General features: G+C 70.7%; 54 protein-coding genes and 1 tRNA gene (2 of these 55 only partly in view). 35 read left to right on the forward strand and 20 right to left on the reverse strand.

Features of this window, described 5'->3' with window-relative positions:
- The 4 genes in view from FCN18_RS02005 to FCN18_RS02020 are tightly spaced (at most 40 nt apart) and all read left to right on the forward strand, a layout consistent with a single transcriptional unit that may run on beyond the window.
- On the forward strand, positions 1 to 614 hold the 3' portion of the coding sequence (locus tag FCN18_RS02005; protein ID WP_112265958.1) for an NAD(P)H-binding protein. It extends 49 nt beyond the left edge of the window; only the last 614 of its 663 coding nucleotides appear in the window; its start codon lies off the left edge, out of view; the stop codon is at positions 612 to 614.
- Positions 615 to 654: 40 nt separating this feature from the next.
- Positions 655 to 1026 carry a YbaB/EbfC family nucleoid-associated protein gene (locus FCN18_RS02010; protein WP_112265960.1) on the forward strand — a complete coding sequence of 124 codons (372 nt, stop codon included), beginning with the start codon at positions 655 to 657 and terminating at the stop codon, positions 1024 to 1026.
- On the forward strand, positions 1019 to 1312 hold the full coding sequence (locus FCN18_RS02015; protein WP_137092951.1) for a hypothetical protein: 294 nt from the start codon (positions 1019 to 1021) through the stop codon (positions 1310 to 1312). Before FCN18_RS02010 ends, FCN18_RS02015 begins: the two co-directional genes overlap by 8 nt.
- Positions 1306 to 1626, forward strand: coding sequence for a hypothetical protein (locus FCN18_RS02020; protein WP_112265964.1), 321 nt, complete (start codon positions 1306 to 1308; stop codon positions 1624 to 1626). The genes FCN18_RS02015 and FCN18_RS02020 overlap by 7 nt, the downstream gene beginning before the upstream one ends.
- Here the strand turns inward: FCN18_RS02020 and FCN18_RS02025 are convergent.
- Positions 1593 to 2900: a D-arabinono-1,4-lactone oxidase gene (locus tag FCN18_RS02025; protein WP_137092953.1), complete on the reverse strand. Its 1308-nt coding sequence runs from the start codon at positions 2898 to 2900 to the stop codon at positions 1593 to 1595. The two genes, FCN18_RS02020 and FCN18_RS02025, sit on opposite strands and share 34 nt — an antisense overlap.
- Before the next feature lie 85 nt (positions 2901 to 2985).
- On the opposite strand from FCN18_RS02025, the gene FCN18_RS02030 reads away from it, so the two are divergent.
- Positions 2986 to 4173 carry an amino acid deaminase/aldolase gene (locus FCN18_RS02030; protein ID WP_112265968.1) on the forward strand — a complete coding sequence of 396 codons (1188 nt, stop codon included), beginning with the start codon at positions 2986 to 2988 and terminating at the stop codon, positions 4171 to 4173.
- A 41-nt stretch (positions 4174 to 4214) separates the two neighbouring features.
- Here the strand turns inward: FCN18_RS02030 and FCN18_RS02035 are convergent, their stop codons facing one another.
- From FCN18_RS02035 to FCN18_RS02045, 3 genes are all read right to left on the reverse strand, one after another.
- A complete protein-coding gene (locus tag FCN18_RS02035; RefSeq protein ID WP_112265970.1) occupies positions 4215 to 4853 on the reverse strand; it encodes a TetR/AcrR family transcriptional regulator in 639 nt (212 codons plus the stop codon).
- A gap of 382 nt (positions 4854 to 5235) precedes the next feature.
- Positions 5236 to 5688 (reverse strand): hypothetical protein, encoded by a 453-nt coding sequence (locus FCN18_RS02040; RefSeq protein ID WP_110334385.1) that lies wholly within the window; start codon positions 5686 to 5688, stop codon positions 5236 to 5238.
- Between the two features lie 13 nt (positions 5689 to 5701).
- On the reverse strand, positions 5702 to 6037 hold the full coding sequence (locus tag FCN18_RS02045; RefSeq protein ID WP_112265972.1) for a hypothetical protein: 336 nt from the start codon (positions 6035 to 6037) through the stop codon (positions 5702 to 5704).
- A 352-nt stretch (positions 6038 to 6389) separates the two neighbouring features.
- Here FCN18_RS02045 and FCN18_RS02050 point away from each other — a divergent pair, with 352 nt between their 5' ends.
- Together FCN18_RS02050 and FCN18_RS02055 are read left to right on the forward strand one after the other, a co-directional pair.
- On the forward strand, positions 6390 to 7697 hold the full coding sequence (locus FCN18_RS02050) for a helix-turn-helix transcriptional regulator (RefSeq protein WP_228713629.1): 1308 nt from the start codon (positions 6390 to 6392) through the stop codon (positions 7695 to 7697).
- A gap of 17 nt (positions 7698 to 7714) precedes the next feature.
- The gene (locus FCN18_RS02055) at positions 7715 to 8602 is read left to right on the forward strand and encodes a phosphotransferase family protein (protein ID WP_113642760.1); all 888 of its coding nucleotides are present in this window, start codon (positions 7715 to 7717) and stop codon (positions 8600 to 8602) included.
- Positions 8603 to 8756: 154 nt separating this feature from the next.
- Here the strand turns inward: FCN18_RS02055 and FCN18_RS02060 are convergent, their stop codons facing one another.
- The 5 genes from FCN18_RS02060 to FCN18_RS02080 all read right to left on the reverse strand — a co-directional run bounded on the left by FCN18_RS02060 (position 8757) and on the right by FCN18_RS02080 (position 13830).
- Positions 8757 to 10838 (reverse strand): tetratricopeptide repeat protein, encoded by a 2082-nt coding sequence (locus FCN18_RS02060; RefSeq protein WP_228713575.1) that lies wholly within the window; start codon positions 10836 to 10838, stop codon positions 8757 to 8759.
- 115 nt (positions 10839 to 10953) lie between these two features.
- Positions 10954 to 11976: a copper resistance D family protein gene (locus tag FCN18_RS02065; RefSeq protein ID WP_112265978.1), complete on the reverse strand. Its 1023-nt coding sequence runs from the start codon at positions 11974 to 11976 to the stop codon at positions 10954 to 10956.
- Positions 11977 to 11978: 2 nt separating this feature from the next.
- Positions 11979 to 12545 carry a copper resistance CopC family protein gene (locus FCN18_RS02070; protein ID WP_137092955.1) on the reverse strand — a complete coding sequence of 189 codons (567 nt, stop codon included), beginning with the start codon at positions 12543 to 12545 and terminating at the stop codon, positions 11979 to 11981.
- The gene (locus FCN18_RS02075) at positions 12542 to 13252 is read right to left on the reverse strand and encodes a YcnI family copper-binding membrane protein (RefSeq protein WP_113642758.1); all 711 of its coding nucleotides are present in this window, start codon (positions 13250 to 13252) and stop codon (positions 12542 to 12544) included. Before FCN18_RS02075 ends, FCN18_RS02070 begins: the two co-directional genes overlap by 4 nt.
- Before the next feature lie 53 nt (positions 13253 to 13305).
- Positions 13306 to 13830 (reverse strand): hypothetical protein, encoded by a 525-nt coding sequence (locus tag FCN18_RS02080; RefSeq protein ID WP_228713577.1) that lies wholly within the window; start codon positions 13828 to 13830, stop codon positions 13306 to 13308.
- Positions 13831 to 14081: 251 nt separating this feature from the next.
- Between FCN18_RS02080 and FCN18_RS02085 the strand changes: the two genes are divergently transcribed.
- The 6 genes from FCN18_RS02085 to FCN18_RS02110 all read left to right on the forward strand — a co-directional run bounded on the left by FCN18_RS02085 (position 14082) and on the right by FCN18_RS02110 (position 20443).
- The gene (locus tag FCN18_RS02085; RefSeq protein ID WP_112265984.1) at positions 14082 to 15830 is read left to right on the forward strand and encodes a BCCT family transporter; all 1749 of its coding nucleotides are present in this window, start codon (positions 14082 to 14084) and stop codon (positions 15828 to 15830) included.
- Positions 15827 to 16474, forward strand: a complete 648-nt coding sequence (locus tag FCN18_RS02090; RefSeq protein WP_110334393.1) for an ABC transporter permease — start codon at positions 15827 to 15829, stop codon at positions 16472 to 16474. Before FCN18_RS02085 ends, FCN18_RS02090 begins: the two co-directional genes overlap by 4 nt.
- On the forward strand, positions 16467 to 17627 hold the full coding sequence (locus FCN18_RS02095; protein WP_137092957.1) for an ABC transporter ATP-binding protein: 1161 nt from the start codon (positions 16467 to 16469) through the stop codon (positions 17625 to 17627). Before FCN18_RS02090 ends, FCN18_RS02095 begins: the two co-directional genes overlap by 8 nt.
- Positions 17624 to 18403: an ABC transporter permease gene (locus tag FCN18_RS02100; protein ID WP_112265989.1), complete on the forward strand. Its 780-nt coding sequence runs from the start codon at positions 17624 to 17626 to the stop codon at positions 18401 to 18403. Before FCN18_RS02095 ends, FCN18_RS02100 begins: the two co-directional genes overlap by 4 nt.
- On the forward strand, positions 18400 to 19362 hold the full coding sequence (locus tag FCN18_RS02105) for a glycine betaine ABC transporter substrate-binding protein (protein WP_112265991.1): 963 nt from the start codon (positions 18400 to 18402) through the stop codon (positions 19360 to 19362). The genes FCN18_RS02100 and FCN18_RS02105 overlap by 4 nt, the downstream gene beginning before the upstream one ends.
- Positions 19363 to 19510: 148 nt before the next feature.
- Entirely contained in the window at positions 19511 to 20443 is a 933-nt protein-coding gene (locus FCN18_RS02110; RefSeq protein WP_112265993.1) for a TauD/TfdA dioxygenase family protein, read from the forward strand.
- A 129-nt stretch (positions 20444 to 20572) separates the two neighbouring features.
- On the opposite strand, the gene FCN18_RS02115 is transcribed toward FCN18_RS02110, so the two are convergent.
- Entirely contained in the window at positions 20573 to 21067 is a 495-nt protein-coding gene (locus FCN18_RS02115) for a DUF6474 family protein (RefSeq protein WP_112265995.1), read from the reverse strand.
- 11 nt (positions 21068 to 21078) lie between these two features.
- On the opposite strand from FCN18_RS02115, the gene FCN18_RS02120 reads away from it, so the two are divergent.
- Positions 21079 to 22716, forward strand: a complete 1638-nt coding sequence (locus FCN18_RS02120; RefSeq protein WP_113642756.1) for a TM0106 family RecB-like putative nuclease — start codon at positions 21079 to 21081, stop codon at positions 22714 to 22716.
- A gap of 5 nt (positions 22717 to 22721) precedes the next feature.
- On the opposite strand, the gene FCN18_RS02125 is transcribed toward FCN18_RS02120, so the two are convergent.
- Positions 22722 to 23480, reverse strand: coding sequence for an SDR family NAD(P)-dependent oxidoreductase (locus tag FCN18_RS02125; RefSeq protein WP_137092959.1), 759 nt, complete (start codon positions 23478 to 23480; stop codon positions 22722 to 22724).
- 146 nt (positions 23481 to 23626) lie between these two features.
- Here FCN18_RS02125 and FCN18_RS02130 point away from each other — a divergent pair, with 146 nt between their 5' ends.
- Entirely contained in the window at positions 23627 to 24934 is a 1308-nt protein-coding gene (locus FCN18_RS02130) for a UDP-glucose dehydrogenase family protein (protein ID WP_112266001.1), read from the forward strand.
- Positions 24935 to 24967: 33 nt separating this feature from the next.
- Positions 24968 to 26743, forward strand: a complete 1776-nt coding sequence (locus FCN18_RS02135) for a gamma-glutamyltransferase family protein (protein WP_137092961.1) — start codon at positions 24968 to 24970, stop codon at positions 26741 to 26743.
- Between the two features lie 74 nt (positions 26744 to 26817).
- Here FCN18_RS02135 and FCN18_RS02140 read toward each other — a convergent pair whose 3' ends face one another.
- A complete protein-coding gene (locus FCN18_RS02140; RefSeq protein WP_137092964.1) occupies positions 26818 to 27705 on the reverse strand; it encodes a VOC family protein in 888 nt (295 codons plus the stop codon).
- The gene (locus FCN18_RS02145; RefSeq protein WP_137092966.1) at positions 27698 to 28222 is read right to left on the reverse strand and encodes an RNA polymerase sigma factor; all 525 of its coding nucleotides are present in this window, start codon (positions 28220 to 28222) and stop codon (positions 27698 to 27700) included. Before FCN18_RS02145 ends, FCN18_RS02140 begins: the two co-directional genes overlap by 8 nt.
- 95 nt (positions 28223 to 28317) lie before the next feature.
- On the opposite strand from FCN18_RS02145, the gene FCN18_RS02150 reads away from it, so the two are divergent.
- The 4 genes from FCN18_RS02150 to FCN18_RS02165 are packed head-to-tail and all read left to right on the forward strand — an operon-like array spanning position 28318 to position 33150.
- Positions 28318 to 30438 carry a molybdopterin oxidoreductase family protein gene (locus FCN18_RS02150; protein ID WP_113642752.1) on the forward strand — a complete coding sequence of 707 codons (2121 nt, stop codon included), beginning with the start codon at positions 28318 to 28320 and terminating at the stop codon, positions 30436 to 30438.
- 40 nt (positions 30439 to 30478) lie between these two features.
- Complete coding sequence (locus FCN18_RS02155; RefSeq protein WP_112266011.1) at positions 30479 to 31363, forward strand: hypothetical protein; 885 nt, start codon at positions 30479 to 30481, stop codon at positions 31361 to 31363.
- 9 nt (positions 31364 to 31372) lie between these two features.
- Positions 31373 to 32482: a sensor histidine kinase gene (locus FCN18_RS02160; RefSeq protein WP_228713579.1), complete on the forward strand. Its 1110-nt coding sequence runs from the start codon at positions 31373 to 31375 to the stop codon at positions 32480 to 32482.
- On the forward strand, positions 32479 to 33150 hold the full coding sequence (locus FCN18_RS02165; protein WP_112266013.1) for a response regulator: 672 nt from the start codon (positions 32479 to 32481) through the stop codon (positions 33148 to 33150). Before FCN18_RS02160 ends, FCN18_RS02165 begins: the two co-directional genes overlap by 4 nt.
- A 402-nt stretch (positions 33151 to 33552) precedes the next feature.
- Here FCN18_RS02165 and FCN18_RS02170 read toward each other — a convergent pair whose 3' ends face one another.
- Together FCN18_RS02170 and FCN18_RS02175 are read right to left on the reverse strand one after the other, a co-directional pair.
- Complete coding sequence (locus FCN18_RS02170) at positions 33553 to 34806, reverse strand: flagellar basal body protein FliL (protein WP_112266017.1); 1254 nt, start codon at positions 34804 to 34806, stop codon at positions 33553 to 33555.
- A 191-nt stretch (positions 34807 to 34997) separates the two neighbouring features.
- Positions 34998 to 36299 carry an alginate O-acetyltransferase AlgX-related protein gene (locus tag FCN18_RS02175; protein WP_228713580.1) on the reverse strand — a complete coding sequence of 434 codons (1302 nt, stop codon included), beginning with the start codon at positions 36297 to 36299 and terminating at the stop codon, positions 34998 to 35000.
- Positions 36300 to 36368: 69 nt separating this feature from the next.
- On the opposite strand from FCN18_RS02175, the gene FCN18_RS02180 reads away from it, so the two are divergent.
- From FCN18_RS02180 to FCN18_RS02190, 3 genes are read left to right on the forward strand one after another with little or no spacing between them, the layout of a single operon-like run.
- Positions 36369 to 37781, forward strand: coding sequence for an SAM-dependent methyltransferase (locus tag FCN18_RS02180; RefSeq protein ID WP_137093334.1), 1413 nt, complete (start codon positions 36369 to 36371; stop codon positions 37779 to 37781).
- A 42-nt stretch (positions 37782 to 37823) separates the two neighbouring features.
- On the forward strand, positions 37824 to 40994 hold the full coding sequence (locus FCN18_RS02185; RefSeq protein ID WP_137092968.1) for a glycosyltransferase: 3171 nt from the start codon (positions 37824 to 37826) through the stop codon (positions 40992 to 40994).
- Between the two features lie 20 nt (positions 40995 to 41014).
- Positions 41015 to 42241, forward strand: a complete 1227-nt coding sequence (locus FCN18_RS02190; protein ID WP_228713582.1) for an acyltransferase family protein — start codon at positions 41015 to 41017, stop codon at positions 42239 to 42241.
- On the opposite strand, the gene FCN18_RS02195 is transcribed toward FCN18_RS02190, so the two are convergent.
- The gene (locus tag FCN18_RS02195; protein WP_137092971.1) at positions 42183 to 43190 is read right to left on the reverse strand and encodes a hypothetical protein; all 1008 of its coding nucleotides are present in this window, start codon (positions 43188 to 43190) and stop codon (positions 42183 to 42185) included. The two genes, FCN18_RS02190 and FCN18_RS02195, sit on opposite strands and share 59 nt — an antisense overlap.
- A gap of 86 nt (positions 43191 to 43276) precedes the next feature.
- On the opposite strand from FCN18_RS02195, the gene msrA reads away from it, so the two are divergent.
- Positions 43277 to 43936, forward strand: a complete 660-nt coding sequence (gene msrA, locus FCN18_RS02200) for a peptide-methionine (S)-S-oxide reductase MsrA (RefSeq protein WP_113642748.1) — start codon at positions 43277 to 43279, stop codon at positions 43934 to 43936.
- 210 nt (positions 43937 to 44146) lie between these two features.
- Here the strand turns inward: msrA and FCN18_RS02205 are convergent, their stop codons facing one another.
- On the reverse strand, positions 44147 to 44764 hold the full coding sequence (locus FCN18_RS02205) for a TetR/AcrR family transcriptional regulator (RefSeq protein WP_112266759.1): 618 nt from the start codon (positions 44762 to 44764) through the stop codon (positions 44147 to 44149).
- Between the two features lie 153 nt (positions 44765 to 44917).
- Between FCN18_RS02205 and FCN18_RS02210 the strand changes: the two genes are divergently transcribed.
- On the forward strand, positions 44918 to 45772 hold the full coding sequence (locus FCN18_RS02210; RefSeq protein WP_137092973.1) for an NAD(P)H-binding protein: 855 nt from the start codon (positions 44918 to 44920) through the stop codon (positions 45770 to 45772).
- Positions 45773 to 45811: 39 nt separating this feature from the next.
- Here FCN18_RS02210 and FCN18_RS02215 read toward each other — a convergent pair whose 3' ends face one another.
- Together FCN18_RS02215 and FCN18_RS02220 are read right to left on the reverse strand one after the other, a co-directional pair.
- Positions 45812 to 46417: a lytic polysaccharide monooxygenase auxiliary activity family 9 protein gene (locus FCN18_RS02215; RefSeq protein ID WP_137092975.1), complete on the reverse strand. Its 606-nt coding sequence runs from the start codon at positions 46415 to 46417 to the stop codon at positions 45812 to 45814.
- A 196-nt stretch (positions 46418 to 46613) separates the two neighbouring features.
- Positions 46614 to 46686, reverse strand: a tRNA-Gly gene (locus FCN18_RS02220).
- Between the two features lie 191 nt (positions 46687 to 46877).
- Here FCN18_RS02220 and FCN18_RS02225 point away from each other — a divergent pair.
- The 10 genes from FCN18_RS02225 to FCN18_RS02270 all read left to right on the forward strand — a co-directional run bounded on the left by FCN18_RS02225 (position 46878) and on the right by FCN18_RS02270 (position 56636).
- Complete coding sequence (locus FCN18_RS02225; protein WP_137092977.1) at positions 46878 to 48503, forward strand: sigma-70 family RNA polymerase sigma factor; 1626 nt, start codon at positions 46878 to 46880, stop codon at positions 48501 to 48503.
- A 54-nt stretch (positions 48504 to 48557) separates the two neighbouring features.
- Entirely contained in the window at positions 48558 to 48998 is a 441-nt protein-coding gene (locus FCN18_RS02230) for a DUF983 domain-containing protein (protein WP_112266031.1), read from the forward strand.
- Between the two features lie 13 nt (positions 48999 to 49011).
- Positions 49012 to 49920, forward strand: a complete 909-nt coding sequence (locus FCN18_RS02235; RefSeq protein WP_137092979.1) for an Fpg/Nei family DNA glycosylase — start codon at positions 49012 to 49014, stop codon at positions 49918 to 49920.
- An 89-nt stretch (positions 49921 to 50009) separates the two neighbouring features.
- Entirely contained in the window at positions 50010 to 51302 is a 1293-nt protein-coding gene (locus FCN18_RS02240) for a GAF domain-containing sensor histidine kinase (RefSeq protein ID WP_137093336.1), read from the forward strand.
- Positions 51303 to 51311: 9 nt separating this feature from the next.
- The gene (locus FCN18_RS02245; RefSeq protein ID WP_112266035.1) at positions 51312 to 52154 is read left to right on the forward strand and encodes a S49 family peptidase; all 843 of its coding nucleotides are present in this window, start codon (positions 51312 to 51314) and stop codon (positions 52152 to 52154) included.
- Positions 52155 to 52206: 52 nt separating this feature from the next.
- Positions 52207 to 53040, forward strand: coding sequence for a LytR/AlgR family response regulator transcription factor (locus FCN18_RS02250; RefSeq protein WP_112266037.1), 834 nt, complete (start codon positions 52207 to 52209; stop codon positions 53038 to 53040).
- Between the two features lie 5 nt (positions 53041 to 53045).
- Positions 53046 to 53522, forward strand: coding sequence for a hypothetical protein (locus FCN18_RS02255; protein WP_112266039.1), 477 nt, complete (start codon positions 53046 to 53048; stop codon positions 53520 to 53522).
- Positions 53523 to 53561: 39 nt separating this feature from the next.
- Positions 53562 to 55322, forward strand: coding sequence for a sodium/solute symporter (locus tag FCN18_RS02260; protein WP_137092981.1), 1761 nt, complete (start codon positions 53562 to 53564; stop codon positions 55320 to 55322).
- A 48-nt stretch (positions 55323 to 55370) separates the two neighbouring features.
- Positions 55371 to 55721: a rhodanese-like domain-containing protein gene (locus tag FCN18_RS02265; protein ID WP_369973592.1), complete on the forward strand. Its 351-nt coding sequence runs from the start codon at positions 55371 to 55373 to the stop codon at positions 55719 to 55721.
- Positions 55722 to 55724: 3 nt separating this feature from the next.
- On the forward strand, positions 55725 to 56636 hold the full coding sequence (locus FCN18_RS02270; protein ID WP_206077786.1) for a DUF4328 domain-containing protein: 912 nt from the start codon (positions 55725 to 55727) through the stop codon (positions 56634 to 56636).
- Between the two features lie 108 nt (positions 56637 to 56744).
- Here the strand turns inward: FCN18_RS02270 and FCN18_RS02275 are convergent, their stop codons facing one another.
- Positions 56745 to 56922, reverse strand: partial view of a cytochrome P450 gene (locus FCN18_RS02275; protein WP_137092984.1) — the 3' portion only. Its footprint extends 992 nt past the window's final position; the window shows 178 of its 1170 coding nt (coding positions 993-1170); its start codon lies off the right edge, out of view; the stop codon is at positions 56745 to 56747.

A 56922-nucleotide genomic window follows, 5' to 3' on the forward strand; every position in this document is an offset into this window, starting at 1 on the left:
AGAAGCTGCTCGCCGCGAACGGCGACACCGCCGTGGGCATCATCCGTAACGTCGACCACACCGCCGACCTACGGGACGTGAGCGCCGAACCCGCGGTGCTCGACCTCGAGACCGCCACGATCGAAGAGGTCGCCGCGGTGCTGGAAGGTGCCGACGCCGCGGTGTTCGCGGCCGGCGCCGGGCCGGGCAGCGGCACCGCGCGCAAGGAGACCGTCGACCGCGGCGCCGCCGTGCTGTTCGCCGACGCCGCCGAGCGCGCTGGCGTGAGACGGCTCGTGCAGGTCAGTTCCATGGGCGCCGCGGGGCCCATCGACGAGGCCGCCGTGGGCGAGGTGTTCGCTGCCTACCTGCGCGCGAAGGCCGCCGCCGAGGAGGACCTGCGCAAGCGAGAACTGGACTGGACGATCCTGCGGCCGGGCAGGCTCACCGACGATCCCGGTACGGGCCTCGTCCATCTCGCCGAGTCCGTGCCCAGGGCCGACGTGACGCGCGACGACGTCGCCGCGGTGATCGTCGAGCTGCTCACCGAGGACGGCACGTCGGCCTCCAACCGCCGGGTCCTGGAACTCACCGGTGGCAACACGCCGATCGAGGAAGCGGTCAGCCGGGTCTGACGCCGGTTTCGGTCGGACCCTCCCGGTAGGTTCTGCCTCCGTGGAATCGAGCACACCCGGGATCGACCGCGCCCGCACCCAGACCGGTGCGCTCCTGCGCCGGATCAACGCCGCGCGCGCCGAGCTGGCGACCGAGCGGTTCACCTACACCAGCCCCGACGGCCTGGTCCGCGCGACGGTCGACGGCAACGGAGCCCTGATGGGCATCACCCTCGCGGACGGCGCTTTGCGCACGGCCGGGCTCGGCTCCCAGCTCGTCACGGCGGTGAACACCGCCCGCAGGGCCGCGACGCTGGACAGCCGCGACCGCCTCGCCTCCGTGATCGGTGGCAAGCGGGCCGACGCGCTGATCGGCTCGTCGGAGTACGACAGCGGCCTCGACGGGGTGAGTAGTGAGGGCAGCGATGACTGAGCTGGACGAGGCCCGAAACCGAATGGCGCAGGCCGGAAAGCGCCGCGCCGAGGCCGACGCGAAGATCATCGGTGAGAAGATCGAGCACCGGCTGGGCGTCGTGCAGGTCGACATCTGCGGTTCCCTGCGAGCGATCGAGCTCGACCACCGGCTCCTGCCCGAACTGGCCGAGGAGCGCGTGGCGGAGCTGGTCACGGCCGCCGTCCATCGCGCGGAGCGCAAGGCCGGTGAGCTGCGGGAGATCGTGCTCGGTGCCGACCCGATGCGGGAGGAGGACGAGTGCTGAGTGCCGCGCGGGGTGTCCACACGGGAGTGTCGAGGGACGAGGCGGAGCGGGCCATCCTCGACATCGCTGCCAAAGTCGGGCTCGAGGGGCCCGTATCCGAAGTGTTCGGAGAACTGCGCACACTGTCCACACCAGACACAGCCGATGCCGCGCGGCGACTGGTGTGCGACGTCGCCGCGAGGCTCATCGAGGCGGTCGGAAAACTTGACCGGGCCGACTTCCTCTTCGCCGAGGTGGGCGCCGCGACGCGGATTCTCGCCGACTTCGCCGCGCAGGCCGCTCAGCTGAGCGGGCCGAGCACGCGGTCGAGGTAGGCGTTGCTGAACAGGCCGAACGGGTCCACTTCCCTGCGCACGGCCTGGAAATCGTCGAACCGCGGGTACCGCTCGCGCAGTGCGGCGGCGTCGAGGTCGTGCAGCTTGCCCCAGTGCGGACGGCCGCCCACCGCGCTCGCGATCTCTCCGAACGCCGCGAAGTACTCGCGGTAGGGCATGCCGACGTACTGGTGGATGGCGATGTAGGCGGAGTCGCGGCCGTAGGCGGTGGAGAGCCAGACGTCGTCGGCCGCCGCGACGCGCACCTCCACTGGCAACGCCACGGGATCCGCCAGCGTCGGCACCAGCGCGCGCAGCTCGCCGAGCACGTCGTGCACCGATTCCCTCGGCACGGCGAACTCCGACTCCACGAACCGCACCGAACGCTGGGTGACGAACACGCGGTGCGAGGCGTCGCTGTACTCCCGCCCGGACAGCGCCGCCGAGGAGAGCCGGCCCAGCGACGGCATGAGCCGGGGAACAGCTCGGCCCACGCGGCACAGCGTGCCGAGCGCCGCGTTCTCCATGATCGTGTAGTCGACGAACCGGCGAAGGTTCGAAAGCGGCTCGGGTCGAGCGCCCCGTTCGAGCCGGTTGTTGCGCTTGACCAGAGCGTTGCGGCCGTAGGGGAACCAGTAGAACTCGAAGTGGTCGTTGCTCTTGGCGAACTCGTGGAACCCGTCGAGAACCTGCTCCAGGGGCTCGGGACCCTCCTGCGCGCTCAGCACGAACGCCGGTTCACAGCGCAGGGTCACGGTGCTGAGCACGCCCAGCGCGCCGAGGCCGACCCTCGCGGCGGCGAAGAGGTTCGGCCTGCGTTCCGGCGAGCACGACACCACCGTGCCGTCGGCCAGCACGAGCTCCAGCGCCGCGACCTGTGTCGCGAGCCCGCCGAAGCGGGCCCCGGTGCCGTGGGTGCCGGTGGCGATCGCGCCCGCGATGGTCTGCGCGTCGATGTCACCCAGGTTGGTCATCGCGAGGCCGCGCGCGGCCAGCTCCGCGTTGAGTGTCCGCAGGGTGGTGCCCGAGCGCACGGTGACCAGGCCGGTCTCGGGGTCGGCCGAGACGATGCCCGTCCAGGCGCCGAGGTCGATCGCGTCGGAGTCGGTCGCGGCGATGTCGGTGAAGGAGTGGCCACTGCCGAGTGCGCGCACCTGCCGCCTTTCGACGGCGGCGTCGGTGACCACCTCCGCGAGCTCGGCGGTGCTCCGCGGCCGATGGACGCGGCGCGGATGCGCCACGGCCGTGCCCGCCCAGTTCGTCCACGTTGACAACGGCTGCCTCCACGATGGTCTGGGTTTGGCCACGATAAGTGAATACGATTCGCGTTACAAGGTTTCCTGGCGTAACGTACGCGCCGTGACCACGGGAAACGGCGCGCCGTACGACCTCGCTACGAAGGATCTCGACCCGCCGCTGGCAATCGTCGACCTCGAGGCGTTCGACGCCAACGCGGCCGACCTGGTGCGCCGCGCCTCGGGCCTCCCGGTGCGCGTGGCGAGCAAGTCCATCCGCTGCCGGTACCTCCTGGAGCGGGCGCTCGCACTGCCGGGCTTCGCAGGCGTGCTCAGCTACTCGCTGGCCGAGGCGCTCTGGCTCTTCCGCCAGGGCAGCAGCACCGACCTCGTGGTGGCCTACCCGACCGCCGACCACGGCGCGCTGCGGGAACTGGCCGAGGACGACGCCGCCCGAGCCGCGATCACGATCATGGTCGACGCCGACGAGCACCTCGACCTCGTCGAGGCGGCGCTCGGCAGGCACCACCCCGACATCAGGGTGGCCCTCGAGCTCGACGTGTCGTGGCGACCGCTGCCAGGCGTGCACATCGGCACGCGCCGCTCGCCGGTTTTCACCGCGCGACAGGCGGGTGAGCTCGCCCGCAGGATCGTGGACCGGCCGGGCTTCTCCCTCGTCGGGATGATGGCCTACGAGGGACAGATCGCCGGCGTTCCCGACGGAGCGCCCGGTCTGCGTGGCGGGCTGGTCCGCTGGATGCAGCGCCGCTCCGCCGCCGAGCTCGCCGGGCGCCGCGCGAAGGCGGTCGAGGCCGTGCGGGAGGTGGCGGACCTCGAGTTCGTCAACGGCGGCGGTACCGGCAGCCTCGAGACGACGAGCGCCGAGCGGTCGGTCACCGAGGTCACGGCGGGCTCCGGCCTGCTGGGGCCGGCGCTGTTCTCCGAGTACACGCGGTTCACGCCCCGGCCCGCCGCCCTGTTCGCGCTGCCCGTCGTGCGCAAACCTGCCCGCCGCATCGCGACCGTGTTCGCCGGGGGCTACGTCGCGTCGGGGCAGGCGGGCGTTTCGCGGTTGCCCTCGCCGTACCTGCCCGCCGGGTTGCGGCTGCTCGGCGTCGAGGGCGCGGGTGAGGTGCAGACGCCGGTCGCCGGTGCCGCCGCGGGTGACCTGCGCCTCGGTGACCGGGTGTGGTTCCGGCACGCGAAGTCGGGCGAGCTGGCGGAACATTTCACCCAGTACCACCTCGTGCGGGGTGACCGTGTCGAGCGCGCGACGCCGACGTACCGGGGGGAGGGTCGCGCCTTCGGCTGAGTTGTCCACAGCGTGTGGAAGCCTGTGGACAACTCGGTTCGTCATTCGCCGAACCGGCTCGCCAGATAGCCCTTGATCAGCGCTTTCGTCTCGGCGAGCACCTCGGGATCGCCCTGGGGATCGCTGCGGAAGGCGAAGTTCAGCAGTCCGTCGGCCGCCTCCACCGCGATCGAGATCGGGAGCGTCAGCTGCTCCGGATCCAGATCGACGTGCTTGCTGACGAGCGCCGCGAGCGAGTCGGTGATCACGCGGTTGTTGGTGCGCTGCTCGTCGAGCAGGCGCACGTCCACGACGTCGCCGAAATGCACCCTGGAGAAGCCCGGCACCTCGCGGTGCATCTGCAGGTAGATGTCGAGCAGCGAGTCGACGACGTCCCACCAGTGCTCGTGCTCGCCACCGCCCAGCCGCTCGCTGACCGCGGCGACGAACCGGTCGAGGTTGCGCTGGGTCAGCGCCTGCACGACCGCGCGTTTGTCGGGGAAGAACTGGTACAGCGAGCCCACGGCGACCCCGGCTCGCTTTGCGATGAGGGTGGTGGTGAGCGCCTCGTACCCGACCTCCTGGAGCAGCTCGGCGCTGGCGTCCAACATGCGTTCGACGCGTTTGGCGCTGCGCTGCTGGACGGGTTGCCGACGCAGGGGCGTCGTCTCGTTCGGCGTCACGGCCTGGTTCTCGGACACGTCGTGCTCCTCGCTGTGCAGGCCAGCGACTTTATCGTGCTGGTGACCTGCTTCACGGTCGAGTGAACACTACGCATCGGCTGAAGCCGGTGACATGGGAACCGCGGGCCGGTGCCGGTCGGGGGAGGGGGAGTGCAACGGCACCGGCCCGCGGAGTATCGGGGCCGCACTGTGGGCGGGGTTTCACAGCATGCGATGTGTAGTTGTGCGGCGATCACTTGGCGCTCAACCTAACCGGCGGATTACCACTTTCGCCAGAGGCTGACGCGCATTATTTGGATTAATCGCCGACCGGTTGCGACCGGCGACCGACTCATCTCGCTCGGGGGTACGGACGAGCCGGTCGCCGACCTTGGCGAGAACATCTCGCCGCCTGTGTCCGTTACCGGGCGGGGCTCCCGGTGACGGCGTGCCGGCCAGCCGGCACGGGGACCAGGGCGTGCTTGCCCTTCTGTTGCGGGACCGGCTGTGGTTCAGCCGGCGTGGGGACCGCGTGAGACTGTTGCGCGGCGGCCGGGGCCGCCCGGCGGCGTCCCCTCCGTCGCGTGTCCTGCTGGGGCGCCAGCCCGCCGGCGACCAGGTGCTCGTGAGCCACCTGCCAGACCGTGCAGGGGGCCTTGCACTTGTGCCACCGCGTCGAGCACGTGGGGCAGTCGCCCCGCTCGTCCGGCTCGTGCGAGCGCAACATGGCGCGCCAGCCCTCGGTCAGCCGGGGCAGTTCGGACCGCGCCACGGAGACCAGCGAGGGAGCGTCTGCGCGGCTCGCCAGATCGGAGAGCATGTCGAGGCGTTCCCACACCGCGTTGCGGAGCACCTGTCCGAGGATCTGATCCACCTGGAACTCACCGTCACCTTTCCGCCAGCTTGGCGGCTTCGTTGAGCGCGGCCCGCAGCTGGCCGAGCTGGCCTGCCGTGAGCCGCGCCGTCTCGCCGGGAGGCCCGACGAGCACCACTTCGTCGTCGTCTACGAACACCGTCAGGCAACGCTCACGACTGATCAGGTCGCCGCACTGCACACGCCAAACGAGCTGCCCGCCCTCGTACCTGCGGACAGCGGCGGCGCGGGGGTCTGCCGTCGACGCTGACGACAGCGGCTGGCGCGCCTTCTCGCCGACCGGAGACCGGTGCACGGGCGTCGTGCCGGTCGCAGCACGTCCTGCTGTGATCGAGTGCACGAACTCCACGTTCCTCTCCGCTCTCCCGGCGACAGGCGCGAGCCTGTTCCTCGCTGTGGTAGCTCTCCGTGACTGCGCTGGGTGTTCACCCGGCCACAGAGATCTGCGAACTACATTGCGACGAAAAGAACGCCGAAAGAAGGCTTGGTGGGCGTCATAGCGGCGACCGGCCCGAGTTCCACGTTAAGCGGTCGGGGGACTTCGGCCGGGCCGATCAGGGCGCACAAACAGCGTTTCGCAGGGTTCAATAGGGGTGCTTACGCTGCTTACCGACGCCCGACAGGACTGTGGAGGGCCGCACGTGGACACAGGTGACGCCAAGCAGGGCCGGATCAACCCGAAGCTCTGGGAAGCCCCGGAGATGAGGGATGCCCTCGCGAGCAGAAACATCAGCGAGGTCTACCGCCAGCTGCGCAAACACGGTGTCTCGCAGCGTCAGATCGCCGCCATGACCGGCCAGTCGCAGTCCGAGGTCTCGGAGATCCTCAAGGGACGACAGGTCATGGCCTACGACGTCCTCTCCCGGATCTCCGCAGGCCTGGGCATCCCACGTGGATACATGGGCCTCGCCTACGACGAGGCCACGGAGATTCAGGTCGTCGGCGCGGCCGACGAGCAGCAGGCTGAGGAGGACGAGTCCGTGAAACGGCGGAAGTTCCTCGCGCACGCCGCACAGGTGACGATGGGGGCCGCGGTCTTCGGGCCCGCATCCGACGCCTGGGCGGCGAGTCCCGCAAGGACACCCGCACCTGGGCGGATCGGCATGACCGACGTCCGGCAGGTGGAAGCGGCAACCAGGGCGCTCCGCGCGCTCGACTACCAGTACGGCGGCGGCTTCTGCCGGGACGCCGTCGTCGCCCAGCTGTCCTGGGGACAGCAGATGCTCCAGGCCAGCGGTACCGAACTGGTCAAGTCCCGGCTCTACGTCGCGCTCGCCGACCTGCACAGCCTCGCGGGTTGGACCTCGTTCGACATCGGACTCATCGACTCCGCGCGCGGGCACTTCGCCAACGCGCTGGACCTGGCGAAACAGGGCGAGAACCACCCGCTGGTCGCCAACATCCTGTACCGAATGGGCCGCGTCTACCTGCACCAGGAGGCGCCGAACGACGCGCTCAAGCTGTTCCAGCTGGGGCAGATCGCCGCGCAGGAGTCCGGTTCGGAACTCGCGGTGGCCGTGCTCTGTGCCAACGAGGCGTGGGCCTACGCGATGATGGGCAACGCCGAGCAGGCCATCAAGCTGCTGGGCCGGACGCGGGACGAGTTCGCGCGCGCCGACCTCGCCAACGCCGAGTCGTGGGTGCGGTTCTTCAACGAGACCGATGTCTACGCGATGGTCGGCACCGTCCACACGGCACTCGCGCAGCAGGCGGACACGGCGCACACGAAGTACGCGATCCCCGCCCTGACCAGGGCCATCGGCGACTACGGCGACGACATGGCGCGCAGCCGGACGTTCAACCTGAGCATGCTGGCCACCAACCACATGATCGACGGCGACATCGACCACGGCGCGAAGGTCGGAGGCAAGGCGCTCGACGCGGCCGAGGGCCTCAAGTCGGCCAGGATCGAGCAGCGCATGCGCCCACTGAAGGAGGAAGCGGCGCGGCGCAGCAACAACTCCGACGCTCGCGAACTCGTGGAGCGGATGACCACGTTCTTCGCGTAGACCGGCGCCGAGGATCCTTGAACGGGCGGTTCACCAGGGAGAAGCTGGACCAGGTCCTGCGGCAGACGTGTGCCCGCCTCGGTCTGGACCATCGCGGCGCGACGTTGCTGCGGTTCACCAACAACGCGGTGTACTCCCTGGTGAACGACCCCGTCGTGGTGCGCATCGTCGGATCACGGGCGCTCCGGCACCGGGCCGGCAAGGTGGTGGCCGTCGCCGAGCACTTCGCGCGGCACGAGGTGCCCGCCATCCGGCTCGTCGCAGGTGTTGAGCAGCCGCTGCACATCGACGAGCACGTGGTGACGGTCTGGCAGAAGGTCCCCGGCACCGGGACGCGGGCCACGTCCGCCCAGCTCGCCGTGCTCCTGCGCCAGGTGCACGAGTTGCCGCCGCCGGACGGCGTCGGGCCCTGGCAACCGCTCGCCGACGTGCGTGCGCGGGTGTCCGATGCCGAGGAGCTCGCTCCCGGTGACCGGCGGTTCCTGCTCGAGCGCTGCCGCGAGGTGGAGGCCGAGCTGGCCGAGCTCAAGTTCGTGCTGCCCACGGCGCTCGTGCACGGCGACGCCCATCCGGGCAACGTCATCGTGGGCGACGACGGCCCCGTTCTGTGCGACTTCGACTCCGCGTGCGCGGGCCCGCCCGAATGGGATCTGGTCCCGTTGGCTGTGGGCAGGCAGCGCTTCGGGGACCCCTCGGCCTGGTACCGGGCGCTGGCGCTGACGTACGGCTTCGACGTCACGTCCTGGGAGGGCTTCGGCGTGCTGCGGGCGGCCAGGGAGCTCAAGCTGACCACCAGCGTGCTGCCGATCATGCGCAGCCATCCGGCCGTGCGGCGGGAGCTACGTCGCAGGCTGGAGGACCTCAGGGCGGGCCGACAGCACACCCGGTGGGTGCGGTACCGCTGAACGGGGACGGTTTTTGCTTTCGTTCAACGACAAGATCTGACCGCTCGTCGTTTGCGATTTTCCAGGTTGCGCAGGGTGACAATTTCACCCCGACTGATCACTTCGAACGGTTGACGAGACGCCAACTGGTGCAATTTGCAGCCACACAGCGTCACTAGCTGGGGTTTTCCACCTGCCGTAGCCGCTCCCGCACCTCGCTCGCCTCGGGCCTGCCGAGTTCGGTGTAGATCGGCAGCACCGCCTCGTAGCGCTGCCTGGCCTCGTCCGCACGGCCCGCCGACTCGGCCACCTCCGCGAGCACCTGCATGGCCCTGGCCTCCTCGAACGCCGACCCGCGTTGCCGCATCACCTCGCGCGCCTCGGTGACGTGCTCGGTCGCCTCGGCCGTCCGGCCGTCCAGCGCCAGCGCGCGGGCGAGGTCGATCCCGGCCCTGGCCACGTTGTAGCCGTCGCCCTGCTCGGCCAGCAGTGCCTTGGCCTGTTCGAGCTGTTCGATCGCCTCGCCGGTCCGGCCCAGCCTCGTCAGCGTCACGCCGAGGTTGACCTGTGCGAGCGCGACATCGTGTGGCCGCTTCAGCTCTCGGGAGCGGCGCAGGTCGTCGGTGAACTCGCGGTGCGCGTCCTCGAGCCTGCCCTGCGCCAGCGCGACCAGGCCGAGCCCTTCGACCGACCTGATCCCGGGTACCTGGTCGCCGTCCGGTCGCAGCCTTCGCAGCGCGGCGCTGTAGTGCTCGACGGCCTCGTCGAACCGGCCGGCGCCCCGGCACGCGGCGCCGCACCGGTTGAGCATGATCACCTCGGCGTCCGCGTTGCCCCACTGCTGAGCGCACCGCACGCCGAGCTGGCTCACGGTCAGGAAGTCGCGGTAGTGCTTGCGGAGCAGGAACAGCGGCCACATGGCGTCGCCGAGGTGCCAGGCCAGCTCAGGGTGGTCGAGCTGGGCAGCCGCCTGCATCGCGGCGAAGACGTTGGTGCGCTCGCGCTCCAGCCAGTCGAGTGCCTCGTCCTCGGCGGGCAGCGACGCGGCGTCGGGCCGCCTGCTCGCGTACTCGTAGGGCAGCGGCTCCTGGTCGGGGGTCACGAGATGAGCGGTCGAGCGCGCTGCGCGCAGGTACCACTCGAGGATCCGCAGCTGGGCGTCCCTTCGCTCGTCGCCGCTCTCGTGCTCCTCGGCCTTCTCGACGGCGTGCAGCCGGTACAGGTCGTGGAAGGCGTAGCGGCCGTCCTCCGGCTCGGTGACCATGTTGACCTCGACGAGCTCGTCGAGCAGCCGCCGCGTCGCCGCGACGGAGCCGTTCACGGCGGCTGCGGCCACGCCCTCACTGAACTCGGCGCCCGGGTGCAGCCCCAGCAAGCGGTAGGCCCTCGCGGCCTCCGCCGGCAGCGCCTGGTAGGCGAGATCGAACGACGCCTGCACGGAGTCTCCCTCTTTGCCCGCCGAGAGCACCGAGAGCCGTCGCCGGCCCACGCTCAGCTCGGAGGCAGTCCGTGCCAGCGTCGCCTTCGGCTTGGCCACCAGCCGCCCAGCCACCGAACACAGCGCGATCGGCAGGCCCGCGGTGAGACGGACGATCGTCGTGGCATGTGCACGTTCAGTATCCACGCGATCGACGCCGAGTGTGTCCCGCAAAAGGGTCATGGAATGCTCGGCGCTCAGGGGATCCAGCGCGAGCAGCTCCGCGCCCTCGTCCACGGCGAGACCGCCGAGCGGCCGCCTGCTGGTGACCACGACGAGACTGCCGGGCGCGGCCGGGATCAGCGGCCGCACCTGCGCCTCTGAACCCGCGTTGTCGAGCAGCACCAGCATCGGGACCGACGCGGTGAGCGTGCGGTACAGCCCGCCCTGCTCCTCGACGTCGACGGGTACGCGGCTGCCCGGCACGCCGAGCGCACGCAGGAACTGGCCGAGCACCTCGCCGACGGCGACGGGACCGGTGGGGTCGAACGCGCCGAGGCTCGCCTGCAGCGCGCCGCCGGGGAACTGGTTCTCGATCTCGGTGAGCCAGTGCAGCGCGAGGGCCGTCTTGCCGATCCCGCCGGGGCCGCTGATCACCTGGACCACGGTGTGGCCGCCCGCCGAGGCTAGCGCGTCCTGCAGGCGCTGGAGCTCCTCGGCGCGGTTGGTGAACCGCGCCGGTGGCCGCTTGAGCTGGCGCGGCACGATCGAATCGGTGCCTCTCGGGGCGGTCGCTTCAGAGCTTCCTCGCTGCCGTGGCAAGGACCGGTCGATCGTCACGCGTACTCCTCCGAAGGCACACTTCGCCGTGCGCGATCATCGCCCAGAGTGCGGGTGTGGATACGCGAAAGAGAGCAAATTGGGCTGAACGGCGCAGCAGGTGAGACCGCCCGGCCTAGGCGACCGGCGCGCGGGTCAGCACCACCGCGAAGCCGAAGGCGAGCCCCATCACGATCAGCTCGAGCGTCGCCCACGTCGCGAGCGCCGTGCGCTGGTGCCGCATGATCTTCGGCAGCAGCCGGAAGCGCAGGTACGCGCCGAAGCAGCCGATGGCTGCCGTGCACGCGAGCTTGAGCAGCACGAGCTGGCCGTACGGCGTGGTGAACAGCGCGGTCCAGAGGTCCATCGTCGGGTTGAGGTTGAGCTCGACCAGGCCGTTGAACAGCCCGGTCGCCGCCGAGATCGCCAGGCACAGCGTCGCGAGCTTGGAGAACCGGGGCAGGGCGTACGCGAGCAGCGTGCGGTTGCCGACGAGCAGCGTCGCCATCGCGCCGAGCCCGCCCGTCCAGGCGACGGCGCTCATGACGTGCAGCTCCATCGAGATCATCGTGTAGTCGTGGAACGACCAGTTCGAGGCGTGCCCGGTGACCGGAAGGGGCAGCAGCGCGAACAAGCCGAGCCCCACGCGGACCTCGGCGGGCACCTTCTCGCCGTGGCGAACGGCCAGCACGTTCAGCGCCATGAGCCCCAGTGCGAGCACGGCGACGATCAGCAGCGCCTTGCCGGCCCCGACCGCGCCGACGTATTCGGCGATGTCACCGAAGCCGACCGTGCCGGCCGCGGGCCGGTACTCGGCGGTCTGCAGCACGAGGGTGACGAGCGCGGTGACCGCCCACGCCAGGGACGCCGCGACCGCGGCCGGGCGGGCGCGGCGGAGCACCGGTTCGGTGAGCTTGGGCCGGTCGTAGCCCACGAGCACCGACAGCAGGGCCAGTCCGATGGCGGTGACCGCCGAGATGTCGAGCAGCACCCGCACGATCGGGATGCCGACCGAGACCACCTCGCTGACCTCGGTGATGCCGCTGACCGGCGAGGTCGCCGTGAGCGCGATGCCGATGAGCACACCGGCGAGCGCCGAGGCGAGCACGCCGAGCAGGACGCCGGCCGTGGCGGGCGAGGTGGTCTCGGCCCTGGTCATGACTACTTCTTCTCCGGTGCGCGGCCCATGCGCAGCGCGACCGTCACCCCGGCAACGAGGAGCGCCGCGGCGAGCACGATCCACACCCACACCGGCACCCCGGACGACGAGTCGGCGGCCTCGCTCTGGTTCGCCTGCGTCTGCGGCGTGTCCGGTGCCGCGGCCACCGAGGACGGAGGCTGCGGGCCGCCCGTGCCCTGACCCGCCTGCGTGAGGGTGAACCGGATCTCCTCGGAGACCGGGTGCCCGTCTGCGGACAGGATGCGGTAGCCGATCACGTACTCACCGGCGGGGCCGAGCGGGCGCACCGGTGCGGTCACGACGTTGCGCTCGACCCGCACCGTGCCCTCGGCGTACTGACCGCCGTCCGGCCCGGTGACCGCGACCTCGTTGACGTCGCCCTCCTGCACGGCCTGGTCGAAGGTCAGCGTGATCGTGCTCGGCGCGCTCTCGACCTGCGCGCCCTCGGCCGGGTCGGACGAGATGAGCGTGTTGTGCGCGGCCGCGGCCCCGGCGCCGCCGAACAGCGCCAGCACCGCGATGCCCGCGACGACCAGTGCCCGCCTCATGACCGGCCCTGCTTCCGCGCTCGCAGGGTCGCGCCCACGCCGAAGCCGACGCCGAGAGCGCCGACGGCGAGGCCGGCGCCGCCGAGCCAGCGCGCCGTGGTGTCGGTGCTCGCCGCCGCCTGGGTGTCCTCGGCGGCCTCGGACTCGGTACTGGCGTGCTCTGCGCTGCCGCCGTGCCCGTGCCCGTCACCGGAGGGTTCGGCCAGCTCGACCGTGGGCGCGGGGTGCTCGGGCTCCTCGTCGCCCTTGGCCTCCTGGTTCCAGTTGGCGACGCTGCCGTCGGAGTAGGTCTGCGCCGCGGGCAGCACGAGCGTGTCCACGTCCTCGGGCAGCGGACCCGCCGTGAAGGCGAACTCCTGGTAGGACGTGGTGCCCGCCGGGATCTCGTTGCCCGGCTGCGCGGTCCACGTGATCTTGCTGACCACGTCGTTCTTGGTGACCTCCGCATTCCAGCCCGGTACGGGTTTGGTGCGGGCGGAGCTGATCGCGTACTCGGCGGGGATGGTCACCTCGAGCTTGACCGTGCCCGCCTGCGCCTCTTCGTTGGGCACGCGCAGCACGATCGCGCCGTAGCCGCCCTTCTCCGGCTGGCTGCCGTAGACGTCGGCGGTGACGTGCGCCGAGGCGATCCCGGCCGTCGCGAGCCCGGTCGCGCCGAGAGTGGCCGAGGCCACGAGCGCACGCCGAAAGAATCGATGTGTCGACATATAGGGGTTCTCTCCTGAACGAATTCGGATCCTGGGAAAGGCGAAGCAGGTGTTCAGGAGAGAGCCGGAGGGCCGCGCCTGCCGTGGACACGGCGCAGCAGCACGTCGACTAACTGCGTGCCACCAGCGGGCCGGACGGTGGCGCGAGCCACTGTGGCGGAAGGCACCGGTGCCGGCGACCACACCCTCGGCAGCAGCAGGCGCAGCGTGGCGACGGCCACGAGCAGCATCGACTCGGCGTGGGCCAGCAGCAGCGCCGTGCCAACGGTCGCGAGCGCATGGGTCAGCGTCATGCCCGCGCCACTGGCCGCGTGGCCGGAGAGCTCGGTGAGCACCAGGTGCATCACCAGCTGGGCGCTGCCGAGCACGAACAGGATGCCGGGCAGGCCACGGGTGCGGTCGGCCGCCGCTGTGGACACCCAGCCGATCAGCACGCTCAGCAACACCGTTGTGGCGGGGTGCGGCAGGTCACCATCGGCGAGACCGTGCGCACTCGTGGTGAGCGCGGCCGACGAGATCGCGAGCAGGACGCCGCGCGCGAACCGTAACGCGCTGCGAGAATGCCTGGATCTGCTCACTCGCCTAGGGTATTGGAGGGCGGAACGGGGCCCACGCCACTACCCGCCGCTCTATTCCGATTGTCGAAACTTCGCAACATTCCGCGCGTCCTCAGTTGCTGATTTCCGCTGGATAGGCAACGGTATGTCCACATCGGCGGCCGGGGTTCTGCCCCATACGTGATTGTGGAACGCCCCCAGGGGCCTAGGGTGTTAACCCGAACGGGTTAACGGCTATGAAAGGAGGCCGCGCCTCCTCGAGGCGCGTGCATATGTCTGAACAGTCTGAAGAAGACAGGTTGGCGGCACGGACGGTGGTGGACGACGGCGACCGGGCCAACGCACCGGAGGAGACCGGCGTCGCCGCCGGGCCCGGCCCAGACGAGCACGTGCCTCCAGTCGTCGCGGCGGACCGACCCGCCGAGACCGACCGCACGGTGTTCGGCATCGCCGCGGTGCTCGCCCTCGCGATCGTCGGCTGGGGCATCGCCTCGCCGAGCAGTCTCGCCTCGGTGACCGACACCCTGCTCAACAAAGCCGTGATCCCCTACGGCGGCTGGGCCTTCGTGCTCACCGCGTCCGGGTTCGTCGTCTTCGCCGTGTGTCTGGCCATAAGCCGTTACGGCCGGATCAAGCTCGGCCAGGACAAGGAGAAGCCCGAGTTCCGCACGGCGTCGTGGATCGCCATGATGTTCAGCGCCGGTATGGGCATCGGGCTGATGTTCTTCGGCGTGTACGAGCCGGTCTCGCACCTGGCCAGCCCGCCCCCGGGCAGCGCGGTGCCGAACTCCGACGAGGCCGTGCACACCGCGATGGCCACGACGCTGTTCCACTGGACCGTCCACCCGTGGGCGATCTACGCCGTCGTGGGTCTCGCGATCGCCTACAGCACGTTCCGCCGCGGCCGCAGCCAGCTGATCAGCGCCGTGTTCGAGCCGCTGATCGGCAAGCGGCGCAGCGAGGGTCCGCTCGGCAAGGCCATCGACGTGATGGCGATCTTCGCCACCCTGTTCGGCTCCGCCGCGTCGCTCGGCCTCGGCGCACTGCAGGTGGGCGGTGGCATGGCCGCCGTCGACTGGATCGACAACCCCGGCACGGGCCTGCTCGTCGGCATCATCGCCGTGCTCACCGTGGCGTTCATCGCCTCCGCTGTCTCCGGTGTCGCCAAGGGCATCCAGTGGCTGTCCAACATCAACATGGTGCTGGCTGCCGTGCTCGCCCTGTTCGTGCTGGTGGTCGGCCCGACGGTGCTGATCCTCAACCTCGTGCCGAACGCGATCGGCGACTACTTCCGCGAACTCGCCGAGATGTCCGGCCGCTCCGGCGTCACCGGCGGCGAGGAGATGCAGACCTGGCTCGGCGGCTGGACCGTCTTCTACTGGGCCTGGTGGATCTCCTGGACGCCCTTCGTCGGCATGTTCATCGCCCGCATCTCGCGTGGCCGCACCATCAGGCAGTTCATCATCGGTGTCATCGCGGTGCCGAGCGTCGTCAGCCTGATCTGGTTCGCGATCTTCGGTGGGGCCGCGATCGACCAGCAGCGCAACGGCGTCGACATCGCGGGCGCAGGCGGTGAGGAGGCCGCGACGTTCGAACTGCTGCAGCACCTGCCGTGGTTCGTGCCGATCGCCGTGGTCGTGATGCTCCTCGTGTCGATCTTCTTCGTGTCCGGGGCCGATGCAGCGTCGGTGGTCATGGGCACGCTGTCGCAGAAGGGCACCGTGGAGCCGAAGAAGAACGTGGTGATCTTCTGGGGTGTGCTCACCGGTGCGGTGGCCGCCGTGATGCTCCTCGTCGGCGGGGACAGCGCGCTCACGGGTCTGCAATACCTGACGATCCTCGTCGCCGTTCCGTTCGTGATCGTGATGCTGGGTCTGTGTATCTCGGTGTATCGGGACCTCCGGCACGACCCGCTGATGATCAAGGAGGACGAGATGATGCGTTCGCTCGAGGCCATCCACGCCGAGCGGACGGATGAGGAGAAGCGGAAGCGCCGTCCGTTCCGGAGCCGCAGGCCGTGAATCTCCTCGACTACGTAGCCGACCGGTGGGATCGGCTGTCCCTGCAAGCGTGGCTGCACGTCAGCGAAGTCGTGCAGTCCACGCTCATCGCCGCGGTCATCGGCGTGCTGATCGGCGTCGCGGTGTACCGCAGCCCGATCGGCTCTGCCGTGGCCACAGCACTGGCCAGCACGATCCTCACCATCCCGTCGTTCGCGCTGCTCGGCCTGCTCATCCCCGTCTTCGGGCTGGGTGCGCTGCCGACCGTGATCGCGCTCGTGCTGTACGCGCTGCTGCCGATCACCCGCAACACGATCGTCGGCCTCGCCGGCGTGGACCCGGCCGTTACCGATGCCGCCAAGGGCATCGGGATGAGCCGGACCGCCGTGCTGACGAGGGTCGAGCTGCGACTCGCCTGGCCGGCGATCCTTGCCGGGATGCGCGTGTCCACTCAGATGCTGATGGGCATCGCGGTGATCGCCGCATACGCCAAGGGTCCCGGCCTGGGCAGCGAGGTCTTCTCCGGCCTGACGCGGGCCGGCAGCGCCAACGCGACCAACCAGGCGCTCGCGGGCACGCTCGGTGTCGTCATCCTCGCCCTGCTGCTCGAGGGCGTCTATTTCCTCATCGCTCGCTTCACCATCTCGAGGGGTATCCGTGGCTGAGAACGTCAGTGGCGTCGAGATCCAGCTGGAGAACGTCACCAAGCGCTACCCGGGCACCCGGGAGCCCGCGGTGAAGGACTTCACCATGACGATCCCGGCCGGCAAGATCGTGATCCTCGTTGGCCCCTCGGGCTGCGGCAAGACCACGACCATGCGAATGATCAACCGCCTGATCGAGCCCAGCTCGGGCCGGATCACCATCGGCGGGGAGGACGCGCTCAAGCTCAACGGCGACGCCCTGCGCCGCAAGGTGGGCTACGCGATCCAGCAGGCGGGGCTGTTCCCGCACTTCACCGTGGCGCAGAACATCGCGGTGGTGCCGGGCCTGCTCGACTGGGACAAGAAGCAGATCTCCGAACGGGTCGACGAGATGATGGACCTCGTCGGACTCGACCCCGCCGTGTACCGCGACCGGTACCCGCGCCAGCTCTCCGGTGGGCAGCAGCAGCGCGTCGGTGTGGCGAGGGCGCTCGCGGCCGACCCGCCGGTGCTGCTGATGGACGAGCCGTTCGGCGCGGTCGACCCCATCACGCGCGGCAACCTGCAGGACGAGTTGCTGCGCCTGCAGCTGGAGCTGCGCAAGACGATCGTGTTCGTCACCCACGACTTCGACGAGGCCGTGAAGCTCGGCGACAAGATCGCCGTCCTCGGTGACCAGTCGACGATCCAGCAGTACGACACCCCCGAGGCGATCCTCGCCAACCCGGCCAACGACATGGTGGCCGGTTTCGTAGGGGCAGGCGCCTCGCTCAAGCAGCTCACGCTGCTGCGCGTGCGTGACGTCGACTACCACGACGACGCGCTCACGGTCGTCGCGCCGGACAGCTCGCCGTCGGACCTGCGCAGGCAGATGACCGAGAAGGGCAAGACCTACGCGCTGGTGCTCGACGCGCGGAAACGCCCGCAGCGCTGGGTGCACGTTCGCGACCTGTCGACGGCGAGCACGCTGGCGAGCGTCGGCAGGCCGGTCGGCGACATGGTGAGCACCCAGTCCACGTTGCAGGACGCGCTCGAGGCGATCCTGTCCGAGGGCGGCAACGCGGTGGTCACGGGCTCGCGCGGTGAATACGTCGGCACCATCGACATCACGACGGTGACCGACACCATCCAGCAGCTGCGCGAGGAGCACGACGCCGGGAGCGCGGCCTCGTGAGCAGTACCACCGAGATCCAGGGCTTCTCCACCGAGTCCGGCTCGCGCCGGGCCGATCGGGTGCGGCTGTTCGCGCAGCCCGTAGCGGTCGTGGTGATCGTCGGCCTCGTGCTGGTGTGGGCGTTCACGCGCTCCAACGACAGCATCGAGGCCGAGTCGATCCAGGCGGGCGTGCTGCTCGACAAGACGTGGGAGCACGTGCTGATCACGCTCGTCGTCGCCGCGATCGTCGTCGGCATCGGCGTGCCGCTCGGCATGGTGCTCACGCGGTCGTGGGCCAGGCCCGTCGCGCCGCTCTTCATCGCCATCGCCAACATCGGGCAGGCCGCGCCCGCGCTCGGTGTGCTGGTGCTGTTCTTCCTGTGGACGGAGTGGGACGGCCTTTGGGCCGCCGCGCTGCCGATCGCCTTCTACTCGCTGCTTCCGGTGCTGCGCAACACCATCGTCGGCATCCAGTCGGTGGACCCCGCGCTCGTCGACGCCGGCAAGGGCATCGGCATGTCGTCCTCCGGGGTGCTGTTCCGCATCGAGGTGCCGCTGGCGGTCCCGCTGATCCTCGCCGGTCTGCGGACGTCGCTGGTGCTCGCCGTCGGCACGGCCACACTGGCGTTCTTCGTCAACGGCGGCGGGCTCGGCGAGCTCGTCGACACCGGCTACAAGCTCAACCGGGTCTCGGTGCTCGTCGTCGGCGCGGTGCTCGCGGTCGGCCTTGCGCTGCTGGTCGACTGGGTCGGCGCCCTGTTGGAGGAGTACCTGGGACCGAAGGGACTGACATGAGGCGCAAGCTGCGCGCGGTCCTCGGTGCCGCGCTGCTGATGGCCACCACCTCGGCGTGCGGGCTCACCGTCAACGCCGCGCTGCCGTTCGACGTGCAGCCGGGCTCCATCCGGCCGGTGCCGGAGCTGGAGGGCGTCGACGTCACAGTGGGGTCCAAGGACTTCACCGAGCAGATCATCCTCGGCTACATCGCCGAGCTCGCGCTGGAGGCGGCAGGGGCCAACGCCATCGACCTGACGAACATCAACGGCTCCAACAGCTCCCGGTACGCCCTCATCGACGGGCAGATCGACCTGCAGTGGGAGTACACGGGCACGGGCTGGCTCTCCTACCTCGGCTACGACAAGCCGTTGCCGGAGGAGGACGCGCAGTACGAGGCGGTGCGCAAGGCCGACCTGGAGCAGAACGGCATCGTGTGGCTGCCGTACTCGGAGGTCAACAACACCTACGCCTTCGCGACCACCGAGGCCTTCGCGCAGAAGCACAACCTGAAGACCACGACGGACATGACGAACTTCCTGAAGGAGAACCCGCAGGAGGGCGTCTTCTGCGTGGAGACGGAGTTCGCGAGCAGGCCCGACGGCATGCCCGGCGTGCAGAAGACGTACGGCTTCGACGTCACGACCACGAAGACGTTCGGCACCGGGGCGATCTACAGCGCCATCGCGGGCGGCACGTGCAAGTTCGGTGAGGTCTTCACCACCGACGGCCGGATCGCGGGGCTGAACCTGCGGGTGCTGCAGGACGACAAGAAGTTCTTCCCGCAGTACAACGCGTCCGTCACGTTGCGCAAGGAGTTCCTCGACCAGTACCCGCAGATCGCGGACGTGATGGCGCCGGTCACCGAGGCGCTGAACAACGACGAGATCATCGAGCTCAACAAGCGGGTCGACGTGGACGGGGAGGACCCGGCGAAGGTCGCCCGCGACTGGATGATCGAGAAGGGCTTCATCAACTGAGCGATCTCTGGAATCATGGCGACATGCCTGCTGTCTGGGAGCACTCCGGAATCTGTGCCCTGCTGCTGCGGCGCGGCCGCCTCGGCTCGCCGCCGTGCTGAGGCCATTCCGGATCCCATTTGTTTTTGACAGTAAGGAATAAATTCGCATGACTCTGGAATTGTCTGATCGCTCTGCCCTGCGCGAAGCACGAGTGCCCGCCGGCGGGATTCTCGAAGGCCCTCGGGTGCTGAACCGGCTGCCCGAGGGCGTCGAGCCCAGGCCATACGAGCTGTTCGGGGTGCGTCCGCTCGGGCGCGTCATCGGCGCCGAGATCGATGGTGTGGACCTCGGTGAGCCGCTGACGCCCGAACTGCGGGAGGAGCTCAACCGCGCGCTGCTGGAGTGGAAGGTGCTGTTCTTCCGCGACCAGGACATCACGCCCGCGCAGCAGCGCGCGTTCGCCCGCAACTGGGGCCCGCTGGAGACCAACCCGTTCATCCCGGCGGGCGACACCGACGAGGTCACGCGGTTCGAGCGCAGCGCCTCGATGCCGGGCTTCGAGAACATCTGGCACACCGACGTCACGTTCCGGCCCAACCCGGCGCTGGGCTCGGTGCTCCGGCTCGTGACCGTGCCGCCGGTTGGCGGTGACACGATGTGGGCCGACATGGCGGCGGCGTACGACAACCTGCCCGAGGACGTGAAGGCCCGCATCGACGGCCTCAAGGCGGTGCACGACTACCTGCCCGGCTTCGACCGGTTCTCCGACCCAGAGGTGCTCGCGCGCTGGCAGGAGCAGTTCCCGCCGGTCGAGCACCCGGTTGTGCGCAGGCACCCGGAGACGGGCAGGCGCACGCTGTTCGTCAATCAGTCCTTCACCACCCACATCGTGGGGATGGACCGGGACGAGAGCGACCGCCTGCTGCACTACCTCTTCACGCAGGCGCACGTGCCGGAGTACCAGGTGCGGTTCCGCTGGACCGAGAACGCGGTGGCCTTCTGGGACAACCGCGCCACCCAGCACTACGCGGTGAACGACTACGCGCCGCACCCACGCGTCGCCGAGCGGGTCGCCATCGCGGGCGACCGCCCCTTCTAGCCCACTTGCCGACTGCAGTGAAGGCCACCATCACTGCGTGGAATTGACGCAGTGGCGCGCAGCGTCTCCTCTTGGGCGGTGGGGGGAGACGGGTGGGCGCAGTGAAGGTGGCCTTCACTGCATGTTGGGCTAGATGCCGAGGCGGTGGAGGAGCTGGGACTCGATGTGTTCCAGCTCCGCGGCGACGGCCCGGTGGGCGGCCTTGCGGCGTGCGGCGGGCATCCGCTCGGCGGCCCGCACCGACGCGGCGAGCTGTTCGAGGGTCGACTGGCCGCGCTCGGCGAAGGTCAGGTCGTCGTCGGTGACCTTGGGGGAGCGGCGCAGCTCGGTGAGCCCGTCTGCGGCGCCCGCGATGCGGGCGAGCAGCGCGCCACCCCGGCCGGTGTACTCGCTGAGCTGCTCGACGCTGATTCCCATGCGACGCGCCTGGTAGCGGTCGTAGGCGTCTCTCGCGGCACCGGCCGCCCGGACGGCGAGCGGGGCCACCACCGGCACCGCGGCGGGGATGATCACCTTGGCCACGCGCACGGCGTTCTTGGCCTTCTTCGGCGTCAGTGCGGACTCGTGCTCGACGTTTCCGGCGGGCTCGGCGGCCTTGTCTCGGGAGTGTCGGTGCCCTCTCATACAGTGAGCGTATGGCAAACGAGGTGCTGCTGGACGCGGGAGTGGTGACCCGCTGCCGTCGGCGCGTGCACCTCGACAATGATCCGAGCTTGCGCGACGTCCCGCTCGCCCCGCCGGATCCGGCCGCTGAGCAGCGGATCGCCGACGCGAGGGCTCACCGCGCCGAGATCGCGGAGCGGTTGCGCGCGGCCACCGGCGCGCCGTGGACGGTGGTTCCGCCCGACCTGCCGCCATCCGATCGGGTGGGCCTGACGATGACGGCGCTGGAGGAGCGCGTCCCGTTCGTCTGGGGTGGGCTGCTGCCGGTCGACACCGAGGGCGGCAGGCGCGGCGGTGTCGAGCTGCTCGTGCGCACGGCCGGGGGTTACGTGCCGGTCCTGGTGGTGCGGCACCGCATCACCGACCCCGGCGAGGGCGCGCGCACGGCGCCGATGACCGACCTCGACCCGGACAACGCGCGCACCGACCCGGAGCGCAAGCTCCGTTCGCACCCACGTGACCAGCTCCGCCTCGCCCACCTCCGGCGCCTGCTGGAGGCCGCGGGCCACGCCGAGGGCGGCAGGGCGCTCGGCGGGGTCATCGGGCTCGACGCCGACGTGGTGGTGTGGCACGACCTCGGCGCACCGACGTGGCCGGGCGGCCGCAGCACACTGGAGGAGTACGACGATCGCTTCGCCGACCGGCTCGCCGTCGCCCGCGCCGCCGCCGAGCGCCGGGAAGCCCTCGCCGAGCCGTCGCGGGTCCTGGAGTGCCGCCGCTGTCCGTGGTGGCCGGTGTGCGAGGCGGATCTCACGCGGATCAGGGACGTGAGCCTCGTGGTGCGCGGCGAGGACGCGGTGGAGCTGCGCAAGGCAGGCGTCGGCACGGTCGACAAGCTCGCCGCCCTGGACGTGGCCGACGAGTCGCCGATCCAGTGGACGGGCACCACGTTCGTCGACGCGGTCGCGCTCGCGCGGGCCTGGCTGGCCGACCTGACAGTGGTGCGCCGCGTCGCCGACGTCACCGTGCCACGCGCCGACGTCGAGGTGGACATCGACATGGAGAGCTTCGGCGACTCCGGCGCGTACCTGTGGGGTTGCCTGCTCAGCGGCGCCGACATCGGCGTGGAACCGGGCTACCGCGCCTTCGCGACGTGGGAGCCACTGCCCACTGTGGACGAGGCGCGCTCGTTCGCGGAGTTCTGGACGTGGCTGTCCGACGTGCGTGCGCGAACGGCTGCCGCGGGGCTGAGCTTCCGCGCCTACTGCTACAACGCGCTCGCCGAGAACCGCTGGCTGTTCGCGTCGGTCGAGCGTTTCGCGGGCATGGCAGGCGTTCCGTCGAAGGACGAGCTGCGGTCCTTCGTGGACTCCGAGGAGTGGGTGGACCTCTTCCGCAGCGTCTCCGACCAGTTCCTGTGCTCACACGGCAAGGGACTCAAGGTCGTCGCACCCGTCGCCGGCTTCCGGTGGCGGGACCCGGAAGCCGGCGGCGAGGCGTCGATGCGCTGGTACCGCGACGCGGTGGGCATGGACGGCGGGGTTCCCGATCCCGCCCAGCGTGAACGGCTGCTGCGCTACAACGAGGACGACGTGCTGGCCACCCACACCCTCCGCGAGTGGATGACCGGCCCGGCCATGCGGGACGTCCCCTTCATGGGAGACCTGTAGGCCGTCTAGCGCGGCGCCATCCGCAGCGAACCGTCCAGCCGGATCACCTCACCGTTCAGGTAGTCGTGCTGGACGATGTAGAGCGCCAGCTGCGCGTACTCGTCGGGACGGCCGAGCCGCTTCGGGAACGGCACGCCCGCGGCGAGACCCGCGCGGAACTCGTCGCTCACCGTCGCCAGCATCGGGGTGTCGATGATGCCGGGTGCGATCGTCATCACGCGGATGCCGTGCGAGGCGAGGTCGCGCGCGGCGGGCAGGGTCATGCCGACGACGCCGCCCTTGGAGGCCGAGTAGGCGATCTGGCCGATCTGCCCGTCGTAGGCGGCGACCGACGCCGTGTTGATGATGACGCCGCGCTGGTCGTCGGCCAGCTGCTCGGTCTTGGCCATCGCTTCGGCGGCGACGGTGACGACGTTGAACGTGCCGATGAGATTGACCTCGACGACCTTGCGGAACAGGTTGAGGTCGTGCGGGCCCTTCTTCGACAGGATGCGCGCGGAGGGGCCGATGCCGGCGCAGTTCACGACGGTGCGCAGCGGAACGCCTGAGCCCGCCGCCTGTTCTACCGCGGCGCGCACCTGCTCGGGGTCGGTCACGTCGGCCTCGACGTACGTGACGCCGTCGACCTGCTCGGCCTTCTCGATCGCGGCGGCGAGGTCGAGCGCGAAGACGCGCGCGCCCTGCTCTGCGAGTGCCCGTGCCGTGGCGCCGCCGAGGCCGGAGGCGCCACCCGTGACGATGGCCGCGGTGTCGGTGATCTGCATGGTCTTCCTTTCTCACCCTGCTGAATCCGGCACCAGGTTAACGCTCGTTCGCGTGATGGGTCCCGAGGCCATTCGTTGACGAATGGCCGCCTGCTGGTTCCCCCCGTGTTCGCTCGCAGGTCAACTGCGGGTGTGACCGTCGGTATATGAGCGCAGCTCGAATCGTGGTGGTGGGCACCGGCTACGTCGGACTCACCACCGGTGCGTGCCTTGCCAGTCTGGGTCACCTGGTGACCTGCGCCGATGTGGACGAATCGAAGGTCGCCAGGCTCGCCGCGGGCAGGGTCGACATCATGGAGCCGGGCCTGGCCGAGCTGGTCGCCCGCGGTCTCACCAGCGGCAACCTGTCCTTCGTCGTCGGCGCCAGAGAGGCCGTGCGCGACGCCGACGGGGTCTTCCTGTGCGTGCCGACGCCGATGGGCGCGGGCGGCGCGGCGGACCTGCGGGCGGTGGAGCAGGTGGTGGCCGAGATCGCCGACGTGCTGCCCAGCGGGTGCGCACTGATCACCAAGTCGACCGTGCCCGTCGGCACCGCCCGCCGGATCCAGGAGCTGACCGGCAGGCCGGACCTGCCGGTGGTCTCCAACCCGGAGTTCCTCCGCGAGGGCACCGCGGTGTCCGACTTCCTCGGCCCCGACCGGATCGTCGTGGGCTCCGACACACCTGGCGCCGCCGACTGGGTCGCCGATCTCTACGCCGACCTCGGCGCGCCCGCTGTGGTCACCGATGCCGCCAGCGCCGAGCTGGTGAAGTACGCAGCCAACTGCTTCCTCGCGATGAAGCTCTCCTACGTCAACGCCATCGCCGAGCTGTGCGAGCGGCTCGGCGCCGACATCGAGCCGGTGACGCTCGGGATGGGCTACGACCGGCGCATCGGGCGGTCGTTCCTGCGGCCGGGGCCCGGCTGGGGCGGCTCGTGCCTGCCGAAGGACACCAGCGCGCTGCTCAGGATCGCCGAGTCGGTGCGGTTCGACTTCGAGCTGCTCGACGCGGCGGTGGAGGAGAACATCGCCCAGCGCGACCGCGTGATCGCCAAGATCGCGGGCGCGGTCGGTGGCAGGCTCTCGGGCGCCCGCATCGGTCTGCTGGGGCTGGCGTTCAAGGCCGGGACCAACGACCTGCGTGACTCGCCCGCGCTGTCCATCGCGTCGGTGCTGTGCGCGCACGGCGCCGAGGTGACGGCGTACGACCCCGCGGTGAAGGGCGAGCTGCCCGGCATGCTCGTGGTGGACAACGCCTACCAGGTGGCGAAGGGTGCCGACGTTGTGGTCGTGCTCACCGAATGGCCAGAGTTCACCCGGCTCGACTGGGCGTACGTGGCGGAGTTGATGCACGGTGACGCCGTTGTGGACACCCGTAACCTGCTGGAACCCCGCACGGTGCTCGACGCCGGGCTGAGCTGGCAGGGCGTCGGGCGACCGCGAGCCGGGGCACGCGTCACTTCCGTTAGTTGAGCGAACGAAGCGTCCGCCCGTAGGGTTCAGGACGTGTTCACCACCAGACCTGAGCTCGCCGGTACGCGGGGCATGGTCGCCTCGACCCACTGGCTCGCCTCCGCCGCAGGCATGGCCGTCCTCGAGGACGGCGGTAACGCCTTCGACGCGGCCGTGGCGGCAGGCTTCGTGTTGCAGGTTGCCGAGCCGCACCTCAACGGACCGGGTGGGCAGGTGCCCGCGATCTTCGTGACCGCGAGCGACCGCACGCCCAAGGTGTTGTGCGGACAGGGCGTCTCGCCCGCCGCGGCGACCCCACGGCACTTCGCCGACCTGGGCCTCGACCTCATCCCCGGCAGTGGGCTGCTCGCGGCGACCGTGCCCGGCGCGTGGGACGCGTGGCTGCTCATGCTGCGCGACCACGGCACCAAGAGCCTGCGCGAGGTGCTGGGCCACGCGATCTCGTACGCCTGGGACGGCGTGCCGGTGGTCGGCCGCATCACCGAGACCATCGACACCGTCGCCGAGCTCTTCGCACACCACTGGACCACCTCGGCGCAGCTGTGGCTGCCCGGCGGTGAGGCGCCCGCCCCCGGCTCGCTGCACCGCAACCCGACGCTGGCGCGCACCTGGCAGCGGCTGCTCGCCGAGGCCGAGGCCGTGTCCGGCCGCGAGGCCCAGATCGACGCCGCGCGCCGCGCGTGGTCACACGGCTTCGTCGCCGAGGCGGTGGACTCCTTCAGCCGCACCGCTTTCCGCGACGACTCCGGCCGCGATCACCCAGGCCTGCTCACGGCCGACGACCTCGCGGGCTGGGAGGCTTCTTACGAGGACGCGCTGGTCACCGACTTCGGCGAGTGGAGCCTCGTGAAGTGCGGCGGCTGGACGCAGGGCCCCGTGCTCGCGCAACAACTGCGCATCCTGGAGGGGCTCCGCGACGAACTGTCTTATGTGGACGGTGTGCCGACCGCGCGGACCATCCACCTAGCCGCGGAGGCGGCGAAGCTCGCGTTCGCCGACCGGGAGGCCTATTACGGCGATACGGGCGACGTGCCGCTGGAGTGGCTGCTCTCCCGCGAGTACGCCGAGCAGCGCAGGGCGCTCATCGGCGACGAGGCGAGCGGCGAGCTGCGCCCCGGCGGCGCCGACCCGAGGCTGCCGAAGATCATCGCCGAGACGTGTGGCGTGCCGGCGGGCGGCGGCGCGATCGGAGAGCCGACCGTGGGCCCGCAGGGGCAGGTGCGCGGCGACACCGTGCACATCGACGTGGTGGACGCCGACGGGAACATGGTGTCCGCGACGCCGTCGGGCGGCTGGCTCCAGTCGTCGCCGACCATCCCGGAGCTCGGCTTCTGTCTCGACTCGCGGGCACAGATGTTCTGGCTCGAGGAGGGCCTGCCCAACTCGCTGGCCCCCGGCAAGCGGCCCAGGATCACGCTGTCGCCCTCGATGGCGCTGCGCGACGGCGAGCCGGTGATCGCGTTCGGCACGCCCGGCGGCGACCAGCAGGATCAGTGGCAGCTGTGTTTCTGGCTCGCCCACACCCTCGGTGGACTGAACCTGCAGGAGTCGATCGACTCGCCCGCGTGGCACACCACGGCGTTCCCCAGCTCCTTCTACCCGAGGGCGTGGACACCGAAGGAGCTCGTGGCGGAGTCGCGCGTCGGCGAGGTCGCGCTGCGGGCGCTGCGCGAGCGCGGGCACGACGTGGTGGACGCGGGGCCGTGGGCGCTCGGCCGTCTCTCCGCGGTGTCCCGCGACCGCGCCACCGGCATCCTGCGCGCCGCCGCCAACGCGAGGGGCATGCAGGGCTACGCCGTCGGCCGCTGACAAACGCTCCCCAAGGCCACCTTTGTTGCGTTCAACGCAACAAAGGTGGCCTTGGGGAGCGCCACCCCGAAGGGCTAGGGCTGCCAGAGCCAGAACTCGACGTTCTGGTTGTCGACGCAGTCGGCGGTGCGGCCGTAGGGCTCCTGCTTGACCTCGCGCACCTCGCCGCCGACCGTGCGCACCCGCTCCACGGCCGCGTCGAGATCGTCGACGGCGTACATCATCTTCCAGCCCGCGTACGGCTGCCCGCCCCACAGCCCCGAGTCGGGCAGGCCGCTGCCCTCGACGCGCCACGCCCTGGCCACGGAGCCCTCGCCGAACTGCCAGCCCAGCACCGTGCCGTAGAACGTCTTCGCCAGTTCGTCGTCGGGAATGGTGAACGTGAAGTACGCGGCGTGGCCGTGCGCGGGCCGCGGTGCGCCCGCCGACGATCGCCTCGGCGCCTGCGCGAGCAGCCAGCGCTGCCCGAACGGGTCGCGGATCCGGCCGTTCAGACCGTGCCCGCGGTCCTCCACCTCGCCGAGCCGCTCGGCGCCCAGCTCCACCGCGCGCTCTACGGCGGCGGCGACGTCTTGGACCTCGACCCGGATCGACGCCCCGCCCGACGTGGCGACGGTGTGGCCGATCTCGGGGAACTCCTCGGCGAGCATCAGCACCGAGTCGCCGATCGCGACCTCGGCGTGGCCGACCTTGCCGTCCGGCATCACGATCGGCTCCGCGCGGCGGCTCGCGCCGAACACCTCGACGTAGAAGTCCAGCGCCGCGCGCGCATCGGTCACGGCGAGATAGGGGGTCAGCGCGTGCGTCTCGGCCCGCGCGGGTGCCTCTGCGGTGGTCATGTCGTCGTCCCTTCCTTCCTGCAGTACCGCGGCCCGCAGCGCCTCGCGCAGCTCGGCGGCGAAGCCGGGGTCCGGTTCGATGGGCTGGTGCGGGCGGAAGAGGGCATCGAACGCGTCAGTCATCGCTACCCTCCTTCCCCTCGTAGTGGCGTCGGAACGCGGTCCGGGCCCTCACCAGTAGTGCCTCCGTGGCGTGCACCGTGCGCGCCAGGTGCTCGGCGACCTCGGGAACGCTGAGCCCGTCGAGGTAGCGCAGAGTCAGCGCGGCCCGGTGCTGCGGTCGCAGCCGCGCGAGCACCTGCCGGGCCCGCAGCGCGTCGAGCTCGGCTTCCCACGGATCGACGCGCTCGTCCCCGGCGTCGTGGACGAGCCGGAGCTTGCGGTCCTCCCGCTCCTGCGCGCGCCAGTGATCGGCGAGCTTGTGCCGGGCGATGCCGATGAGCCATCCCTTGCTCACCGGCGGTGCGCCCGGCCTGCGGCACGCGCTCACCGCGCCGAGGAACGTCTCCGACGTCAGCTCCTCGGCGAGCGTCCGGTTCCCGCAACGGGACAACAGGTAGCCGTACACCTCCGGCAGCACGTCCTCGTACATGCTGAGCAGCGCGAACGCCGGATCGGGCCGTATCCGTGGTTCCGTCACACCCCTATCGTCGTTCGGCGGGCCACCACTCCGACGCCTTCCCGCCGACTTTTTCGTCCCGAGCGGAGGCGCACCGCGCCGCTAGTCTCGATCGCATGGCCACGACCCATCGCCACAGCTGCACGCTCTGTGAGGCCACCTGCGGTATCACGGTGACGGTCGAGCGCGACCGGGTCACCGACATCAGAGGTGACGAGGCCGATCCGCTGTCCAGGGGCTACATCTGCCCCAAGGCCACCGCGCTCGCCGACGTCCACCACGACCCGGACCGGCTGCGCACCCCGCTCGTGCGGTTCGGGGACGAGTGGGTGGAGACGAGCTGGCCCGCCGCGTTCGAGCTGGTCGCCGCGGGGCTGCGCGAGGTCCGCGAGCGGCACGGCAAGGACGCGCTCGCCGTCTACCAGGGCAATCCCAGTGCCCACAACTTCGGCCTGCTCACCTACGGCCTGCCGTTCTTCCGCGCGCTCGGCACCCGCAACCTGTACTCGGCGACCTCGGTGGACCAGCTGCCGCACATGCTCGCCGCGCTGGAGATGTTCGGTCACCAGCTGCTGATGCCGGTGCCGGACATCGACCGCACGGACCTGTTCGTGTGCCTCGGCGGCAACCCGGCGGTGTCCAACGGCAGCATCATGACCGCGCCGAACGTGCGCGCGCGGCTCAAGGCCGTCCGCAGGGTCGTGGTGATCGACCCGCGTCGCACCGAGACAGCGGGTCTCGCCGACGAGCACCTGTTCATCCGGCCCGGCACCGATGCGCTGCTGTTGCTCTCGCTCATCGAGGTGCTGTTCGCCGAGAACCTGGTGTGCACGGGCAGGCTCACGCCGCACCTGGTCGGCGTCGACATCCTGCGAGAGGTCGCCCGCGGGTTCCCAGCCGAGCGCACCGAGCCGGTCACGGGCGTGCCTGCCGAGCGGGTGCGGGCGCTGGCACGTGAGCTGGCCGAGACACCGAGGGCCGTCCTGTACGGCCGGGTCGGCGTGTGCACACAGGAGTTCGGCGGGCTCGCCGCGTGGCTCGTGGTGGTGGTCAACGCGCTCACCGGGCACCTCGACGAGCCGGGCGGCGCCATGTTCACCACGCCGGCGGTGGACGTTCTGCCGCTCGCGGCGCTCACCGGTCACCGGGGGAGCTTCGGCACCTACCGCAGCCGCGTGCGCGGGCTGCCGGAGTTCGGCGGAGAGCTGCCGGTCGCCGCGCTCGCCGAGGAGATCGAGACGCCGGGAGAAGGACGGATCCGGGGGCTCATCACCTCGGCGGGCAACCCCGTGCTGTCCACTCCGAACGGTGCGCGGCTGGAGCGGGCGCTCGACGGCCTCGACTTCATGGTCTCGATCGACCCCTACCTCAACGAGACCACCCGCCACGCGGACGTGATCCTGCCGCCCACCGTCCACTTGGAACGTTCGCACTACGAGCTGGCGCTGGCGAACTACTCGGTGCGCAACGTCGCGAAGTACTCGCCGCCGGTGTTCCGGCGAGGGCCCGACCAGCGGCACGACTGGGAGATCGTGCTGGAGCTGGCCACCCGCGTGCTCGGCGGCGGCGCGCCCGCACGGCTGCTCGGCGGACTCGGCCCGGAGGCCGTGCTCGAGGCCGGTCTGCTCGCGGGCCCGCACGGCCTGCGCAAGCTCCACAAGGGACTGTCGTTGTGGAAGCTCAAACGTGAGCCGCACGGTGTCGACCTCGGTCCGCTGGAACGCAGGCTGCCCGGCAGGCTCGCCACACGCGGCCGGAAGGTCCACCTGGCCCCGAAGTCCTACCTGGACGACGTGCCCCGCCTGCGCGGCCTGCTTGAGCGCGAGCGCACCGGGCTGGTGCTGATCGGCAGGAGGCAGTTGCGCAGCAACAACTCGTGGATGCACAACAGCGAACGGCTGGTGAAGGGCAAACCCCGCTGTACCCTGCTCGTTCACCCAGACGACGCGCGCGAGCGCGGACTCGACGACGGTGACCGGGCGCTGCTCTCGTCGGCGAGCGGGACCATCGCGGTGCCGGTGGAGGTCACCGACGCGATCATGCCGGGCGTGGTGAGCCTGCCCCACGGCTGGGGACATCACCGCGACGGCGTGCGCCTCGGCGTGGCCGCCGCGCACGCCGGGGTCAGCGCGAACGACGTCACCGACGAACGTTTGGTAGACGCGCTGACGGGCACCGCCGCCCTCTCCGGGGTCCCCGTGGAGCTCACTCCTGAGAGGGAGCTCAGCAAGTCCTGAGCGGGAACCGCCGGACCGCGCGGGCGACGACGCTGATGGCATGACCAAGGCACGGCTCATCCTCTGTTACGTCGCGATCGCGGGCGTCCTCCCTTACCTCCTGCTCAAGATCGTCTGGGTCGCCGGGGGCACGCTCGGCGCCACCGACCCCACGTTCCTGAAGGAGCCGGTGGTGATCGCCGGCAATGCCTTCACCGCGTTCATGGACCTCGTCGCGGTCCTCGTGGTGCTCGCGTTCACCTACGACTGGGGCCAGCGCCTGCCCGCCTGGCTCGTGCTGTTCCCGATCTGGGTCGGCACCGGATTGCTCGCCCCCATCGCGTTGTCGAGCCCCGTGATCGGCCTGGACCTGGCGATGGACCCCGGCGACGGGGCCGAGTTGGCGACCTGGGTGACGCCCATGGTCTACGGCAGCTTCGCCTGGCAGGGCTTCACGTTGCTCGCCGCGTTCGTGCTGTACGCGCGGACCCGCTGGCCGCACGTGTTCACCGGCGCCGTCCCGCACGGACCAGTCGGAATCGTGGCCGGTGCGGGAGCGGTGCTCGCCATCGGCACCGGACTGGCCCGTCTGTGGTGGGCGTTCGTGCCCGAGGACGGTGCCCAGCTCGCCACTCGGTTCGTCGACGGCGTACGTGGTGTGCTCGCCATCGCGGCCGCCGTCGCGGTGCTCACGCTGGCGGGTAGGCGGCTGCGTGGTCGCCTCGTGCTGGCCTGGACCGGTTCGGCCACTATGTTCGCGGGAGGGTTCTGGGCGGTGGTCACGGCGGTCGCCATGGCCGGGGACACGGACTCAGCGCATCTGGTGCTGGCGGGCGTCCAGGCGCTCGGCGGCGTCCTGCTCGCCCTCGGCCTCCTGGCTACCGCACGGGGCGTAGCGCCGGAACGCGCTTTCCAGCCGACGCGCGAAGCCGCCGCTCAGGGGTAGCTTCAACGCGTGTTCCCGCCCAGGAAGCTCCTCACCGACGTGATCGGCCCGCTGGCCCTCACCGCCTTCGTCCTGGGCATCACCACCATCGCCGCCACGCAGCAGCCGCATGCCCAGCACCTCGACGTGCTGGGCTACGGCCTGTTGTGCGGTGCGGCGCTGCCGCTGCTGGCGCGCAAGCGGTTCCCGGTCTCCGTGTTCGCCGTGTCGATCGCGTGCGCGCTCGCGTACTACTGGAGTGGCTATCCCGGGGGGCCCGCGATCCTGCTGCCCGCGCTGGCGCTCTACACGGTCGCGCTGGTGCGCGGTCCCCTCGTCGCGAGCATCGCCGGTGCCGTGCTGGTCGTGGCAGGGTACGTGTTCTTCGTGGCCGCCGGGCTCGGCTGGCTGCCCGACGCGAGGGCCGCGGGCCTCGTCGCGGGCGTCGCGGCCGTGATCGGCATCGGCACCGCCGTGCGCAACCGTGGTACAGCGCTCGCCGCGGCCAGAGAGCAGGAGACCGAGCGCCGCGAACGGCTCGCCGAGCAGGAGCGGCTGCGCATCGCCCGCGAGGTGCACGACGTGGTCGCCCACAGCCTCGCCATGATCAACGTGCAGGCCGGGGTCGCCGCACACGTCGCCGACCGCAAACCGGAGCAGGCCAAGGAGGCCCTGCGCAACATCAAGGAGGCCAGCGCGTCGGCGCTCACCGACCTGCGGGCCACACTGGCCGTGCTGCGCACCGGCGAGAACCGGGCGCCCGCGCCGAGCCTGCGGCAACTCGACGAGCTGCTCGACCACGCCAGGACCGCGGGGCTCGTGGTACGGCTGCGCGGCCACGCCGGGGAGCTGCCCGCGCCCGTCGACGCCGCGGCGTACCGGATCCTCCAGGAGTCGCTCACCAACGTCGTGCGCCACGCCAACCAGGCCAGGCTCGTGGAGGTGCGGCTGTCGCGGGCGAACGGCAGTCTGCGGCTGAGCGTGCGGGACGACGGCTCGGGCGCGGCCAGCCCGAAGGTCGGGAACGGGCTGCGCGGCATGCGGGAACGGGCCGAGGCGCTGGGCGGCACCGCCGACGCGGGCCCGGTCGACGGCGGGTTCGAGGTCAGGGCCGTGATACCGATCGAGGAGCGGACATGACGATCAGGGTGGTGCTCGCCGACGACCAGGTGCTCGTGCGCGCCGGTTTCCGCGTGCTGCTGGACACCGAGGACGGGTTCGAGGTGTGCGGCGAGGCCTCCGACGGCGAGGAGGCCGTCGCCCTCGCGCGCGAGCACAAGCCCGACGTCGTGGTGATGGACGTGCGGATGCCCGGCGTCGACGGGCTGGAGGCGACCAGGCGGATCGCGGAGGATCCCGAGCTCGCCGACGTGAAGGTGCTGGTGCTGACCACGTTCGACGTGGACTCGTACGTCTACGACGCCCTGCGGGGCGGGGCGAGCGGGTTCCTGCTGAAGGACACCGACCCCGTGGAGTTGCTGCGGGCGCTGCGCGTGGTGGCCGCGGGGGAGGCCCTGCTGGCGCCCACCGTCACGCGCAGGCTCATCTCCGAGTTCGTCGGCAGGCCGGAGAACCGCAGGATCGACCCCGCCGCCATCCAGCAGATCACCGACCGCGAGCGCGAGGTGCTTGCGCTCGTCGCGGGCGGGCTGACCAACGACGAGATCGCGGGCGAGCTGTTCATCTCCACGGCCACCGCGCGCACACACGTCAGCCGCATCATGACCAAGCTCGCCGCGAGGGACCGCGCGCAGCTGGTCGTGCTCGCGTACGAGTCGGGCCTGGTCAAGCCCGGCGCCGCTAGCTGACCGCAGTGAAGGCCACCATGCCTGCGTTCAACGCAGTGAAGGCCACCTTGCCTGCGTTCAACGCAGTGAAGGCCACCTTGCCTGCGCCCGCCCGTCTCCCCCCACCACCCAAACGGAGGCGCTCCGCGTCGCTGTGTTCGATCAACGCAGTGAAGGTGGCCTTCACTGCGGCGGGCGGCAGGCCAGGGGGCGTCGGTCGGGGGTCAGTCAGCCGAGCGGCGGGATCGCATGACCTCGCGCGTCACCCTGACCAGGAAAACCGCGGCGATCACGGCGACGAGGGATATCTGCAGCCACATCACGCCTCCTCTCTCCGGGGCCCGATGCTCCGCTCAGAGGGCGCGTGACCGTGGGATGAGGTTGGCCGTGTTGGCCAACCTCACCCGTTCGGCGGTATGAGAGTCAGTCGCCGGTGGTGCTGGGCGGCGCGTGGTTGATCTGCTCGTCGAGCAGGTCGGTGAACACCGGCTCGAGCTGGTCGCGGTTCGGACCGGTCACGTCGATGATCACCACGCGCTTGTAGAGCACGTACACCGCGCGGTAGACGCTGTCGGAGCTGGCGTTGCCCGCCCCGAACACCGGAACACCCTGCATCGACAGCTCCCGGACCTCCGGGATGCCGCCTTCCTGCTGGATGACGCCGTACTCCTCCGCGGCCGCGGCCGCGGCGTCCTCGTTGGACACCTCGATCGCGTAGATGCCGATCGTGGCGTCGCCGTCGCGCGTGGTCTTGAGCAGGCCGTCGGTCATCCCGGCGTCGTCGAGCGCCTGGACCATCGACTCCGGCAGCATCTGGTTGGTCCTCAGCTGCTCCAGGTTGAACGCCCCACCGCCGTTGCGCTCCTGGCCGGGCGGGTCTATGATCGCCGACTCGTTGTCGGCGGGCACGGCCTTCGGAGCGGGCGGCTCCGGCAGCGCCGAGCTGGTTGGCTGCGGCGGGGCCTGCGACTGCGAGTTGGCGGGTGGGTTCTGCGCCTGGGGGTTGTCGTTGCCGCCGTTGATGAACAGCGCCCACACGGCGAAGCCGATACCCGCGAGCAGCACCACACCGAGCACGGAGAACAGCACCTTGCGGCCCGCGCCCGACTTCGACTCGGACTCGAAGGACTCGGGGCCCTGGCTCACGCCCCACTCGGAGCTGCCCTGCGGCGCGATCGGCGGGAAGTCACCGCCACCCCACGGCGGCGTGGCGTCCTCCTGCGCGGCGTTCCACGGCTGCTGCTGGTACTGCTGCTGAGGACCGGCGAACCCGGCGGGAGGGGAGGCGGGCTGCTGGTACTGCTGCTGCGGCTGGGGGAAGCCCGCCGGCGGCGAGGCCTGCGGCGGCCGGGGCTGCTGCGACTGCCAGTTGGGCACGACCTGCGTGCGCTCGCCACCGGCGGCCGAGGGCGGTACGGCCTGCGTGGCTTCCGGCTGCTGCGCTTGCTGGGGCTGTACCGGCTGAGCGGGCTGCTGGGGGGTGCCCTGCGGAGGTGACAGCGGCTCGATGATCTGCGTCGAGTCGGCGTTGCCGCCCTGGTCGCCCTGCGGCTGCTGCTCCGTCGAGGTCACCGCCGACGACAGGATCTGGTCCCGGCGGGTTCTGTACTCGTCCGCGGACAGGCTGCCGGACGCGAGACTCTCGTCCAGCTTGCGTAGCTCTTCCTGCCAGGTCACCCCCGGCCCCCCTTCGGGACAGTTCTGTGCATGCTCGCGTCAGCTCCAGCGAACATCGACGACGAAAAACCGAGGACATTGTGCACCTCGTGTCGGGGGCGCACGGTGGCGACCACCCAGACGTAACCTACTGTGCCGTCGGGTCCGGCACCGCCCGCGACCGCACCCCGATCATGGCTGTCACCTGGTTGTTACCTGGGATTGGCCGCGAGCGCGGCGCCGAGCCGGTGGATCGCGTCGTCGTGCAGCAGCGCGCTCGCGCCGCCGGTGACGATCCGTTCCACGAACTCGACCACCACCACGTCGCGATCGGCGAGCAGCTCGGCGATCTGGTCGACCGAGGCCTCCGCGACGGTCTCGGCGTGCACGACGGAGAGGTCGCGAACGGCGGCCGTGAGGAACGGCGTGGCGAACTGGGTGTAGGAGTCGGCGATCACGCCGACCTTGTCCTCGATCGTGCCTTCCACCGCGTCGCCTCGCTGTTCGACCTCGAGCATGGTGCGGAAGTCGCTCGCGAGGTAGCGCGTCCGGTCCTCGCCGCCGTCGGGCGCGAGCGTGTAGCGGGTGAGCTGACGTTGCTCCTGCCTGCCGAGCATCCGGGGCAGGTCGGCAGGCCACTCCTGCGTGCCGTCCGGCCCCACCTGCCACGTCGCGGTGCTGCCCGGCGCGATCCGCTCGGCCAGCGCGTAGGTCATGGTCAGCCCGCCCGCGAAGTTCCAGTGGCTGTCGATCGCGTCGTACAGCGGTTCCCCGGTCTGCCGCTCGGTGTCGCGCAAGGCGGGGCGCAGGTCGATGGCCCCGGCCTCGGCGGGCACCCGGCGCCAGAACTCGGCCGCCCGCTGCTGCGCGCACTCCTTTCCGAGGTAGCTCTCCGGCAGGTGCTGCGGCATGACCGTCGTCTTGTCGGGCGCGATCACCAGCTCGAACTCCCGACCCGACGCCTCGACGGCCTCGCGAAGCTTGTTCAGCTGCGTCACGACGCCGTTCACGTCGCGCGCCGGATAGCACCTGGCCTTCACGTCCTCGCCGAGGTAGAGCCAGTTGTCGGTGCCCGAGATCACGTCGGGGAACAGGTCGGGCGGCGTCTCCTGCCGCTCGCTGCCCGGCGAGACGCCCACCGTGTCGCGTGCTCCGCCGCCCATGTCGGGTGGGTCGCGGAACACCCCGGTGCTGATGCCGCTCGCCGCGTCGATACCGGCCTCGCGCAACGGCAGGTGGTCGGTGGCCCACGCGGAGAGGCCGGTGAAGAAACCCCAGCCGTCGGTGATGCTCGGGAACTCGGCCAGCGCCCTGTTCTCGAACGCCTGCGGCCGCACGCCGAGCACGAACGCGAGCGCCGGGGCGAGGAAGAACACGACCGCGCAGGTCAGGGCGGTGCGCTGACGTGGGCTGTGCCGTGGCCGGTAGAGGCTGTGCTCGTTGGGGAGCCACGATTCCGGCGTGGGTGGAAGGCCCCCGCCCACGGGCGGGTGCGATCGGGGGCCTGCGGACACGCGCCGTATCGTATCGCCGGGCCGGGTGAACTGGGGGCCGGTTCGGGTCGATCAGCGGAGGGACGCGTGATGCACGGCGTCGACTACGAGCGGCGGCTGGCCGCGGAGCGGGAGACGTTCGCGCAGCAGGTCGATCTGCACGGGAGCCTGCCGGAGTCCGCGCACCGCTGGTCGGCGAGGCACATGCTGCCCAAGCTGAACGCGCTCGGCGTGTCCGGCATCGACCACCTGATCACCGGCGAGATCGCGAGCAGGGCCGCCGGACTGGACCGGGACGCCGTGGTGCTCTCGCTCGGCAGCGGCAACGGGGACCAGGAGCTCGGCTGGTTGCGGACGCTCGCCGACGAGGGCGTGCACAACGTGCGCGTGCGCCTGCTGGAGATCAACACCGACATGCAGGAGCGCGCCGCGAAGGCCGCCGACTCGCTCGGGCTCGCCGACCGGGTGGAGCCCGTGGTCGCCGACTTCAACTCGTGGGTCGCCGACGCCCAGCACGACGTAGTGGTGGGCTACCAGGTGCTGCACCACGTGCTGGACCTCGAACACCTCTACGGTCAGATCCGCGACAGCCTCACGCGCGACGGCGTGCTCGTGGTGCACGACATGATCGGCCGCAACGGGCACCGGCGCTGGCCCGAAGCCCTTGAGGTCGTCGAGCGGATCTGGGCGACGCTGCCTGCCGAGCTGCGCCGCAACGCCATCACCGGCGCCGTCGACGAGGTCTACGCCGACGTCGACTGCGCGGTCGACGGCTTCGAGGGCATCCGAGCGCAGGACGTGCTGCCGGTGCTCCTGCACTACCTGCACCCGGGCTTCTTCCTCGCGCTCGGCAACGTGATCGACCCGTTCATCGACCGGATCTACGGGCACAACTTCGACATGGCCGACCCCGCGCACCGCGCTCGCATCGACCAGCTCGGCACGCTCGACGACACCCTGATCGACCTCGGGATCGTCACCCCGACCCGGCTCACGGCCCTGTTCCACCCCACGCCGCAGCCGCTGCGCGTGCATGGCGAGCGCACCCCGTCGCGGTCGATCCGCAACACCGAGGTGCTCGACCCTGCGGGCCGCGTCTCGTTCGACCCGAGGGGCAGCGACCCCGGCGGCCTCGTCCGCGGAGCCGGTGTGGCGGCGGGCCGGATGAACGGCGTCTTCCACGACGCGTGGGCGGGCCGGACCGTGCGCTTTCCCGTGCTGACCACGGCCGATGTCGCGAGCATCGAGCTGCGCACGTACGTGCCGGAGTGGATGCCGTACACCGGGCAGGTCACCGTGAGCCTGGACGGAACGCCGGTGGGCTCGATCGAGGTCGGGCCCGAACTGACCGAGCGGAGCCTCCCCGTCCGAGTGCCCGCCCACCGCACCGCCGAGCTGGCGCTGAGCGCCGACTGGGCGGTCAACCCGAGCGACTCCGGGCTCGGCGACGACCGGCGCAATCTGGCCTATGTGCTGGTCGGAATCACATTGCGGGAAATCTGAACCTGCCACCGGGGACAGTGTGTGAACCGCTAATCTCCCCGCATGGGTACGGGACCTCGGGGTGAGCGGCTCATCGACTGGACCGGGGAGCGGTGCGTGCCATGGGCCGACGACCTCCAGGTCATCTACGAGCACTACCACCGGTACGCCTTCGCGTTGCGGTTCACCGAGGGCAAGCGCGTGCTCGACCTCGCCAGCGGTGAGGGCTTCGGCAGCGCGCTGATGGCCGCCAAGGCCACGCAGGTCGTGGGCATCGACATCGACGAGACCACCGTCGAGCACGCCCGACAGCGCTACCCGCTCGGCAACGTCCGGTTCGAGGTCGGCTCGATCACCGACCCCGGCGCGTGCGAGGGCGAGGAGCCCTTCGACGTCATCACGTGCTTCGAGGCCGTCGAGCACGTGCTGGACCAGGACCGGCTGATGGAGCTGGTCGCCAACCGGCTCGCGCCCGGCGGCATCTTCCTGTGCAGCACACCCGACATCGACGTCTACACCCATGACCACGGCAACGAGAACCCGTACCACGTCCACGAGCTGCACGAGGGCGCGTTCCGGGAGCTGCTCGGCGGGCGGTTCGAGCACGTGCTGCTGCTGAAGCAGAACGTCGCCGTCGGTTCGCTGATCCACGACGGCGAGTCCGGCGGCGACAGCGAGACCTACACGCTGAGCAGGCGTTCCGCCGACGACTGGTCGGTGGACCGCGGCGCCCCGCACACCTACTTCGTCGGCATCGCGTCGAACCGGCCGTTCGAGGTGCCGCACACGTCCGTGCTGGTCGACCCGAAGCTGACCCTGGTGCGCGAGGCGCGGGCAGGCGAGATCGCGGGGCTCGCCGACTCGGTGAGCACGTTGGAGGCCCGGCTGCGTGAGCGCACCGCGGCCGTCGAGGACGCCGAGGCCAGGGCGCGGACGCTCGAAGGGGAGCGGGACGAGGCGCTGGCCCAGCTGCGCCGCGTCAACGAGTGCTACCGCAAGGCTGTCGAGGAGGGCGACCAGCTGCGCCGCAGGGCCACCCGCGACGCGGCGAGGCTGAGCTGGCTGTCGGACAACCTCGGCACCCTGCGCCAGACCGTCAACCACCTCGCGGGGGAGAACGCCAGGCTCTCCGCCGAGCACTCGGAGCTCGCCCAGAAGCTGCTCGGCCGTTACCGCTCCGCCGTCGAGAAGCTCGCCCCTCGCGGCACCCGCCGCCGCGACGCCTACGAGACCGCGCTCGGCAGGCAGCCGGGTCCGGTCGTCCCCGCCGAGGACGTGCCGGGGCCGGTCGCCGTCACCACCAGCGACGAGCCGATCGTCTCGGTGGTGATCCCGATCTACGGCAACTGGGCCTACACGCGCCGGTGCCTCGAGTCGATCGAGGTGCACCTGCCGATCACGCCGTTCGAGGTCATCGTCGTCGACGACGCCTCGCCCGACGACACGGCCGACCGCGTCGCCGGGTGTGCGGGGGTGCGGCTCGTGCGGGCGCAGCGCAACCTCGGCTTCATCGGCGCCTGCAACCTCGGCGCCGAGCACGCGCGCGGCGAGCTGGTCATGTTCCTCAACAACGACACCGAGGTGCGGCCCGGCTGGCTGGACAAGCTGGTGCAGGTCTTCGACAACGACGCCTCGGTCGGCCTCGCCGGGTCGAAGCTCGTCTACCCGGACGGCACGCTGCAGGAGTCCGGCGGCATCGTCTGGCGCGACGGCAACGGCTGGAACTACGGCAGGGGCGCCAACCCGGACGAGCCGCGCTTCCGCACGATGCGCGACGTCGACTACTGCTCGGGTGCCGCGCTGCTCGTGCGCCGTGACCTCTTCGAGCGCGTCGGCGGTTTCGACACCCGCTACTCGCCCGCGTACTACGAGGACACCGATCTCGCCTTCGCCGTGCGTGCGGCCGGCTACCGCACCGTCGTGCAGCCGGAGTCGGTGGTCGTGCACCACGAGGGCGTGTCCAACGGCACCGACACCGGCTCCGGCGTCAAGCGGCATCAGGAGCTCAACCGCGCCGTGTTCGCCGAGAAGTGGGCGAGCGCGCTGGCCGGCCACCTGCCTCAGGCGAGCCCCGGCAACCTGTGGCTCGCCCGCGCCCGCGGCGCGCACGGCCACCGTGGCGGGCTCGTCCTCGTCGCCGACCACCAGGTGCCGCGCACCAGAGAGGACTCCGGCTCGGTCCGCATGGCCCGGCTGCTCGACCTGCTCGTCGACCTCGGCGAGCGCGTGGTGTTCTTCCCCATGAACGGCGCGATCCCCGAGGAGTACACGGCGCCGCTGCACCGCAAGGGCATCACCGTGATCGCCGACCAGGGTCAGCAGGAGGAGTTCGTGCGCGACGCGGGCAGCGCGCTGCGGCTCGCCGTGCTGTCCCGGCCGCAGGTGGCGTGGCGGTTGCTGGAGCCGCTGCGCCAGCACGCGCCCGGCTGCGTCGTCGCCTACGACACCGTCGACCTGCACTTCCTGCGCCTGCAGCGGCAGGCCGACCTCGCGGCCCAGCTCGGTGACAACGCGGAGCGCGACACGCTGAGCAGGCGGGCCGAGGCGCTGAGGGAGATGGAGCTCGGCCTCGCGCGCGCGTGCGACGTGACACTCGTGGTCTCGGAGGTCGAGCAGCGGCTCCTCGCCGAGCTGGTGCCCGCCGCGAAGGTCGAGGTGCTGTCCAACGTGCACGAGGCCGATGTCGCGAGGACCGCCGTCGAGGGTCGCTCGGGCGTCCTGTTCGTCGGCAGCTTCGACCACATCCCCAACCGCGACGCCGCCCGCTGGCTCGCCGAGGAGATCATGCCGCTCGTGCGGCGGCGCCACCCCGACGCGGTGGCGCACATCGTCGGCAGCAACCCGCCGCCGGAGATCGGCGAGCTCGCGCGCGACGGCGTCGTCGTGCACGGCTGGGTCGAGGACCTGGTCGCACAGTACGAACAGGCCCGCGTTGTGGTGGCGCCGCTGCGCTTCGGTGCCGGGGTCAAGGGCAAGGTCGGCGAGGCGCTCGCGCGCGGCGTGCCCGTGGCCGCGACGGCGCTCGCGGCCGAGGGCATGCACCTGGTCGACGGCGAGGAGGTGCTGCTCGGCGAGACCGCGGCGCAGCTGGCCGAGCGCATCGGCACGCTGCTCGCCGACGACGCGTTGTGGCTGCGGATCTCGGAGGCAGGCAAGGAGGCCGTGAACCGGCGGTTCGGGCCAGGCGTGGCCCGCGAGACGCTCGCCGGACTACTGCGGGAGCGCGCGGACTGACGACGGCATCGGGGGGACGAGTGGCCGGCACGGGCAAGCGGCGAAAGCTGAAGGAGTACGCCGACCCGAACATCGGGTTCGCGTGGCTGCGGCTGTTCGGCGCCATCACGGTCGTGATCGACCACAGCTCGCCGCTCGTGCACCCCGAACGGCTGACGGTCTTCCCCGCGAGCTGGCAAGCCTCCCCCGGTTACGTGGCGCTCATGGGTTTCTTCGCCATGAGCGGCTGGCAGATCAGCGACAGCTGGGAACGCGACCCGTCGTGGTGGCGGTTCAGCGGACGGCGCCTGCTGCGCATCCTGCCGCCGCTGCTCGCGGTCGTGTTCGTCACGACGCTCGTGATCGGCCCGCTGTTCACCAGCCTCTCCGTGGGCGAGTACTTCTCCGACCAGCAGACCTGGCGTTACCTCGTGGGCACGTCGCTGCTGTTCCTCCTGCAGCACCTGCTGCCCGGCGTGTTCGACGACAACCCGTATCCGTGGTCGGTCAACGGTTCGCTGTGGACACTGCCGATGGAGATGGTGGGCTACGTCCTCGTGCTCGTGGTCGGCCTGCTGGTCGCGTTCGGCGTGACGCGCTACGTGGTGCTGCCGGTGCTGGCCGGGCTGATGGTGCTGGACGGGATGTTCCAGGCGACGTTCGGCTTCCAGGGCAACGCGGGCTCGCTCATCGAGGTGCCGATCGGCTCGATGGTGTCCTTCATGGTGCCCTTCGCCATCGGCATGGTGATGCACACGTTCCGCGACCGGATCCCACTCAAAGGGCCAGCGGCGATCGTGCTGTTCGCGGGCTGGATCGCGGCGCACTGGACCCCGCTCGACCGGTATCTGCTGGCGATCTCGGCGAGCTACGGCGCGATCGTGATCGCCCACCACTGGCCGACGTGGTTCCGAGCCGACGGCAGGCTCGTCTTCGGCAGCTACGGGCTCTACATCTGGGCGTTCCCGGTACAGCAGATGATCATCGCGGCGGGGGTGCGCGACCAGTGGGTGCTGATGGCGCTCGCGGTGCCCGCCGCCTACCTGTGCGGCGTGGCCTCGTGGTGCCTCGTGGAGGCGCCGACCCAGCGCGGGCTGCGCAAATACCTGGTCAAGCCCAAGCCGCCCGAGAGGCCACAGCAACCGAGGCCACCCACGCCCCGGCCCCGGCCGCGTCCGCCGAGCTTCGCCGAGGCGGACACCGTCCGGTTCAGCCCAGTGGCAAGGCCGCACGCAGGTCGGCGACCGCCTTCGATGCGAGTTCGCTGAGCCGCTCGGCGGAGGTGTCCGCGGTGGGTTGTGAGACCCACAGGTTCACCGCCGTGTCGCCCGAGGCGTACCAGGTGCCGTTGAGCGTGCGTTCGCCGAGCTCGCCGGACATGGTGTCCTGCGCGGTCTCGTCGGAGAAGCCCGCGCCGAGCATCAGCTCTCGCATGTCGTTGACCACGGTGTTCGCGGCGGCAGCGTTCTCCAGCGGGATCACGAGCATGAAGTACGCCGTGTCGCCGTCGGTGGACGCGCGGTAGACGATCTCCTTCGCGCCGGCGTCGGTGAAGATCTTGCCGGAGGACTCGGGGTAGAGGCCCAGCTCCACCCCCTTCGCGATCGACATCGTCGAGTTGTCGGTGTTCTGCTCGCCGGGCAGCACGGGCAGACGGTCCTCCAGCGCGACCTCGGCGGGCGGCGCGGGGCTCGACGACGGCGCGGTGTCGCCCTGCGCGGAGCCGCCCGGCCCGCCGATGCCGCCGAGCCACCACGCACCGCCGATCACGGCGGCGAGCGCGAGGAAGACCCCGAGCGAGATGTACAGCCACGTGCGCCTGCGACCCCGGTTCTCCGGGGGCGGGGGTGACGCGATCAGCGGCTGGGCCTGCAACCTGCTCATCGGCATGGTCAGCTCGGTGTCGGCCGGGCTGGGCGCCGTGGTGGGCCGCCCGTTCGACAGCAGCGACGCTGGCGTGACGCGGGGTGGCTGTTGCGGCGCGGGCGGCTGCGGAGGCGGCTGCGTGGCCTGGTGTGCGTCGGCGGCCGGGTTGGCGGCCTGCCACTGCGGGGCGCCGCCACCGACCTCGGCGCGTGGCGAGGCGAACGGCGACACCACCGGGTTGCCCGAGACCTCCGCGAGGATGTCCTCCCGGCGCCGCCGATGCAGATCATGGGAGATCGTTCCGGCGGCGAGCTCGGCGTCGAGGCGACGCAACTCTTCCTGCCAAGTCATCCAGGACCCCCTGACCAACACGAGCGAGCGCATGCACAGTATTGCGTCACCCCTTTGAAGGACATTCTCTCGCCTAGGATTGACTCATGTCGTGGTTCGGTCGAGACAAGATGAGGCTCGTGTCCGCCGAGGAAGCCCTTCCCGGTCGCGCCGAGCCGCTGCGGACGCCTGACCTGCACGCCGTGTTCCCCGATCGCCGGATCAAGCCCCCGTTCCCGGAGGGCCTGCGGACGGCGGTGTTCGGGCTCGGCTGCTTCTGGGGCGCGGAACGCCTGTTCTGGCAGACGCCGGGCGTCTTCTCGACGGCTGTCGGCTACGCGGGCGGGCACACGCCCAACCCCACGTACGAGGAGGTCTGCTCGGGCCTGACCGGGCACACCGAGGCGGTGCTCGTGGTCTACGACCCCGCGCAGGTGTCCTACCAGCAGCTGCTCAAGGTGTTCTGGGAGGGCCATGACCCGACCCAGGGCATGCGTCAGGGCAACGACCTCGGCACCCAGTACCGCTCGGCGGTCTACTACGCCGACGACACCCAGCGCCAGGAGGCCGAGGCGTCGCGCGAGGCGTTCCAGTCGGCCCTGCGTGCGGCGGGCCATGGGGAGATCACGACAGAGTTGGGCCCGCTCGGTGAGTTCTACTACGCCGAGGACTACCACCAGCAGTACCTGCACAAGGTGCCGAACGGCTACTGCGGCCTCGGCGGCACGGGCGTCTCCTGCCCGGTGGGGCTGGGCGTCGGCGAGTAGCGGGGCTGCGGTGACCGGCGGCTGGGGCGATTGCGGGCTGGTCGGCGTGTCGGATCCGAGCGGTTTGGCGGGCGACCGTGGTCCGGTCGCGCTCCACAGGGTGCGGGACGAGCCGGATCGGCAGACCGCGCGGCGGTGCGGTCGGTGGTCACCTGGCGTCGCGTACCGAGCTCGACCAGGATCTGATCGAGGAGGATGTGAACGGCTTCCTCACCGAGGCGGGCATCGGCTCGTTGACGGGTCTCCGGCGCCCGCCAGGATGCCGTCGAGTAGGTACGTGGTGCGGCGGTCGTAGTCGTCCCGCCGCGGGCGCGTTCCATGCTTGAGGGCGAGTGCGTTGTCGTGGAGCAGTGCCTGCAGGTCGTCGGCCGTCAGCTCGGGCCGCAGTGCGCCGGAGGCCCGGCCTGCCGCGATGAGTTCCTCGTTCATCTCGGTGCCGACCCGGCAGATCTCCATGAGGCTCGGCGAGTCGGGGTAGGTCTGCAGCATGGTGTCGACGACGGCGGGCTGGCGGTACTGCAGGTCGCGGATTGCGGTGACGTAGTACGCCAGCCGTTGCCCGGCGTCGGCGATGGACCGGGTGCGGTCGATGATGGCGTGCAGCTCGGCTGCGACGACCTCTTCGATGACGGCTTCGATGAGGCCGATCCGGCCGCCGAAGCGGTTGAAGATCGTGCCCTTGCTCACCCCGGCCACCTCGGCGACCTCTTCCAGTGGCACCGAGAGACCACGGCCCTGGAAGGCGCCGATCGCCGCACGGCGGATCTGCTCGGCGTTGCGCTTGGCGTCGGCGCGCAGCCGAGGCTCGGAAGGTGCCGCATCCGCCATCGTCTGCACCACTCCCGCCTCGCCACCGTAATTTGACTTCGTGAGTCAGTTTACCTACCGTGGCCAGGGAGCGCTAAATTGACCTGCCAAGTCAATTTATGGGGAACGCCGTTTGCCAGGTCGGATGCGGGTACGCAGGGAAAGGCCGCAAGCATGATCGTTGTCACCGGGGCCACCGGGGGTTTGGGCGGGGCCACCGTCGAGCACCTCCTCAAGCGCATGCCCGCCGACCGGATCGGCGTCAGCGTCCGTGATGTCTCCAAGGCGCAGCACCTCGCCGACCGCGGTGTCCGCGTGCGGCAAGGTTCGTATGAGGACCCGGCCGCATTGCGAAAGTCGTTCGCCGGTGCCGAGCAGGTGCTTCTGGTGTCCGGCAACGATCCGTCGGCCGATCTGGTCAGCCTGCATCGCAACGCCATCGAGGCGGCCGTCGCGGCCGGTGTCCGCCGGATCCTCTACACGAGTCAGCAGGGCGCTGTTCCCGGCAACCCGTACCCGCCGTCAGCCCTTCACGTCGCCACCGAGGCGATCCTCGCCGAGTCACCCGTCGCCTGGACGGCGCTCCGCAACGGCGCCTACGGCCCGCTCGACCAGGTGCTCGGCCCGTGGCAGGAGACCGGAGAGATCGCCCAGCCTGCGGACGGTCCCGTCCCGTATACCGACCGGGACGACATCGCGGAGGCCACGGCGGTCATCCTCACAGGTGACCGAACCTTGGACGGCCCCGTCGACCTCACCGCGCCGACCGCCGTCACCTTCGCCGATGTCGCCGGGATCGCCTCTGCTCTCACCGGCCGCCCGATCACGCGCGTCGTGCCCGGCGACGAACAGTGGGTCGCCGACCGGATCGCACGCGGTGCCCCGGAGCAGCTGGCCCGACTCCTGCTCAGCTTTTATCGGGCCAGCCGAGCCAACTACTTCGCGGAGGCCAGTCCGCTGCTGGCCGAACTCCTCGGCCGCGAACCCGCCAGCGTCGCCAACCGGCTCGCAGCCGACATCACCGCCTGAAGCGCTTCGCCGAACAGCGGTTGGGGTTGGGGCTCGGGCTCAGCTGAAGGTCACGTCCGAGCACGCGTAGAAGGCGTTCGCCGTGTCGGCGACGTCCCAGACCGCCAGCACCATGTGGTGGCCCGACTTGCCCGCCGGCAGCCGGCCCGTGTGGTTGACCGTGGTCGGCGGGCGCTGGCCGCCGAAGTCGACCGTCAGGAACGGCTCCGGTTCGAGCTGGGCGCGCGTGAGCGGCTGACCCGGATCCCAGCCGTTCTTGGTCACGAAGTAGCGGAACGACGACGTGGCGTGCGGGACCTTGAGCGTCCACTCGAACTCGAAGTTCTGTCCGCTCGGCATCGGCGTTCGCGGCCACGGTTTCGCCTGATCGTCGAGCTGGGCGAACTGGTCGTTGCCGCCGGCGCAGATCATGCCGTCGGCGGGACCCGCCGAGGGGAAGCCCTTCGGGCCCTCCACGCTCTGCGGCTCCCACTGGATCGGACCACAGTCGCTCACCGCGCCCTGCTGGCAGTGCAGTGAGCGACTCGGCGGGTTCTGCGTGTAACCGTGACCAGACGCGCTGGGCGCCAGAGCGACGGAGGCGCCGAGCGGAATCAGGCTCAGTGCGGCGATCGCCGCCGCGCGGCGGGTGCGGGTGCCGGACATCGTCCTCTCCTCTCACCGGAAGCGATGTGGGCGATTTTCCCTCAGGTCGCAGATTGGTGTAGACCACTAACCGGAGCAAAGGGGAGACGCGAGGCTTCGGCAGATTGGTCCATACCAAGTGCGAATGGAGCAGTCCATTGGCCGGGCCGGGGCAACAAAAAAGCTCCCCCGCGCGGGGGAGCTTTGAAAGAGTGAGAGCGGACGACGGGACTCGAACCCGCGACCCTCACCTTGGCAAGGTGATGCGCTACCAACTGCGCTACGTCCGCCTGCACCGCTTTCCGGTGGTGCCCGCACAGTCTATACCGACCCCGATCCGGGGTTGCGAGGCACCCGCCCATGCCTGAATGTGGGCATTTGGTCACGTCCGTAGTACAAGGGGTGACGGCGCTGCCGTGGCTCCGTATGGTGTTCAACGTTCAACCGAAAGGGCTACGGCCCAGAGGGGGTGCCTGGCTGGATGGACCGTGCGGTTTCCGGATCCGATGAGCCGGCACTGCTCGCCCGACTGCGTTTCGGCGAGGATGCCGCGTTCGGCGAGCTGTTCGAGCTCCATGCGGCCGCCGTGCGCAGGCTCGCCCGTGGTCTGGCCTCCGACGCGTCGGAAGCCGAGGACATCACCGCCGAGACCTTCTTCCGGGTGCTGCAGGCCGTGCGCAGGGGCAACGGCCCCCGCGACAACGTCCGCGCGTACCTGCTGACCGTCGCGCGCCGCGTGTCGTGGGAGTGGCACGGGGCCCGCCGCGACGTCCCGGTGACCGACGACGAGCTGACCAGCCGGGCCGGCGCAGGCGCCGATTCCCAGAACCGCACCGCCGAGGCGACGCTCATCACGCGCGCGTTCTCCACCCTCCCGGAACGCTGGAAAACCGTGCTGTGGCAGACCGAGGTCGAGGGCGTTCAGCCCGCCAACGCCGCCGCGCACTTCGGCCTGAGCCCCAACGCCACCGCCGCGCTCGCGCGCAGGGCCCGGCTCGGCCTGCGCGCCGCGTACCTGCAGGCCCACCTCGCGGTCAACCGGAGCTCCGACGGCTGCCGCACGGTGATGGAGAAGCTCGGCGGCTACACCGCGGGCAGCGTCACCGGTTCCGAGGCCCGCAAGATCAAGACTCATCTCGGCACCTGCTCGTCGTGCCGGTCGACCCACGACGAGCTCATGGAGGTGTGCTCGTCGCTGCGGGCGCACGCCGGCGTCATCGTGCTGCTGGTGCCCGGCGTCGGCCTCGCCGTCAGCGCCGGGTCGGGCGCGGGCACGGTCGGCGGGGTGAGCGCCGTCAGCGGCGCGGCGGGCACCATCGCGAGCGGGGCCGGTGGCGGCATCGGCGGCTCCGCGCTCGCCGCGGTCGGCGCCAACGTCAAGCTCGGGATCGCGCTCGCCTCGACGGCCGCGATCGGCGCGGTCGGGGTCGCGGCGGGCCCGGTCGACGACGGGATGCAGGACCCGATCGGGTTGCCGAGCGACGGCAACGCCGTCGAGCTGCAGATCGCGGAGTCCACTTCGGATCCCCTTTCGCCGCTGCCGTCGACCGAGCCGGGCAGCCGGTCCTCCGACCCCGGCGCTCATCAGCAGGGCAGGCCGGAAGCCGGGCCCGTCCTCCGGGAGGTGGAGCCGGTCGGTCACCAGGGCGTCACGGAGTACTCGTTGCCTCCCGGCGCGGAGATCGCGAGCGAGGCCAGCCAAGGTCGGTCGCGGGGCAAGAGCACGGAGCTGCCCGGCACCCACGTTCCGCCGGGGCAGGCGAAGGACAAGCCTCGCAGCGACCTGCCCGGACAGCCCCGGTCCACCACCGGCACGCCGCTGTCCACCACCGAGACGTCCGGTCCTGGCTCGTCGAAGCCGGAGAAGCCCGCCAAGCCGGAGAAACCCTCGAAGACCGAGCCGCCTTCGAAGACCGAGCCGCCTTCGAGGTCGTCGGGACACTCGACGTCGCCCGGGCTCACCACGTCGCCGCCTGAGTCGACCACGACACCATCCGGGACCATGCCGTCCTGCCCGAGCGGACCGCCGGCCTGGGCGCCCGCCAACGGTCACCACCACTGGGCGTGTGAACGACAGCAGCCGGAAGCGGGCTTCCCGCGCGGCTGAAGATCACGGTAACGTCTCAGAGGAACGTGCTCGGGCGGGCTTGCGGAGGAAGCGATGAACCGGCTGGTCCGGGGTTCTGACGGCCGGGAATGGATCATTCGCGGCCAGATGGAGTGGCGGCGCCCCGCCACGGCCGACGACTTCGAACACGACGTCGCCGCGAGCTACGCGCCCGGCGTCGTCATGGCGGCGGTGGCCGTCGCGCTCGCCGTCGTGCTCGTGGTGTGGATGCCCGACGACGTCCGGGTGCCCTCCTGGGTGCCGCTGGCCGTCGTGCTGGTCGCCCTGTTCTTCCCCCTGCGCTGGGTGCTGCGCAGGCCGTGGACGGTCGTCGCCGAAACCGAGGGCGACGTCACCGGCGAGCGGCCCTCCGAGCGCTGGGTCGGCACCATCCGGGGGATCTTCACCGTGCGCGGCGAGATCAACCGGGTCGCCAAGTCCATCGCCCGGCACGACCTGCCGGATTTCGAGGGGCCGCTGCACCCCGTCGAGTAGCGTGGAGTGAGCCATGCCCGAGTTACCGGAAGTCGAAGCGCTCGCGTACCACCTGCGGGAGCACGCCGTCGGCCGCACCGTGACGAGGGTGGACGTCGCCTCGCTCAGCGTGCTCAAGACCGTCACCCCGCCGTGGACCGAGCTCCACGGCCGGGAGATGACCGGCGCGGGCAGGCACGGCAAGCACCTCGACCTCGCCTGCGGCGACCTGCATCTGATCGTGCACCTCGCGCGGGCGGGCTGGCTGCGCTGGTCCGACTCGCTCTCGCCGGCCCCGCCCAGGCCCGGCGGCAAGAGCCCACTCGCGCTGCGGGTGCATTTGACAAGCACTGCGGCGGGAAGCGCCTCGGTGGCGGGTGGTGGTGGGCGACGGGAGGGCGGCCCCGGCTTCGACCTGACCGAGGCGGGCACCAAGAAGGGTCTCGCGGTGTGGATCGTGCGGGACCCCAAGGAGGTCGACAGCATCGCGCGGCTCGGCCCCGATGCGCTCGACCTCGACCGAGACGGACTGGCGAAGCTGCTGAAGGGCCAGACGGCGCGACTCAAGACGGTGCTCACCGACCAGCGCGTGCTCGCCGGCATCGGCAACGCCTACTCCGACGAGATCCTGCACACCGCGCGCCTCTCGCCCTACGCGACGCCCGCGAAGCTCACCGGCGAGGCGATCGACCGGCTCGCCGAGGCCGTCCGCGAGGTGCTCACCGGCGCCGTCGAGCGCTCGGTGGGCCAGGACGCCGCCCGGCTGAAGGGCGAGAAGCGCTCGGGGCTGCGCGTGCACGCACGTACGGGACTGCCGTGCCCGGTGTGCGGAGACACGGTCCGCGAGGTGTCCTTCGCCGACAAGGCGTTCCAGTACTGCCCGACGTGCCAGACCGGCGGCAAGCCCCTCGCCGACCGGCGCATGTCCCGGCTGCTCAAGTGAGTGGCAACGGTGTGTGACAACCCGCAGTCGCGAATTACGCACAGAAAGTGTACGGCTAACCCTTGCACGGGGGCCGTGGAGCGCAGAGCATTGACGCCGTGTCCGGGCTGCTGACCACTCAAGTCATCCCATGGGGTGTCGCCGTGGTCGCGGTCGTCGTACTGGCTGTCGTTCTCATCAAGAACCGCAAACCGAGCGGCGCCATCGACGACGCCGTCCTCGAAGCCGTGTACCTGATGTCCAAGGCCCCGCTGGAGCTCCGCGAGGGCCTCGACCAGGCGGTCGCCGACAAGGTCACCACCCGCCTGCTCCAGCTGCTCAAGTGCATCGCGGTGGGCATCACCGACGGCGAGGGCACGCTGCTCTCCTGGGACGGCGAGGCCAACGACCACTACGTCGACCTCGTCGACACCATCGGCACGGCGATCCGCAAGCACCGCCGCGAGGTCGTCTCGCACGACAAGATGCCCTGCAACCACCGCGGTACGTGCCGCATGCGCACCGCGGTGATCGTGCCCCTGATCGTCGAGGGCAAGACCGACGCCGTGCTGATCGTCGTGGGCCGTACGCGCGGCAAGCGCATCGTGCACATGGCCGACGCCGTCGCCCGGTTCGTCGGCACCCAGCTCGAGGCGGCCAGGCTCGAGGAGACCAAGCACCAGCTGCACCAGGCCGAGATCAAGGCGCTGCGCGCGCAGATCTCCCCGCACTTCGTCTACAACGCACTGAACACGATCTCCTCGCTCATCCGGACCGACCCGGAGGAGGCGAGGGAGCTGCTGCAGGACTTCGCCGACTTCACGCGCTACTGCTTTCGCACCGAGGGCACGTTCACGACGCTGTCCGACGAGCTGCGCAACATCGACCGCTACCTGACGATCGAGAGCGCCCGCTACGGCGGCAGGCTCAACGTGCGGCTCAAGATCGCGCCCGAGGTGCAGTCGGTGGTCGTGCCGTTCCTGCTCATCCAGCCGCTCGTCGAGAACGCCGTCAAGCACGGCATCGCCAACAAGCCCGGCGGCGGCACTGTCACGGTCACCGCGCAGGACTACGGCACCGAGGCCGAGATCAGCGTCGAGGACGACGGCGTCGGCATGGATCCCGAGCTGCTCGACGGCATGCGCGACTCCCGCAGCAGCGCCCACATCGGCCTGACCGGCATCAACCGCCGCATGAGCCAGGTGTTCGGCAACAAGTACTCGCTGATGGTCGAGACCGCTCCCGGCGCGGGCATGAAGGTGACCATGCGTGTGCCCAAGTTCGTCAGGGGCGTGCGGCCGGACATGCTCAAGTTCGCCGCCGACGTCCCGGCCCAGCCGGCGAGGCGCAACGGGTCCACCGCCCGGTCCGCGTTGCCGACCAGCACCCCCAAAGCTGGCTAGTGTGGGGGCATGGGTACGACGACACAGCGGCTGACCTCCCGCCTGCCGATGATCGGTGACAAGACCGACCGCAAGGACGTGGTCGCCGTCGTGAAGCTACACGGCGTGATCAACCCACAGCCGACGCCGCTGGCGAGAGGAGTGATCAACCTCGCCGCGGTGGAGACCGCGCTGACCAGGGCCTTCGATCATGATCGGCTCAAAGCGGTCGCCCTGCAGATCAACTCTCCCGGCGGCGCGCCGACGCAGTCGGGGCTGATCGCGGAGCGCATCCGGCAACTGGCCGACAAGAAGAACGTGCCGGTGCTCGCGTTCGCCGAGGACCTCGCCGCCTCCGGCGGGTACTGGCTGGCGTGCGCCGCCGACGAGATCTTCGCCCACCGGACCTCGCTGGTCGGCTCGATCGGCGTGATCAGCGGCGGCTTCGGGTTCACCGGCCTGCTCGACCGGTTCGGCGTCGAGCGCAGGTTGTACACGGCGGGCAAGAACAAGTCGAGGCTCGACCCGTTCAGCCCGGAGAAGCCCGAGGATGTCGAATGGCTCGGCAAGCTCCACAACCAGCTGCACGAGATGTTCGTCGACTGGGTCCGCGAGCGCAGGGGCGACCGGCTGACCAGCGAGGAGGATCTGTTCACCGGTGACGTGTGGCTCGGGGCGAAGGCGCAGCGGCTCGGCCTCGTCGACGGGATCGGCAGCCTGCGCGACGTGCTCGGTGAGCGCTACCCGGACGCCGAGATCGTGTTCGCCGAGCCGAAGAAGCCGCTGCTCGCGCGGCTGGGCATCGGAGCGCCCGCCGCGGCGCTGCTCGACGCCGTGGAAAGCAGGGTCGCGTGGTCACGATTCGGCCTGTAGGCGGCGGTTTCCCCCGCTCGCGGTGTAGACATTGGACGCTCGCTTAGGCAGGATGCTTGTCACTGTGAGTACTCACGACGACACCCGCAAGCTCCTCGTCCTCGCGGTGGACGACGAGCTGCACGGGCTTGACCAGCTGCGGCACTGTCTTGAGTCGAACGCGCACGTCGGCCGCGTGATCCCCGCAGTTGACGCCTCCGAGGCCCTGCGCCTGCTCGGCTCCGAGGACGACGAGATCCGGGTGCGCAAGGAACGGGGCATGCCCCCGGTCGACGCCGTGTTCGCCGACATCAACATGCCCGGCCTGTCGGGAATGGAGATGTCGCGGGTCTTCGCGTCGCTCAACCCCGCGCCGATACTGGTGTTCGTCACCGGCCACGCCACCGAGGCCGTGGACGCGTTCGACCTCGGCGCCGTCGACTACGTGCTCAAGCCCGCCCGCCAGGAACGGATCGACAAGGCCGTCACCAGGGTCGTGGAGAAGCTGCAGAGCGCACCGGCGCGCGGCGAAGCCGGGCCCACGGGCGAGACCGTGAAGACCGACGACGAGGTGATCCCGGTCGAGCTCGCGGGCACGACCAAGCTGATCCCGCGCTCGTCGGTGCGCTGGGTCGAGGCGCAGGGCGACTACGCCAGGCTGTTCACCAACGAGGGCAGCCACCTCGTGCGCATCCCGCTGGCCCAGCTGGAGGAGCGCTGGGAGAAGGCGGGCTTCGTGCGCATCCACCGGTCGTTCCTGGTGGCGCTACCGCTGATCACCGAGCTGCGCATGGGCCAGGGCGGCTACCAGGTCGTGATCGGCAACGAGGAGAAGGTCCTTCCGGTCAGCAGGCGGCACACCCGTGAGCTCAAGGACAGGCTGGTCGGCTCGTCCCGCGCCGGATAGCCGACATGACCGACGACTTCTACCGCAGTGTCGGAGGCATCCGCGAGCCGGATCCGACGCTCGGAAAGAGCGTCCAGCCAGAGCCCGCGCCCGAACCGGTGCTGCCCGAGCCCGAGCCGCCGCCGAGGGTCAGACGGCAGCGCGTCGTGCTCGCCGAACCCAGCCGCAGCGCGGGCTCGCTGCGCGCCCGGGTCGAGCTCGAGCAGCAGACCAGCTGGGGTGAGCTGCTGATCAAGGACCTGATCAAGGTCCAGCTCCGGTCGGGTGTCGCACTCGCGCTGCTCGTGGTGGTGGTGCTCGGCGCCCTGCCCGCGGCGTTCTTCGTCTGGCCCGCGTTCACCGACCTGCGCTTCGTCGGCATCCCGCTGCCCTGGCTGCTGCTCGGCGTGGCGCCCTTCCCGCTCCTGTTCGGGGTCGGCCTGTGGTACAACCGGCTGGCCGAGCGGCACGAACGCGACTTCGTCGACATGATCGAGAACTGAGCCGGCGGCGCGGTACCGGACTTTTGCGAGGATCTGCCCGTGCAGGTGAACCCGTGGGCGCTGACCAGCGTCGGGCTGGTCATGGTGGTGACCTACTACCTCGGTCGCCGCACGTCCCGGTTCGCCCGCAGCACCCACGACTTCCTCGTCGCCCGCCGCACCGTGCGGTCGCGGCGCAACGCCGCCGCCATCTCCGGCGAGTACATCTCCGCCGCCTCCTTCCTCGGCGTCGCCGGACTGGTGCTCAAGGAGGGCGCCGACGCGCTGTGGTTCCCCATCGGCTTCACCGCGGGGTACCTCGCGCTCATGCTGTTCGTCGCCGCGCCGCTGCGCCGCTCGGGCGCCTACACCCTGCCCGACTTCATGGAGGCGAGGCTCGGGTCCGCGTCGCTGCGCACGCTCTCCACCTGGTTCGTCGTGTTCATCGGCATCCTCTACATGCTGCCGCAGCTCCAGGGCGCCGGGCTCGCACTGATGGCGATCATGCCCGCGCCCGCCTGGTTGGGTTCCGTGCTGGTGACCGTGGTGGTCGCGATCAACGTCATGGGCGGCGGGATGCGGGCGATCACGCTCGTGCAGGCGTTCCAGTACTGGCTGAAGCTCTTCGCCATCGCGATGCCGACGTTCGTGCTGTGCGTGGTGTTCTTCGGCAGCGGCGGCTCCGGCTCGGCCGGCTCGCTGGGCCAGCAGCCCCCACCCCGGTTCACCGACGACACCACGGTCTCCATCGAGACGGACGTGGTACTGCACGTCGACCAGCCGACGCTCGTGCGCGTCGACGACCAGGAGACGGTGTGGCTGCCTGGCACCGACTACCCCGTCGGCACCGGCACCGAACTGTTCTTCGCCGAGGACGCCAGGGTGCCGGTGGTCACCGACGGCGCGCTCACGAACGAGAGCTGGCTGCGGCCGACCGAGGACGCGACCGACCTGCTCTCCACGTACTCGCTGATGTTCGCCCTCTTCCTCGGCACGATGGGCCTGCCGCACGTGCTCGTGCGCTTCTACACCAACCCCGACGGCAAGGCGGCGCGGCGCACGACCGTGCAGGTGCTGCTGCTGCTCGGCCTGTTCTACCTGTTCCCGGTGATGATCGGTGCCCTGTCGCGCATGTACGTGCCCGAGCTGCTCGTCACCGGCAACACCGACGCCGCAGTGCTCAAGGTGCCGTCGGCGATGGTGCCGGGGGTGTTGGGCCAGATCCTCGTGGCGATCACGGCCGCGGGCGCGTTCGCGGCGTTCCTGGCGACCGCGTCCGGCCTGCTCGTGAGCGTGTCCGGAGTCATCGCGACGGACCTGCTCGCAGGCAAGGTCAGGGACTTCAGGGTGGCGACGATCGTCGTGGCCGCCGTGCCGGCCGGGCTGGCCGTGCTGCTGCCGATCGACGACCTCTCGCTCACCGTCGGCATGTCGTTCGCGCTCGCCGCGTCCACCTTCTGCCCGTTGCTGGTGCTCGGCATCTGGTGGCGGAAGCTGACCTGGCTCGGCGCGATGGCCGGCATGTGCGTGGGCGGCGGGCTAGTGCTCACCGCGGTGGTGCTCGGCGCCATCAGCGAGCGAACCGGCGGCTGGGCGCCGTGGTTCATCCATCAGCCTGCCCTGTTCACCGTGCCCGCGGCGTTCCTCTTCACGATCGTCGTGAGCCTCGGCACCGCGAGGCGTGTGCCCGACGACGTCAACGCGGTGATGCTCCGCCTGCACGCCCCCGACCCGCTCGGCTTCATGCGCGACCGCGCCGTCGCACGCTTCGGCAGGGCCGAGGAACGCGTGCGCACCGGCAGGGGACGCCACCGGAAATGAGGGTCTTCACCTGAGGGCAACGGCCTCACATGCGACGATGGGAGCGTGGTGAACCCCGGCGAAGTACCGACGGCTTCCGTGTCCGACCTGCCGTCGCAGGACCTCGTGCTGCTCGACGTTCGCGAGCCCGACGAGTGGGCCGCGGGGCACGCCCCTGAGGCGATACACATCCCGCTTGGCGACCTGCCTGCCAGGGCCGGTGAACTGGCCGAGCTCCCCGACGACAAGCCGCTCTACGTCGTGTGCCGCAGCGGAGGCCGCTCGGCGAGGGCGGCCATGTGGCTCAACGCCGCGGGCATCGCCGACGCGATCAACGTCGCGGGCGGCATGAAGTCGTGGCACACCGAGGGCCGCCCGCTGGTCGGCGACCGTGAGGGTGTGCCGCCCGAGGTGCTCTGAACCATGCAGCACTGGCAGCCGCGGGGCCGGATGCGCGTGCGGTGGGTCGCGAGCGTGCCCGCCGGCGCAGCCCCGCGCCGCCGTGCGCGGGCACCGGAGCCCTACACCGGGCCGCCGTTCTACCCGACACCCCCGCGCTGGGGCTTCCCGAATCTCGCGTGGCGCAGGCCCACGGCCGTGCCGGGCACGGCGTCGGGGGCCCCCGTGCCGTTGCAGCGGCTGCGCATGATCGCCCGCAACGCGGTGACGCTGCTGTGGACGCTCGCCGGGCTGGCCGTCGTCGCGGGCGGCGCCGAGATCTGGCGGTACGTGCTGCTGGTGCAGAGCCGCGACTCCGCGCTGAGCCCCGGCGTGGTCGGCGCGTCCGACGCGCTCGTGCTGTCGTTCTCGCTGCTGACCTTCGTGATGGCCCTGTTCGCCATCGCGGCCACCGTGTGGTGGCTGTTCGTGGCCCGCTCCGCCGCCGCCGACGAGGTGGGAGAGGAGCCGCCGCGCCCGGCCTGGCAGGTGCTGCTTGGCACGCTCGTGCCGGGTCCCAATCTCGTGCTCGCCGGTCCGATCCTCGCCGAGCTGGAGCACGCGACCCTTCGCCGCTCGCGCGAGCGGCGGCCCCGGCCGTCGCGGCTGGTGCTCGCCTGGTGGGGGACGTGGCTGCTCAACGCCGTGCTGCTGGTGCTGACCGTGGTCTGGCGGATGCGGGACGGTGTGCAGGCCGATGCCGATGGTGTGTTGCTCTCGGCGCTCACGGACCTCTCCGCGGCCGGGCTCGCGGTGCTGACGGCCCTCGTGGTGAACCGGTTCACGCGCCTGCTGGCGCCCATCGAGGGCCGGATCCTCCGCCCGCTGCGCGTGGTGAAGGTCAGCGGCGCGCCCGACCTGCCGCGCCGCACCCGCCCGGCCACAGCGAGCCGCTGACCCGCGAGTCCCCCGCTCCGGCCCGCGAGTCCCCCGCTCTGACCCGCGAGTTGCCCGCTCCGGCCCGCGAGTCCCCCGCTCCGGCCCGCGAGTTGTGCGTTCCCGAGGTCAGCCCGTGGTCACCGGAAGCGTGCGCAGGCCCCGGATGACGAACTCGGGCCGCCGCTCCGGCTGCCGGGCGAGGCGCAGCCCCGGCAGCTGCTCCCGCAGCGCCGCGAGCGCGGCCGCGATCTCGATCCGCGCGAGTGGCGCACCGAGGCAGTAGTGGATGCCCGCGCCGAAGCCG

Origin of the sequence: Prauserella endophytica (genome assembly GCF_005146945.1) — a bacterium.
Taxonomy (GTDB): domain Bacteria; phylum Actinomycetota; class Actinomycetes; order Mycobacteriales; family Pseudonocardiaceae; genus Prauserella_A; species Prauserella_A endophytica.

Coding starts and splice junctions, on each gene's coding strand:
- FCN18_RS02065 (WP_112265978.1), bottom strand. CDS start 11,976: ATGACCAGGGCCGAGACCACCTCGCCCGCCACGGCCGGCGTCCTGCTC.
- FCN18_RS02115 (WP_112265995.1), bottom strand. CDS start 21,067: ATGAGAGGGCACCGACACTCCCGAGACAAGGCCGCCGAGCCCGCCGGA.
- FCN18_RS02210 (WP_137092973.1), top strand. CDS start 44,918: ATGATCGTTGTCACCGGGGCCACCGGGGGTTTGGGCGGGGCCACCGTC.
- FCN18_RS02050 (WP_228713629.1), top strand. CDS start 6,390: ATGAGGGATGCCCTCGCGAGCAGAAACATCAGCGAGGTCTACCGCCAG.
- FCN18_RS02215 (WP_137092975.1), bottom strand. CDS start 46,417: ATGTCCGGCACCCGCACCCGCCGCGCGGCGGCGATCGCCGCACTGAGC.
- FCN18_RS02250 (WP_112266037.1), top strand. CDS start 52,207: ATGCTTGTCACTGTGAGTACTCACGACGACACCCGCAAGCTCCTCGTC.
- FCN18_RS02270 (WP_206077786.1), top strand. CDS start 55,725: ATGCAGCACTGGCAGCCGCGGGGCCGGATGCGCGTGCGGTGGGTCGCG.
- FCN18_RS02180 (WP_137093334.1), top strand. CDS start 36,369: ATGCACGGCGTCGACTACGAGCGGCGGCTGGCCGCGGAGCGGGAGACG.
- FCN18_RS02225 (WP_137092977.1), top strand. CDS start 46,878: ATGGACCGTGCGGTTTCCGGATCCGATGAGCCGGCACTGCTCGCCCGA.
- FCN18_RS02205 (WP_112266759.1), bottom strand. CDS start 44,764: ATGGCGGATGCGGCACCTTCCGAGCCTCGGCTGCGCGCCGACGCCAAG.
- FCN18_RS02085 (WP_112265984.1), top strand. CDS start 14,082: ATGTCTGAACAGTCTGAAGAAGACAGGTTGGCGGCACGGACGGTGGTG.
- FCN18_RS02185 (WP_137092968.1), top strand. CDS start 37,824: ATGGGTACGGGACCTCGGGGTGAGCGGCTCATCGACTGGACCGGGGAG.
- FCN18_RS02195 (WP_137092971.1), bottom strand. CDS start 43,190: ATGACTTGGCAGGAAGAGTTGCGTCGCCTCGACGCCGAGCTCGCCGCC.
- FCN18_RS02255 (WP_112266039.1), top strand. CDS start 53,046: ATGACCGACGACTTCTACCGCAGTGTCGGAGGCATCCGCGAGCCGGAT.
- FCN18_RS02245 (WP_112266035.1), top strand. CDS start 51,312: ATGGGTACGACGACACAGCGGCTGACCTCCCGCCTGCCGATGATCGGT.
- FCN18_RS02235 (WP_137092979.1), top strand. CDS start 49,012: ATGCCCGAGTTACCGGAAGTCGAAGCGCTCGCGTACCACCTGCGGGAG.
- FCN18_RS02110 (WP_112265993.1), top strand. CDS start 19,511: ATGACTCTGGAATTGTCTGATCGCTCTGCCCTGCGCGAAGCACGAGTG.
- FCN18_RS02150 (WP_113642752.1), top strand. CDS start 28,318: ATGGCCACGACCCATCGCCACAGCTGCACGCTCTGTGAGGCCACCTGC.
- FCN18_RS02130 (WP_112266001.1), top strand. CDS start 23,627: ATGAGCGCAGCTCGAATCGTGGTGGTGGGCACCGGCTACGTCGGACTC.
- FCN18_RS02155 (WP_112266011.1), top strand. CDS start 30,479: ATGACCAAGGCACGGCTCATCCTCTGTTACGTCGCGATCGCGGGCGTC.
- FCN18_RS02230 (WP_112266031.1), top strand. CDS start 48,558: ATGAACCGGCTGGTCCGGGGTTCTGACGGCCGGGAATGGATCATTCGC.
- FCN18_RS02070 (WP_137092955.1), bottom strand. CDS start 12,545: ATGAGGCGGGCACTGGTCGTCGCGGGCATCGCGGTGCTGGCGCTGTTC.
- FCN18_RS02140 (WP_137092964.1), bottom strand. CDS start 27,705: ATGACTGACGCGTTCGATGCCCTCTTCCGCCCGCACCAGCCCATCGAA.
- FCN18_RS02105 (WP_112265991.1), top strand. CDS start 18,400: ATGAGGCGCAAGCTGCGCGCGGTCCTCGGTGCCGCGCTGCTGATGGCC.
- FCN18_RS02015 (WP_137092951.1), top strand. CDS start 1,019: ATGACTGAGCTGGACGAGGCCCGAAACCGAATGGCGCAGGCCGGAAAG.
- FCN18_RS02125 (WP_137092959.1), bottom strand. CDS start 23,480: ATGCAGATCACCGACACCGCGGCCATCGTCACGGGTGGCGCCTCCGGC.
- FCN18_RS02075 (WP_113642758.1), bottom strand. CDS start 13,252: ATGTCGACACATCGATTCTTTCGGCGTGCGCTCGTGGCCTCGGCCACT.
- msrA (WP_113642748.1), top strand. CDS start 43,277: ATGTCGTGGTTCGGTCGAGACAAGATGAGGCTCGTGTCCGCCGAGGAA.
- FCN18_RS02120 (WP_113642756.1), top strand. CDS start 21,079: ATGGCAAACGAGGTGCTGCTGGACGCGGGAGTGGTGACCCGCTGCCGT.
- FCN18_RS02165 (WP_112266013.1), top strand. CDS start 32,479: ATGACGATCAGGGTGGTGCTCGCCGACGACCAGGTGCTCGTGCGCGCC.